Source organism: Bradyrhizobium sp. (genome assembly GCF_028868675.1).
Classification (GTDB): domain Bacteria; phylum Pseudomonadota; class Alphaproteobacteria; order Rhizobiales; family Xanthobacteraceae; genus Bradyrhizobium.
The window spans coordinates 1-42,906 of the sequence record NZ_JAGWUA010000018.1 but is presented as its reverse complement, the minus strand read 5'-3'; the positions used below and the strand labels follow the sequence as shown (position 1 = coordinate 42,906).

Here is a 42,906-nt window from a genome sequence, read left to right as displayed (position 1 = left end):
TCGGTCTTCAATTCGCCATAGGCGAGACCGCCGGTCCCATACAGCAGAACGCTCGGCGTGACCAGGACACCGACGCGGCCCCGGAAGGTGCCGAACCATGTCAGCTTCTGGGTCAATGTCGAGGTGATATCGGTTCCGTTGTCATTGCACCCGACGCAGACAAGATTGCTGGAGCCCTTCTCGCCGCTTCCCTGGAAGTCGGCTTCAAGACCAAACAACCAGTTCTGCATTTGCCAATTGTAACCGATCTGGCCACCACCGATCACGCCGTTCACGTCGTTGCTCGATGTTCCCGTGAACAACGCCGCGCCCGTAGCGAAATTCGAAATGGTTTCGGTATTGCGCGCTCGGCCCCAGCTGTAGCCGACGTTGCCGCCGACATAGAATCCGGTCCAGCCATAGACTGCCGCCGCGACGGGCGGCGCCTTGACGTAGGGCCGCGCCGCCAGATCGGCAGCCATCGCACCCGACGCGAACAGCGACAAAGCCGCTGCCATCCCAACCATAATCCGCTTCATGAGAATCCCCTCAAGTCCAACCCGTGACGGCAAAATAGCCTTGTAGCGTCCCGAAAGCTGTCGCAGCCAAGCAACACCGGGAAAACAATCAACCGAAGGATGACTGCGGCAGGGAATACCGGCCGTACGGGTATACCCCTGAATCCTCAGGTGTTTTCGTCCGGGCTCAGAGCGGGGCGGGCCTCGCCCGTCGCGGCCGTCCGGCGCGGGCGAGCAGCTTTTCGATCAGCGGCCAGAACAGCAGGAGGAGCGCCAGCGTCGTGATCGAGCCGACCAGGCCGTTCGACCAGAACACCTTGAGGTCGCCGCCGGAGCCGATCATCGACAGGCGGAAGGCGTCCTCGGCGCGGTTGCCGAGCACGAGCGCGAGCGTGAACGGCGCAAGCGGAATTCCGATCTTCTTGAAGACGTAGCCGACCACGCCGAACCCCAGCATCAGCCAGATGTCGAACATGGCGTTCTGGATGGCATAGGCGCCGATCGCGCAGGACACCACGATCATCGGCGCCACCGCGGCGAACGGCACGCGCAGGATCGAGGCGAACACCGGCACGGTGGTCAGCACCAGCACGAGGCCGACGACGTTGCCGAGATACATCGAGGCGATCAGGCCCCAGACGAAATCCTTGTGCTCGACGAACAGCAGCGGACCCGGATTGAGGCCCCACACCATCAATCCACCGAGCAGGATCGCAGCCGTCCCCGAGCCGGGAATGCCGAGCGCCAGCATCGGCAGCAATGCCGAGGTGCCGGAGGCGTGCGCCGCGGTCTCCGGCGCGAACACGCCCTCGATGCGGCCCTTGCCAAAACTCTCCGGCTCCTTGGCGAAACGTTTTGCCAGATTGTAGCCCATGAACGAGGCCGCGATCGCCCCGCCCGGCGTGATGCCGAGCCAGCAGCCGATGAAGGAGGAGCGCAGAAGCGTCACCCAGTAGCGCGGCAGGTCCCGCCACACGGAGAGCACGACGCGGAGCGAAATGTGGGCGGCGTGTCCGCGCAGCGCCAGGCGCTCCTCCATCGTCAGCAGGATCTCGCTGATGCCGAACAGGCCGATCACGGCGACCAGGAAGTTGATGCCGCGCAGGAGCTCGGCGGTGCCGAAGGTCATGCGCAGCTGGCCGGAGACGGTATCCATGCCGATGCCGGCGAGCAGAAGGCCGAGCGACATCGAGATGACCGTCTTGTGCCTGGCCTCGCGGCCGAGGCCGACGAAGGAGCAGAAGGTCAGGAGATAGACCGCGAAGAACTCGGGCGGGCCGAACCTGAGCGCGAAGGAGGAGATCATCGGCGCGAGGAAGGTGATGAGCAGGACTGCGACCAGCGAGCCGATGAAGGAGGAGGTGAAGGCCGCGGTCAGCGCCTCGGCCGCCCGGCCCTGCTGCGCCATCGGATAGCCGTCGAACGTGGTCGCCACCGACCAGGCTTCGCCCGGAATGTTGAACAGGATCGAGGTGATCGCGCCGCCGAACAGCGCGCCCCAATAGATGCAGGACAGCATCACGATCGCCGAGGTCGGGTCCATCGTGAAGGTCAGCGGCAACAGGATCGCCACGCCGTTCGGGCCGCCGAGGCCCGGCAGCACGCCGACGAAGATGCCGAGCACGAGCCCGATCATCATCAGCACCAGCGTCTTGCCGGTGAGCAGCACCGCAAAACCGTGAAGCAGCAGACCGAACGCTTCCATTCGAGAACCGCCTAGCGGCCGAGGACCGCTTCGAGCGGTCCCTTCGGCATGATGACGTCGAAGGCGACGTCGAAGGTCACGAACATGATCGCGGTGAACGCGAAGGCGGTGAGCAGCGACTTCCACAGCGCGATTTTGCCGATCGCCCGCATGAAGCCGGCGATCAGCAGGAAGCTCGCGACGTAGAGGCCGAGGAACTGCGTCGCCAGGCAGAACAAGAGCGTCGGCACGAACACCGCGAGCACGCGCCGAGCCTGCGCACGCGTGACGAAGGTGTCCGAGGTGCGGTCCTGCGAGGTGAGCGCGGCGATCAGGCCGTAAAGGCTGCCGCCGGCGAGGATCACGGAGAGATAGAACGGAAAGTAGCCCGGCTCGGGTCCGGTGGAGTCCCAGGAGATGCCGGTGCGCCAATTGTCGTAGCCGAGCGTGACGGCAAGCAGCAGGAGCGCGATCGAGACGACGATCTCGACCGTTCGCGTGCCGACGAGGGACGGCGAATCCTCCTCCGGAGCAGTCGGATCCTCGACGACGATTTCAAGGTCAGTATCGGTCATGGGCTGATTTCAGAGCTGCGCGCAATCCTCTCCCTCGTCCCGCTTGCGGGGGCGAGGGGAGGCGACTACTTCGCGACAAATCCGGCTTCCGTCATCAGCGACTTGTTGAGCTGGCCGTCCTCTTCGAGGAATTTCAGCATGTCCTTGCCGGAGAGGAAGACCGGCTTCAGCGCCTGCTTCTCCATGTAGTCCTTGTATTCCGGCGTCTGCGTCACCTTCTGGAACAGCTCGACATAGAACGCCTGCTGCTCGCTCGTCACCTTGCCGGGCAGGAACATCGCCCGCAGCATCAGGTACTGGATGTCGAGCCCCTCCTCCTTGCAGGTCGGGATGTCGTGCCAGGACTGCGTCTCGGTCACCTTGCTGGTGTAGGAGATGCGCTCCTTGTCGAACACGCAGAGCGGACGGACCTGGCCCGCGCGCCACACTTCCAGGTTCTCGGACGGGTTGTTGACGTTGGATTCGGTGTGGTTGCCGACGAGCTGGGTCGCGGCCTCGCCGCCGGACTTGTAGGGCAGATAGGAGAACTTGGCGCCGGTCTTCTGCTCGAGGAACACGGTCAGCACGTGGTCCTCGCGCTTGGAGCCGGTGCCGCCCATCTTGAACGGCGCGCTCGCGGCCTTGGCTGCCTGGACGAACTCCTTCACCGTCTTGGGGCCTGCGGCATTGTCCCACAGCACGAACTGGTCGAGCGCGATCACCGAGACCGGCGTCAGTTCGCGCCAGTCGAACGGGATCTTGGCCGACAGCGGCAGCATGTAGATCAGCGAATAGGCGATCAGCACCTTGTTCGGGTCGCCCTCGCTGCTCTTCATGTACATCAGGGCTTCCGCCCCGGAGGCGCCGCCCTTGAGCGAGACCACCATCGGCTGCTTCATCAGATTGTTCTTCTGGATCGCGGCCTGCATCATCCGCGCCATCTGGTCGGAGGCACCGCCGGCACCGGCGGCAACCACGATCTCGACGGGCTTGGTCGGCTCCCAGCCGGCAGCGGCCGGGCTCACCACTAACAACGCCGCTGCAGTGCACGCGGCCTTCATCGAATTTCGCACGTGTTTCTTCCCTGTCGGTTCTCACTGGCATTGCAAATGCCAGGAGGCTTTGGGCCACATTTACGGATATCGCCGGTAAGATCAAGCCGTTATCGGCCCAGCTTGACGATGATGACTTGCCTATTCTTTCCAGCTTCCGCTGGAGCGGTCCACTGGTCCCGGTTGCCCAGGGAAAAATAACCTGGACTGCTCCAACTGCGGAAGTGACCTTTAGACGCCGCGCGGGCATATGGACCAGTGCGGCCATCTCCGGCCCTCGGCGGGCGCTTGCGAACAGCAGATCGTGAGTTGGGACGAGAACCAACGTGAGCGGCGAGGCAAAGTGCGGTGAAAGATCATTGGCGGCCCATGTTTCAAGCTTGGTCCGGCCTTGCGCGACCGGTCTCCGTCGCGTCAGAGGTGATCGCCGCGATAAAGGCCGAGGTCTCATCAATCACCGGCCGCATCCTGCTTCTCGGAACAACCGCGGGCCTCCTGCAGACCGGTCGCAATCTCACTGCCATCGATCGCAGCGCCGAGCTCGCGCAGAATGCCCGACAGTCCGCCCACGTAGCTGCCGTCGCCGGGGACTGGGCCGCGATGCCATTCTCAAAGGCATCCTTCAGCGCGTGTATCGGCGATGGCAGCTTTATCTCGCTCGACTATCCGCACCGGCTGACCAGGGTTTTGGACGAAATCGCCCGCTGCCTGACGCCTGGCGGCACTCTGGCATGCCGGGTTTTCCTGAGACCGGATGTGCCGGAGACGGTCGGCGAACTCCTGACCGCTGCGAAAGCCCACCGGCTGTCCTTCCAACACTTCAAGTTCAAGTTCGCAATGGCCGTGGCACCCGATCTTGGCAGCCATACGACGATACCTATAGCCGCACTTCCTGGGAGGTTCGACGCAGAGTTTCCCGACCGCGGGAGCCTCGCCGCGCGCACCGGCTGGGACCGCGCTGAGATCGACACCATCGACATCTATCGAGCGTCACGATCCAAATATAGCTTTCCAACCCGGACGCAGTTTCTGGATGCGCTGCCCGCCAAGCTGATCCTCCGCAAAATCAGGCCTGTGGAGGGGCATCCGTTCGGCCAGGAGTGGCCTATCGTGGTTCTCGACCGAAAGATCGACGATTAGTCGTTGCTTTTTTGTCACAGAGAGCGAACCGCAGACCCTATCGTTGCAGGAATCGCTTGATTGCCCGGATGCGTAGGGAGTTAGCTGGCCACGGAGTGCATAAGGATGAATGGGCGCACACGAGTGCACTGGCTGACCTCCACTATGCTTCATAGCGTAGTGGGCGCGTCGATGTTTTCCGGGGCGGCTTATGCCGATCCTCTGGTCTTCTCGCCCACACCAATCTCCAGCTACGCGCCGGCCGTTGACGGCCTGAATGCCAAGACCGAGGTGCTGGGCGGATCGCTTGCCAACCGGTCGCTCGCCGGTACGCAGGGCGCAGTCTCGTTTCCGCTGCGAGGTTCGCTCGGTGTCCAGCTCGACGCGGCATTTGGAAGCTTCGACCACAGCGGTTTCGGCAATGTTGCCGGCCACTTCTTCTGGCGCAATCCCGGGCAGGGGCTGTTCGGCATCTACACCAGCCACACGATCTGGGACCGGTATGGCGGTGCTTATGTCGGCCAGGTTGCGGGTGAAGGCGAGTATTATGTCGGCCGCTGGACCTTACAGGGCATAGCCGGTGTCGAATTTGGCAACCAGGTATCTACGACGAGTTCGTTCACGGCCGTCACGGCCACTCCGGGACCGACTCCCTTCGGCACTCCCGGCGTGCTCACGACCTCCACCTTCTCGTCGATGTTTGATGTACGGACCCGGTTCTTCGACCAGATCAATCTCAAATATTATCTGACGGACGACTGGGTCGGCTATGTCGGCCATCGCTATCTCGGCGGCAAGCATGCGCTGGCGCTCGGCAGCGAGTATGCATTTCCGCTCGCCAACAAGTTCAAGGCTACGGCCTTCTTCGAAGCCCGCGTCGGCGAGGGTGAGTTTCACGGTATCTGGGGCGGCCTGAAGTTCTATTTCGGTCAGAAGGACAAGCCGCTGATCGCGCGGCACCGTCAGGACGATCCGAATATCTGGAGCGCCGACACGCTGTTCAGCATCATCAACTCCCAGAGCCAATCCAGTTCGAGCAGTTCTACTCAGTTCTGCAATCCGCCCGCCTCGTTGACCAACGGATCGTGCGAGTCGGCGTTCTAGCTCAGGTCAATTGAGAGATGAACGGGTCGAGCTTGCCGCCCGGTCCCCTTGCTATCCGCTCGACTTTCACGACCGATATCTCCACGGAAGGATGCAGGTGCTCCCGGGCGTAGGCGGCAAGGCCGTCGATGTCGATGGGCTGCTCGCCGTCCGGAACATAGCGGAATTCGACGTTTTCGTAGTCGAGTTGCACGACCTGGAATTCGCGGCACGGAACGAAACCGCGCATCGCGATCTCGTTCCAGGCACGCGGCCAGACCCGCTTTCCGTCGCGAAACAGGAATGCGTGACGGGTGCGGCCGAGCACCTGCGAAAGCACCGGCAGCGAACGCCCGCAGCGGCATGGCGCGGCGTCCGCAATGGCGACATCACCGAGTTCGTATCGGATGAACGGAGTGGCATAGTTGTACAATCCGGTCACGAGGACGCGTCCGGGCTCGCCCGGCGGCACCGGACGCCCTTCGTCGTCAACGAGTTCGACCAGCGTCATTTCCGAGCATTGGTGATAGTGTTGTGCCTCCGGGCATTCGGTTGCGATGCACCCGACTTCCTCACATGAGTACATTCCGACGAGCTTGGCGCCGAGTTTTTCGGCTATCAACTCGCGGGTACCCGGAAGGATCGTCTCCGAGATCGAAAAGATCCTCTCGAATTGTAATTCTGTCCCGGAGGAGGCATAGGCGAGAGCCAGCGCGTTGGAGGGCAGCGTCATCAGGTACGGCGTCCGGTGCCGCGACAGCCATTCGATCTGGTCATCGATCGGCGTACGCATGTCGAGCCCGAAACAATCGGTGTCCGGCGCCAATTGCGACCAGCCCTTCGTGTTGTTGCCGGATGGATAGAGCGGCGGCGCCGTCTGACGATAGATCCGCAGCTGCGCAAGCGGTCGCGAGGGATTTGCGCCATGCCATAGGGCAAGCCGCGTGAAAGCCGCGTTGTAGGCAAGCATTGCCAGCGCGTTGACGGCAAACCGGAGCGGCGTGCCACCGGAGCCCGACGTAACGCGTGAGGCGACGTCCCCGAATTGCGGCGGCAGGTCGACCGCACGCATTTCCTCCGCAAACTGCGTCGCTTCCGCCCGCGTCAAGATTGGAATTTCACGCCAGCGATCGAAATCGAGGGTGCCGTCGGTCCGGACGAGGCATTTCAGACGCTCCGCGTAAAACGGAACATTGCGCCGGGCGTGCTCGACGACCTGCCTCAGCAACTCGCGCTGATAGTTCTGCAGGTGTTGCGCAGGCATGAATTGGGTCTTGCCGAGCGCATCGAGGTAGCGCTTGAACGTGTCATTCACAGGCAAGCTCCGTCGCGATCAAGTTTGCTTCACCCCAGCTTGCAAACCCGGACGTTCGCTCACTTGTCAGGGTCGAAGACCTACTTGCCCTTCCAGTTCGGCGCGCGCTTGTTCAGGAAGGCATCCATGCCCTCGCGAAAATCCTCGCTCATATAGGCCTTGAGGATCAGGTCCTCGCCCTCCTCTCGCGACAGCGTGCGGCGGATGCGGCGGACCGCCTCCTTTGTCGCTTCCAGCGTCAGCGGAGCGTGGCTTGCGACGAGTTTCGCGGTCTCGTCGGCGCGGCGCTGCAGGGTGGCGACATCGGGCACCACCTCGTTGAGCAGTCCGAGCGCGAGCGCCTCGGGTGCCTCGACGAGACGGGCCTTGAAGATCAGGTCCTTGGTCCGCGCGGGGCCGACCAGGGAGACGACGCGGCTGATGTTGGACATCGACAGGCAGTTGCCGAGCGTACGCGCGATCGGAAAGCCCATCCGCGTCGTCTCGGTCCCGATGCGGATGTCGCAGCAGGCCGCGATGCCCGCACCGCCGCCAGTACAGGCGCCGGCGATCGCCGCGATGACGGGCACGCGGCACTGCTCCAGCGTGCCGAGCACGCGGTCGATCCGCGCCTCGTAATCGAGCGCGTCCTGCGCGGTCTTGAAGGCGCGGAACTGCGAGATGTCGGTACCGGACGCAAAGGCTTTGTCGCCGGCACCGGTCAGGATCAGCGCCTTGATCGAGCGGTCGGCATTGATCTCGGTGCAGATCTCCGCCATGCGCTCGTACATGGCGAAGGTCAGCGCATTGCGCGCCTGCGGGCGGTTGAAGGTGATCCGCGCGATGCCGTCCTGGACGGAGTAGAGCAGGTCTTCGTTGTTGGTCACGGGGGCGTTCATCGCGCTTCTTTCTTCAATTCGACGACGACTCAGGCGACCGCAGCCTTGGACATCGGCACCACGTCGCGCCCCTTCAGCACCTCCATGGCCGCCAGCACGCCGCCGCTGCGGTGCGGGACCTTGGCGAGGTCGAGCCCCATCTCGACGCCCGACAGCGTGCCCATCAGCATCAGATCGTTGAAATGGCCGATATGGCCGATGCGGAACAGCTTGCCCTTGACCTTGTTCAGGCCGGTGCCGAGCGACATGTCGAAATTCTCCAGCACCACTTTCCGGAAATTGTCGGCGTCGTGGCCTTCGGGCACACGCACGCCGGTCAGCGCCGGCGAATGTGCGTTGGGATCGAGACACTGGGTCTCCAGGCCCCAGACCTTGATCGCCGCGCGGGTCGCCGCGCTGTGCCGCCTGTGGCGGGCGAACACGTTGTCGAGCCCCTCCTCCTCCAGCATCCTGACGGCCTCCCTCAGGCCCATCAGCAGATTGGTGGCGGGCGTGTAGGGGAAGGTGCCGGCCTTGTTGAAGTTGATGACCTCCTGCCAGTCCCAGTAGGAGCGCATGGCGGGATTGGCCCTGGCGACGGCCAGCGCCTTCTCCGAGACGGCGTTGAAGCCGAGCCCCGGCGGCAGCATCAGGCCCTTCTGGGAGCCCGCGACCGAGACGTCGATGCCCCAGGCGTCGTGCTCGTATTCGAGCGAGCCGAGCCCGGAGATGGTGTCGACCATCAACAGCGCGGGATGCTTGACCCGGTCGAGCAGCTTGCGCACCTCGAGCGGCGGGGTGACGCAGCCGGTCGATGTCTCGTTGTGGACGACGCAGACGGCCTTGATCTTGTGCTGCTTGTCGGCCGTGAGGCGCTGCTCCATCGCGGCGAGATCGGCGCCATGGCGCCAGTCGGTCGGGATGAAATCGACGTCGAGCTTGAATTTTTCGGCGATACCGCGCCACAGCACGGCGAACTGCCCGGTCTCGCACATCAAAACCTTGTCGCCCGGAGCCAGCACGTTGACCATTGCCGCCTCCCAGGCCCCGGTCCCGGACGAGGGATAGATGATCACAGGCTGCTTGGTGCGGAACACCCGCTGTATGGACGCCAGCACCGCGAAACCGAGTTCGGCGAATTCCGGACCGCGATGGTCGAGCGTCGGCATGTCCATGGCCCGCAACACCCGGTCGGGCACGTTGGTCGGTCCCGGAATCTGGAGAAAATGCCTTCCAGTGTGCACGGTCATGGGCGTCCTTCCCGGTCTCTGATCAGGTGTCTTGTCAGGCGTCTTTGTCTTGAGCTTTCCGAGCCTGGTCCCCGGGCCCGGTCCATGGGCCCTGAGGAGCCGCTCGAATATCACCATTCGTCCGCCTTGTCCCCCGCCCGGCGGAGCCCGTCAATGCGCCGGAAGCAGGGCTTCGCCTTCCCAAGGCAGGGCTTCGCTTGCCAAGAACGACCAGGCTAGGCAAGACGTTCACGGCGAACAGGTGAGGATGATCCATGGCGGCTGGCGCGGCCGGAAAGTCGAGAGAATCGGCCCGAAACGGCGGCCTTGCGGCGCGGTTGGTCCGTGAGATTACGGGCGAGGTGCTGTTCGATTCCTTCAGCCGGGGCCGCTACGCCACCGACGCCTCGTTCTACCAGATCATGCCGGAGGCGGTGGTGGTGCCCCGCAGCATGGACGAGGCGCTGCGGACCCTTTCGATCGCCCGCGACGAGGGGCGGATCGTCACCCCGCGCGGCGGTGGCACCTCGCAGTGCGGCCAGACCATCAACGGCGGCATCGTCCTCGACGTCTCCAAGCACCTCAACCGCGTCCTGTCGCTCGACCTCGACAAGCGGACCTGCGTCGTCGAGCCCGGCATCGTGCTCGACGATCTCAATCGCCAGCTCAAAAGGCACGGCCTCTGGTTCCCGGTCGACGTCTCCACCGCCTCGCGCGCCACCATCGGCGGCATGGCCGGCAACAATTCCTGCGGCGGCCGGTCGCTGCGCTACGGCACCATGCGCGACAACACGCTGTCGATGGAGGCGGCGCTCGCGGATGGCACGCTCTTGCAGTTCGGCGAAGTGCCGCGCGACCTCGCCCAGGTCAACGCGTCGGACGGCGCGCTCGCACTGTTCCGCGACATGCTCGATCTCGGCGCGCGCGAGGCAGCCGAGATCGCGGCAAGGTTCCCGAAGGTGCAGCGCCGGGTCGGCGGCTACAATCTCGATGCACTGGTTCCGCGCAATGCGCCCAACAACATGGCGCATCTCTTGGTCGGGTCCGAGGGAACGCTCGCCTTCACCACCAAGGTCGAGTTGAAGCTGTGGCCGGTGATCCGCAACAAGGTGCTCGGGGTCTGCCATTTCGGCAGCTTCTACGAGGCGATGGATGCCGCCCAGCACCTCGTCAAGCTCAGGCCGATCGCGGTCGAACTGGTCGACCGCACCATGATCGCGCTCGGCCGCGACATCACGATGTTCAGATCGGTCATCTCTACGGCCATCCAGGGCGATCCGGACGCCGTACTGGTGGTGGAGTTCGCCGAAGAGGACCAGGCGGAGAACTTGCGGCGCCTGCAGCAGCTCTCCGAATTGATGGGCGATCTCGGCTTCGCGTGGGGCAACGAGCGGCGCAAATGGGGCGGCGTGGTGGAGATCACCGAGCCGGCATTGCAGAGCGGCATCGCCGATTTCCGCGCCGCCGGCCTCAACGTCATGATGTCGATGAAGCAGGAGGGCAAGCCGGTCTCCTTCGTCGAGGACTGCGCAGTGCCGCTGCCGCATCTCGCCGACTACACCGCACGGCTGAACGAGGTCTTCGCCAGGCACGGCACCAGCGGCACGATGTATGCGCACGCCTCGGAAGGCTGCCTGCACGTGCGCCCCGTCCTGAACCTCAAGCTCGACAAGGACGTGCGCGCGATGCGTGCCATCGCCGAGGAGGCCTTTGCGCTGGTGCGGGAATACAAGGGCTCGCATTCCGGCGAGCACGGCGACGGCCTGGTGCGCTCGGAATTCCATGAGGCGATGTTCGGCGAGCGGCTCGTCGCCGACTTCAGGGAGGTGAAGAAGCGCTTCGATACCGAGAACATCCTCAATCCCGGCAAGATCGTCGACGCGCCCAAGATGGACGACCGCTCGCTGTTCCGCTACCGGCCGGACTATCGCGTGCCTGAACTGAAGACCGCGTTCGACTGGTCCGCCTGGCCCGGCGCCGGCGGCGGTTTCCAGGGCGCGGTCGAGATGTGCAACAACAACGGCGCCTGCCGCAAGCTCGAAGGCGGCGTGATGTGCCCGTCCTATCGCGCGACGCGGAACGAGAAGGACGTCACGCGCGGCCGCGCCAACACGCTGCGGCTCGCGATCTCCGGCCAGCTCGGGCCCGACGCGCTGTCGTCCGACGAGATGATGGAGACGATGAAGCTTTGCGTCTCCTGCAAGGCCTGCCGCCATGAATGCCCCGTCGGCGTCGACATGGCGAAGATGAAGATCGAGGTGCTGGCGGCGCGCGTCGCCGCGCGCGGGTTGTCGCTGCGCGACCGCCTGGTCGGCTATCTCCCGCGCTACGCCGGCCTTGCCGCGCGCCTTGCGCCGCTTGCGAACCTGCGTAACCGGAGTCCGCTGTTGCGAAGACTGTTCGAGCGGTTTGCCGGCGTCAGCGCGCGCCGCACGCTGCCCGCGTTCCGGCGCGACGTATTCGCGCCGCCCGCTGAAGCGGTCGGGCCCGCGGAGGGCCGCGAGGTCGTGCTGTTCGCCGACACCTTCAACCGCATCTACGAGCGCGAAAACCTCGACGCCGCGCTGCGCGTGCTGCTGGCGGCCGGCTATCGCGTGCACCTGCCGAAGCCGGCGAGCGGAAGGCGGCCGCTGTGCTGCGGCCGCACGTTCCTGTCCGCCGGACTGGTCGACGAGGCCCGCGCCGAGCTCGACCGCCTGGTCGCGGCTTTCGCGCCGTTCGCCGCCCGCGGCGTGCCGATCGTCGGCCTCGAGCCGAGCTGCCTGCTGACGCTGCGCGACGAACTGCTATCGTTGCGCAGGGACGGCGACGCCTCCAGCGTCAGCGCCCACGCCCTCACCTTCGAAGAGTTCCTGGCGCGCGAGGCCGAAGCCGGACGGCTGCAACTGCCGCTCGGCGCGATCGCGGAAAAAGCCCTCGTGCATGGTCATTGCCACCAAAAGTCCTTCGGCGCCTTAAGGCCGGTCGAGCAGGTGCTGCGCCTGATCCCGGACCTCAAGGTCGAGGCCATCGAATCGAGCTGTTGCGGCATGGCCGGCGCCTTCGGCTACGGCGCCGACACCTATGACGCCTCGATCGAGATGGCCGAGCTGTCGCTGCTGCCGGCGGTGCGGCGCGCCGATCCGGCGACGCTGCTGGTCGCCGACGGCACCTCCTGCCGGCACCAGATCGCAGACGGCGCGCAGCGCGAGGCGCTGCATGTCGCACGCCTGCTGGCGAGGAGCCTCGATGCCGCCAAACCCCGTTCAATGACTTCATCCAGACCATAAGGAATTCAGAGATGGCCGAACTCACCCTCGACACTGCCCGCAAGATCCTCGACGCCGCCCTGGTCAAGGCCGGGCAGCTCAAATTGAAGCCGCTCGTCGTCGCCATCCTCGACGCCCGCGGCGCGGTCAAGCTGACGGCCGCGCAGGACGGCACCAGCCTGATGCGGGCCGAGATCGCACACGGCAAGGCCTATGGCGCGCTCGCCATGGGGATGGGCTCGCGTGCGCTGTTCCAGCGGGCGCAGGAGCAGGCCTATTTCATCGACGCCGTGAACACGCTCGCCAAGGGCGCGCTGATCCCCGTGCCCGGCGGCGTCCTGGTCATGGACGGCACCGCCCTGCTCGGCGCCGTCGGCGTGTCCGGCGACACCTCCGACAATGACGAGGCCTGCGCGGTGGCCGGCATCGAGGCCGCGGGGCTGAAAGCGAACGCGGGGTGATGCGCGCGGATATTTGGAACTAATTCGGGCCGTCGTCTTTGCGCGGCCCGCGCACAATCAGAAGCCGACGTGCTCGTTCTTGTAGAACGTGTTCAGGATGGTGATGCGCGGCTGACTGGTCTCGATCTTCGGACGGCCGTGCCAGCTCATCCTGGTCAGCGAGTGGTACGCCTTCAGGACCACGAACGCGTACCCGACATTGGGCAGGAACGGGATGGTCTTCACCGGCTCGAGGCAGTAGGAGCCGACGTGGAACAGGCCCTTCAGCGACGCCTGGTAAAGCGTGGTCCCCAGCGCCTCCTGGCTGTCGTCGGTCGGACAGTAGAGCTGCATCGTCACGACCTTCTTGCGGGTGTCCGGATGCGGCTTGATCTGGTAGCCGTCGGTGTCGCGGTAGACCACCGGTTTTGCGACCAGCGTCACGTCGGCGGCGCCGGGCAGCTTGTCGCCGTGGGCGCGAATCTCGAGCCCGTCACGCAGCTTGTTCCGGATCGCCTGCTCGACCTCCCTGGAGGTCAACATCGCCGATACCGCCGCCCATGCCGGCCGCAAGGCCGGCTCGATCTTGTCGACGTTCTCGCCGTAGAGCCGCAGCGCCATGCGGGTCCCGGTGCCGGTGATCGGATCGTAGCCCTGGGTCGGGACATGGCGCACCAGATCGCGATAGAAATCCGCCGGGAAGAAATCGCGAAACACGATATGGGGGAAAGGCGCGGAGAAATGGTCCGCAGCCTCGATGCTGGCAACCGCATGAGCGATGAGTTCATCGGCCAGATCGGACTTGGCTACCTCGGCAACCTCTGCAAGCGCGGCCATCGGCACACCTCAAGACGCCACGAAATCGAACTTGATAATCACCCGCACTAGTAACCGCTTTTTCGCGGAAACAAAAGCACGCATTCGCCGCGCGCGCGGCTAGAACGGCCGCACGATGCCGACGCGCGGGTACAGCGTCACGATCCAGCCGAAGACGTTGGTCGTACGGTCCTCCGACGGGATGGGCGGCGTTTGCCGCGCGGCCGGCAGCATCCTGACCACGTGCAGGATCAGGAACATGCACACCGCCCAGTTCGACATCCAGCGCGAATAGTCGAACACGATGGCGAACATCACGAGATAGGCGAGGCTGACCCCGACCAGCGCCGCGACGACGAGACGGCGGTGCGTTTCGCTCGCGAGCGCGCGGATAGACTCCGCAAAGTAACGCCACAGCGGCGTATGCAGCCAGATCAGCAGCGCGAAGACGGGAACGCCGAGAATGTTCGAGGGCATGCGCGCCCAGGTGTCCGCAATCTCCTTCGACAGCGGCTGATACCAGATGTAGCTGAAGCTCAGCAGGTTGGTGCGGGAGGGATCGGCCATCCTGCCCTTCAGGTACTGCACGAAATCGGCCTCCGGGATCGGCATCGTGCCCCAGAACTGCGCCGCGAAGAACAGCGCGCCGACGCTGGCCACGGACAAAATTCCGATCGTCAGGTTCAGGCGATTGAGGCCGTGAACGAGATAGTGCCTGGCCGCCACGATGACGATGATCGTCGGTACATACATCAAGAGATGGATGTGGTGGATCAGGATCAGGATCACCGAGAACAGCGCCGCCAGCACGACGAACAGGACCGAGCGCGCGGGCACGAGCAGCAGCACGATCGCGAGCAGGCAGCCATAGATGTCGAAATGGCCGAGCGAGTGCATGAAGTTCTTGAAGAAGAACGGCGATCCCGCAATGAACGTGAACAACGGCATATTGCGATCGGCGAAGCCGAACGTCCTGCGGAAGAGCTCGACGAACAACCCGAGCGTCAGGAGCCACACCGCGCCGCCGAGCGCGAACACCAGCCACACCGGCACCTTCGCCGTGAACAGCCCGACGAGAGCCCCGATCAGCGCCCGCTTGATGAAGCCGAACTGGTAGTTCACCAGCAGATGGATGTAGGGAACGTAGGGCTGCAGGAATATCTTGTGGATGAAGACTCCGGCCACCACGACGGCGTTGACGGCCAGCATCAGCCGCCACGGGTTCTGCGCGATGGATGCCCTCACGCCACACCCGGATGAGATGGAATGTGTGTCACTGCCGCCCCGGTCAAGCCAAGCGCGGCGAACATAGGTGCAAACGGCGCCTCGGGCAAATCAGCGGCCACCGCGCAGAAGCGCAGGGCCTCCCCCTACCGCCCCGGCCAGGACGGCTTGCGCTTCTCGCTGAAGGCGCGCATGCCTTCCTTGGCGTCCTCGGTCATCGCCAAGAGCGCGATCTGGCTTTCGGTGTAGGCGATGCTCTCGTCGAACGACATCGAGGCGATGGCGCGCATGGCATATTTGCCGCGCCTGATCGCGGTCGGCGACTTGTCGACGAGGCGGCCGACCAGCCAGTCGACCTTGGCGTCGAGCTCGGCGGCCGGCACGACGTGGTTGAGCAGGCCCGCCGCCTGCGCGGCCCTGGCGTCGAACGGCTCGCCGGTGAGCGCCCATTCGTTGACGAGGCGCGGCGGCGCAATCCGCTGCAACAGGCTCAGCACCTGCATCGGGAACACGCCGACCTTCACCTCGGGCAGGCCGAAGATGACGTTATCGGCGGCGACCGCCATGTCGGTCATGCACAACAGGCCCATGCCTCCGGCCATGCAGACGCCGCCAACGCGGGCAATCGCGGGTTTCGTCGCATTCTGCGACAGCCGCAGGAGGTCGGCATAGTCGACATTGGGCCGGGAGAAATCGAACGCGAAGGCCGCGCCGGAATTTTGCAGGTCGGCGCCGGCGCAAAACGCCTTGTCGCCGGCGCCGGTCAGCACGATGACGCGGACGTCCCTGTCGTCATGCGCGTCGCGATAGCCCCTGGCGATGCCCGCGATCACCTCGCCGTTCAGCGCGTTGCGCTTCTCGGGACGATTGATGGTGATCCAGAACGCCTGTCCGCGCTTTTCGGTGATGACGCCCGTGGTATCGGTCATGGCTCGCTTGCTCCGTTTGGAGCAGCATTTGCGGCAGGTCGCGCCGCGAGCGCAAGCGCAATCTGCGGCGTAGCGCCTCGGCGCAAGTTCGCCTGCGGGCCTGTCAGGCGCCCGCGGCCTTCCGCACCCAGACCCTGTTGTCGTGGAACGCCGCGCCGCCGATCGGCGCGATGGTATCCGCGCCCGTCAGCATGTTGATGCCGCGGCCGCCGATGTGATCCTTGTTCGGATGGACGGACTCCGCGATCAGCACGCCGCGCCGCACGCCCTCGAACAGCATCGCGATCAGCGTCGTCTCGCCGCGCTCGTTGCCGAGCGTCACCGCATCGCCATCGCCGATCCCGAGAGAAGCCGCGTCGAGCGGATGGATCATCACGCTCGCTTTGCCCTCACGCGCCTGCGAGGACGGCGTCTCGTTGAAGGTGGTGTTGAGGAAGCTGCGCGACGGGCTGGTCGCCAGCCGGAACGGATGCGCGTGGTCGGCCGCTTCGATCACCGCCCAGTGGTCCGGCAGCGACGGCATCTTGTCGAAATCGCCCATCATCAGGCCGAACGGCGGATGCGCCCAGTCAGCCTTGAAATGATATTTCCCGTCGGCGTGCGCAAAGCCGTCGAGATAATGCGAGGTGCGGAAATCCGGCTGAAGGTCGCGCCAGAGATCGGCTTCCAGCGCCGCGATATCGCCGTGGCCGCTGAGCTTCAGCGTCGCGTCGATCAGTTCGCGCGGCGACATCTCGAAGCCCTGATGCCTGGCCCCGACGCGCCTGGCGAGCCCCTGCAGCACTTCGTGGTTGGAACGGCACTCGCCGGGCGGCTCGATCAGCTTGGCGCCGACGGAGATGTGCTGGTGGCCGCCGCCGTAATAGAGGTCGTCGTGCTCCATGAACATGGTCGCCGGCAGCACGATGTCGGCCATCTGCGCCGTCTCGGTCATGAACTGCTCATGCACCGCGACGAACAGGTCCTCGCGCGCAAAGCCCCGGCGCACCAGCGCCTGCTCCGGCGCCACCGTCATCGGGTTGGTGTTCTGGATCAGCATCGCCTTGACCGGCCCCTTGCCGCGCAGGGCGTCGGCATCGCCGGTCAGGATGCGGCCGATCTTGGACTGGTCGAGCACGCGGACGTTGCGGTCGATCGCGTCGTGGCCCTCGATGATGGATTCGTTGAAGTGCCACAGCGCATAATTGTTGAAGAAGGCGCCGCCGCCTTCATACTGCCAGGCGCCGGTCACCGCGGGAATGCAGGACGCCGCATGCATCTGCGCTGCGCCGTTGCGGCTGCGGGTGAAGCCGTAGCCGTAGCGGAAGAACGTCCGCCTGGTCTCGCCCACCGCCTTGGCGAAGGCCTCGATCTCCGCCACCGGCACGCCGCAGATGGCGGACGCCCATTCCGGCGTGCGCGATTTCAGATGCGCCTCGAGTTCGGCCGGGCAGTCCGTGTATTTGTCCATGTAGGCGCGATCGGCATAGCCGTCGCGAAACAGCACGTGCATGACGCCGCAGGCAAAGGCGCCGTCGGTACCGGGCCGCAGGATGATCCTGATGTCCGCCTGCTTCATGGTCTCGTTGTCGTAGACGTCGACCGCCGCGATCCTGGCGCCGCGCTCCTTGCGGGCGCGCGCGGCGTGCGTCATCACGTTGACCTGGGTGTTGACGGGATTGGTGCCCCAGATCACGACGAGGTCGGAGACCCCCATTTCGCGCGGATCGACGCCCGCGATCCTGCCGGTGCCGATGGCGAAGCCGACGCGCGCGACGTTGGCGCAGATCGTCGAATAGAAGCGCGAATATTTCTTCACATGGGTGAGCCGGTTGAGGCCGTCGCGCATCACGACCCCCATGGTGCCGGCGTAGTAATAGGGCCAGACCGACTCCGCGCCGAACGCGCGTTCGGCCGCATTGAAGCGGTGCCCGATCTCGTCCAGCGCCTCGTCCCAGGAGATGCGCGCATACTGGCCTGACCCCTTCGGCCCGGTGCGGCGCAGGGGATGGATCACCCTCTCCGGATGATGGATGCGCTCGGCGTAGCGCGCGACCTTGGCGCAGACCACGCCGGCGGTGTAGGTCTGCAGCTTGGAACCGCGGACCCGGCCGATCGTCCGTCCGTCGAGCACCTCGACATCGAGGGCGCAGGCCGACGGGCAATCGTGCGGGCAGGTGGAGTGGCGGACCGCGACCTTGGCCTGCTGGATCTCGGTTTGCTGGATCTTGGCGTGCTGGTTCATGAGCAATTGGTAGCAGCAAAATGCCGGCCAGCCGAGCGCATTTTCCCGGCGATGCCCATGCAATCCGCTCAAGCCACCCGCTGCCCCGTTGCCGTCGCGGCCGGACAAATGCTGCACGGCCGCACCAAAGGGCGGACAATATTCCGGCGCGGCCCGACTTTGTAAGGCGTCGACAGTCGGCTCGACCTGCCGCTACAGTGCCGGCCAACAAGAACGAGACTTGGGGGAACGAGACTTGGGGGAACGAGACTTGGGGAGAGAGGCGGGCATGATGAGCCCCAGATTCGTGCTGGCGCTGGCCGCCGGCCTGTTCATGACGTTTTCCGCCCTGCCGCGCTGCATCGCACAGGACTATCCGAGCCATACGGTGCGGATCGTCGTGCCGTTCGGCCCTGGCGGCCCGGCCGATGTTGCGGCGCGGCTGATCGGCAACATCCTCCAGGAGAGCTTTGGCCAGCCCTTCGTGGTCGAGAACCGCACCGGCGCTGGCGGCGTGATCGGCACGCAGGAGGTCGCGAAGTCGCCGGCCGACGGCTACACGCTGCTGATGATGTCCAACACGCAGACGGCCAACGAGTCGCTCTTGAAACCGGACCAGCGCAAATACGATTTGATGCGCGACCTCGCGCCGATCGCGCCGGTGAACTCGTCCGATCTGGTGATCGTGGTGCACCCGTCGGTGCCGGCCAAGACCCTGCAGGAGTTCATCGCCCTCGCCAAATCGCAGCCCGGCAAGCTGAACTATGCATCCTCCGGCCAGGGCACGCCCTACCACATGGCGGGCGAACTGTTCAAAGCGATGGCCGGCATCGACGTGGTGCACGTGCCCTATCGCAACAGCGGCGAGGCGCGTAGCGGCGTGATCGGCGCCCAGGTGCAGATGATGATCGACGCCGTGCCGGCGATGGCGCCCAATGTCGGCGAGAAACAGGTGCGCGCACTCGCAACCACCGGCAAGCAGCGTTCCGGGGTGCTGCCCGACGTGCCGACGGCAGGCGAAGCCGGGGTGCCCGGCTATGAGGCGACGATCTGGCTCGGCCTGATGGCGCCGGCCGGCACGCCGAAGCCGATCATCGACAAGCTCAACGCCGCCGTGAACGGCGTCGTGAAGCGGCCCGACATCGTCAAGCTCTGGAACGAACAGGGCGCGCTGCCGATGGCGATGACGGCGGAGGAGTTCGACAGGTTCCTGCGCGGCGACATCGTGAAATGGGCCGACGTCGTCAAGAAGTTCGACAAGTCCTGAGGCTGCCCGCGCCGATGACGACCATTCGATTTCGCCTCAACGGCGCCGAGACCGCGCTCGACGCCGATCCCGACCGGACGCTGCTCGACTTCCTGCGCGGCGGGCTTGCCCTGCACGGCAGCCATTTCGGCTGCGGCGCCGGTGAATGCGGTGCCTGCCACGTGATGGTGGGCGATCGCGCGGTGACCTCCTGCGACATGCCGCTGTGGTCGGTGGCTGGCAAGGACGTCACGACCGTCGAAGGCCTCGGCGGCCCCGAGCATCCGCATCCGCTGCAGCGCGCCTTCATCGCCGAGCAGGCGATGCAATGCGGCTATTGCGTGCCCGGTATCCTGATCAGCGCGGCGGCGCTGTTGAAGCGCAATCCGGCGCCGACGGAGAACGAGGTGAGAGAGGCGCTCGACCGCAACCTGTGCCGCTGCGGATCGCACAACCGCATGGTGCGGGCGGTGCTGCGCGCCGCAGCCGAGATGGCCGCCTCATGAACACCGCCTCCCCTGCTCCAAAATTGCCGGTCAGCCTCGCGGCCAATCCGCGATTGTCATCCTGGGTGCGGATCGACAGCGACGGCCACGTCGCGATCTCGCCCGGCAAGGTCGAAATCGGCCAGGGCATCGTCACCGCGCTGGCGCAGATCGCCGCCGACGAGCTCGACGTCGACATCGGCCGGATCGCGATGATCCGCGCGTCGACCGCGGCGAGCCCGAACGAAGGCGTCACCTCGGGCAGCCTCTCGATCCAGCAATCCGGCCGCGCGCTGCGCCAGGCCTGTGCGGAGGTGCGCCAGCTCTTCCTCACCGCAGCCGCGGAGCGGCTTGGCGTCGAGGCGTCCGCGCTCGATATCGCCGACGGCACGATTTTCGGGCCCGGCAACGTCAGGACCAGCTATTGGGAGCTCGCCGGCGAGGTCTCGCTGGATCGCGACGCGACCGCGGGCATAACGGCGAAGGCAATCGGCGCGCGCGGCGTCGCCGGGCATTCCATCGAACGCATCGACATTCCCGACAAGGTGTTCGCGCGGCCGCGCTTCATTCATGACGTGCCGCTGGCCGGCATGCTGCATGGCCGTGTGCTGCGGCCCGAGATTTCGCGCGCAAAGCTTATCTCGCTGGAAGAGGCGGGAGCGCGCCGCGTCGATGGGCTCATCGCGATCGTCCGCGACGGCAGCTTTTCCGGCGTGGTCTGCGACACCGAGCACAGCGCCGAGGCCGCGCTCAACGCGCTGCGCAAGGGGGCGGCATGGTCGGATGGCGAGCCGTTGCCGGATGAAGACGATCTCGCGACATTCCTGAAGGGGCAGCCGACCGAAGCCACGGTCATCGACACCAGGACTTCAGCCGCGGCGAGACCGGCCGCGCGCACGCTGCGCCGGCAATACACCCGCCCCTATATCGCGCATGCCTCGATCGCGCCATCCTGCGCCATGGCCCGATGGGATGGCGACCGCCTTCATGTCTGGACCCACAGCCAGGGCGTCTACCTGCTGCGCGCCGATCTCGCGATCGTGCTGAAGCTGCCGGCCGAGAGCATCACGGTTGAGCACATGGAAGGCGCCGGCTGCTATGGCCATAACGCCGCCGACGACGTCGCGCTGGACGCCGTGCTGCTGGCGAAGGCCGCCGGCGGGCGGCCGGTGCGGGTGCAATGGTCGCGGCATGACGAGATGACACACGCGCCATTCGGCGCCGCCATGGCGATCGAGGTCGAGGCCGACCTCGACGCCGGCAACGAGATCGTCGGCTGGCGCCATTCGATCTGGAGCAACGGGCACGCTGCACGCCCGGGACGCGCGGCGCAGCCGGCTTTGCTGGCGGCGACCGAACTCGCGACGCCCTTCCCGCGCATGATCTCCTCCAACCCGCCGGCGGCCAACGGCGGCGGCGGCGACCGAAACTCGGTTCCGCTTTACGACCTGCCGGCCTGGACCATCACGAGCCATCGGCTCCTGACCATGCCGGTGCGCACCTCGGCGCTACGGACGCTGGGCGGACAGGGCAACGTCTTCGCGATCGAATCCATGCTCGACGAAATCGCCGCCGAACGCGGCGAGGACCCGATCCAGTTCCGTATGCGCCACCTCTCCGACGAGCGCGCCAAGAACGCGATCTCCGCGGCCGCCACACGCGCGGGATGGAAGCCGCGGAGGACGGCCGGCATCGGCCACGGCATCGGCTTCGCGCGCTACAAGAACACCGGCGCCTATTGCGCCGCCATCGCGGAGGTCGAGGGCGCGGACGACATCCGCGTGAGGCGGCTGACGCTTGCGATCGATGTCGGCGAAGCCGTCAATCCGGACGGCGTCGTCAACCAGATCGAGGGCGGCGCGATCCAGGCGACGAGCTGGGTGCTGAAGGAGCGCGTCCGCTTCGATCGCACGCGCATCACCAGCGCGTCGTGGACGGACTATCCGATCCTCACCTTCAGGGAAGCGCCGACGGTGGAGGTCGAGGTCATCCAACGGCCGGAGATCGACCCGGTCGGCGCCGGAGAGGCCGCCCACGGCCCGGTGACGGCGGCAATCGCCAACGCCGTGTTCGATTGCCTGGGCGTGCGCGTCCGCGACCTGCCGATCACGCGCGAGCGGCTGATTGCGGCGATGGAGCTTGCATCGTGACACTGAACATTTTGAGCGGCGGCGCGGCGCAAGGCCTCGTCGCCGGAGTTGCGGAGGCTTTCCGGGTGCAGACCGGCCTCGGCATCGACGGCGAGTTCGGCGCCGTCGGCCTGATGGCGGACAGGCTGCGCGCAGGGACGCCGGCCGATCTCGTGATCCTGACGCGCGCGCTGGTGACGCGGCTCGCCGAGGAAGGGCTCGTGGTCCCCTCATCGATCGCGGATATCGGCCTGGTCGAGACCGCGCTCGCGGTCCGCAGCCGTGATCCCAGAGTGACGGTGACGAGCGAAGCGGAGCTTCGTGAGGCGCTGCGCGCCGCCGACGCCATCTTCGTGCCCGACACCAAGGCGTCGACCGCCGGAATTCACGTTGCGAAGGTGCTGGAGCAACTCGGCATCGCGGACGAAGTCGCCGCACGCCTGAAAATCCTCCCGAACGGGGCGACCGCGATGCGGCAGCTTGCGGCATCCGACGCCAGGCGGCCGATCGGCTGCACGCAGACGACCGAGATCATCGCAACCGACGGCATCGCGCTGTCGGGATCGCTGCCGCCGGGCTGCGATCTCGCCACGATGTATACCGCCGGCGTCGCGACGCACGCAGCAAACCCCGCGCAAGCGCGTACGCTCGTCAACCTGCTGACCGGAGCGGAGCAGAGGGAGCTCCGCCTGCGCGCGGGCTTTGCGGCGTGAGCCCGGCCCCGCGTCATACCGGTCGGGCTGATGCTGGTCACGGCTGCCGCGGCTCGTCCTGCGATGAGGCTTGCGCCGGCATGACGCCCCCCTCAAGATGTCGGGAAGGAACATCCGGAGAGTACCCATGCCGCGGAGGCTGATCGACATTTCCGTGCCGTTGCAGAACGACGTGCCGGCCGATCCGCCGGGCAACCTCCCGACGATCCAGTACATCGATCACCGCCAGGGCCTGCCGCGGATGCTGCAGTTCTTCGACGGACTCCGGGCCGAAGACCTGCCGGACGGGCAAGGCTGGGCGGTCGAGCAGGTCTCGCTGTCGACCCACAACGGCACGCATCTCGATGCGCCCTGGCATTTCCATCCCACCATGAATCGCGGCGAGCGGTCATGGACGATCGACGAGGTGCCGCTGGAATGGTGCCTGCAGCCGGGCGTGAAGCTCGACTTCCGCCACCTGCCGGATGGCTACGTGGCGACCGCGGAGGACGTCGAGCGGGAGCTCGTGCGCATCGGACATACCCTGTCGCCGCTCGAGATCGTGGTGGTGAACACCGGCGCCGGCGCAAAATTCGGCCGGCCCGACTACGTCAATTCCGGCTGCGGCATGGGCTACGAGGCGACGATGTATCTGCTCGAGCGCGGCGTGCGGTTGACCGGCACCGACGGCTGGAGCTGGGACGCGCCGTTCGTCCACACCGCGAAGAAATACGCCGAGACGCACGACGCCAAGCTGATCTGGGAAGGCCACAAGGCCGGCCGCCATATCGGCTATTGCCATCTCGAGAAACTGCACAATCTCGAACAGCTGCCGTCGACGGGATTTGTCGTCTCGTGCTTTCCGGTGAAGATCGAGTGCGCCTCGGCGGGCTGGACCCGCGCGGTCGCCATCATCGACGGCTAACGCCTTGGCGCAGCCTATCCGAGGTCGCCGACGCCGCTTTCGGTGAGCTCGCGCAGCGCGTCGTTGTCGAGGACCACGATCGCACCGTGCTCGAGGCGCACCCAGCTCCGCGCGGCCCAGGCACGGAGCTGCTTGTTGATACTCTCGCGGGTCATTCCGACCATCTCGCTGATTTCCTGCTGGGTGATGGCGAGGGTTCCGCTTCCCGAGCCGAGCTTGCGCTCCTCGGTCAGCCCGAGCAACGCGCTGGCGAGCCGGCCCGGAAGGTTCTGCAGGATCACCTGCTCGACCTGCTGACTGGTCCAGCGCAGGCGCGCGCACAGCAGCTCGATGAACTTCATCGCCAGCGCCGGCTGGCTGCGCACGAACGGCAGGAAGTCCCGGCGATCGATGATGTAGAGCTCGCAATTGGTGTTGGCGGTCGCGTCCGCCGAGCGCGGTGCGCCGTCGAGGACGGCGATCTCGCCAAAGATCTCGCCGGGACCGATCAAATTGAGGATCGCGTTGCGGCCATCGGGTGACGAAGAGGAAATCTTCACCGTGCCCGATATCACGGCAAACAGGCTCGTGCCGGGTTCGCCCTTGGCCGCGATCGTCGCGCCGCGCTTCACGGTGGTGTGCTTGGCGTAGCGGCAGAGCTGATCGAGCGCCTCCGGCGCCAGATCAGCGAAGATCGGGTGCTTGCGCAGGACCGAGAGCTTGCTGCCCAATGGCTGCCGGGTATCGCCGGTCTTGTCCTGAGGCATGCCGCGGGGCTCCTGAGGCTACGAGGCACTTTAGTTCCTCCGTAGTCAACGTTGCCCGGCTTTTCAACCGGAAACCGCCTGCGTGGTGCGTGCAGTCGCTGCAAAAAACCGCGGCCCGCAACCGAAGTCTGCAGCCGCAGGATGCGCCAAAGCATTCCGCGTGATGCAGGGTTGCGATGACCTTTCCTAAAATGATCGCGGACGCGTCAGCGTTTGGGCAGCGAACTGGTCTGACGGTCGGCCCACGCCAATACCGCCGCGAACGCGACGAACACGGCCACAACTGCGATGGTCACCAGCAACGCATCGGTCGGCATCATGCCCTCCCTCGACGTTTTGGGCACTATTTTGCAGACACCGGCCAACGTCTTTGATCGGGATCAAAAATGACGAGAAGGTTGCGCGCGAGACGGCCTCAGGCGGCGGCCAGGGCCTCGGCGCGCGCCGCATCCAGTAGGCTGATACCGCCATGGATGATCTCGATGACGCCGTCGCGCTCCAGCTTGGTGAAGGTACGGCTCACGGTCTCGATGGTGAGGCCGAGATAATCGGCGATGTCCTGGCGACTCATCGGCAACGGCACGATGTTGGAGGGCCCGTTGAGGGGCGTCAGGCGATCGCGCCAGCCCAGGAGGAAGGTTGCGACCTTTTCCTCCGCCGACCGGCGCCCGAGCAGGACCATATGGTCGCGCGCCTGGCTCAATTCGCGCACCGCCAGCTCATTGATGCGGCGCAAAAGATGCGGCCTCTCCTCGATGAAGCGGCCGAACGGCGCCTTGGAGAACTGGCACACGGTTACTGGCCCGATCGCATCGGCCGAGAAATTGTGGCGGCCGGAGACGTTCATGCCCAGGAAGTCGCCCGGCAGGGCAAAACCGACGATCTGCCGCCGTCCGTCCGGCAGCAGCTTGTAGAGCCGCATCACCCCGTCGAGGACGTTGAAGAAGGAGGTCGTGAAGTCCTCCTCGGAGAACACGCTCTCGCAGGCGGCAAAATGGACGCGGCGCCCCAGATGCTCGAACTCGCGCAATTCGGCGTCATCGAGCGATGCGCAGACGCTGAATTCGCGTATCGAGCAATCCTTGCAAAGTCCGTTCGGCTCAATCGTGACCACGGAAGCCTTCATCCACCGCTCCACGCGTCGGCTTCCCCTGCTCCAGGCCGGATTCGCCACGCTCCTGCATTTTACTGCATTATGACAAAGGCAGTTGACGCAGATCAAATTCGGAGCACATCGGCCCCCTATTCTTCCCAACAAGCTCGACGAGGTCGCCCTTCATGCTGCAATTCGCCCTTCGCCAGACCCTGATCGCCCTGCTCCTGGTCGCCCCGGCGCTGGCCGCCTCCAAGCCCGAGCAGCGCGGCAAGGCCTTTGCCCGGGCCAATTGCGCGCGCTGCCACGCCATCGACCGGACCTCCGCAAGCCCGAACCCACTCTCCCCGCCATTCCGAACCCTGCACAAGCGCTACCCGATCGAAACGCTGGGCGAGGCCCTCGCCGAAGGTATCTACACCGGCCACGCCGAAATGCCCAGCTTCGAGCTCAGTCCGAACCAGATCCACGACCTCCTGTCTTACCTGAAGACCCTGGAATAGCCGGCGGCTTGACCGACTGCACGGTCCAGCCGATCAGTTCCCTGGCGATGCGGCCAAAGGCAGCGTTGAAGGCCTCGACCGCAGCCGCCGGCTCGATCTTGTCGAGCTTCTCACTGGCTTCCACAAGGCGCGACGCGGCCACCTTGCCGTTCTTGTCGACGATCCTCGCCGACAGCCCGATTTCGGCAACCGGACTTCCTTCCGCCGCGATACGGAAACGCCTGACGTCGATCAGGAGCTGATAGTCCGCCTGGCCGATATCGGTGCTGCGCAGCGGGGCATGGGCAATGTCGTAGTTCTCGAAACTGTCGATCAGCCGCGCCTGCAGCAGCTTCGGAATGCTGTCGGCCCAGAGGAATTCGGCAAAGCCGGGATAATCCTTGACCGGCGAGAACAGCATGCGCTGCGTCTGCAGCATCGCGACCGCGGTCGGTTCGGGAATCGCCAACGGTTCGGCCAGGGTCTTGCCGGCGGGGCCGAGGTCCTGCGGCGCGCGAAGGTCGTAGGTGATCTTCGGGGCGGAAGGCCCGCCGCCGGTCATCTTCTCCAGCCCGGCGACGATGCTGTCGAGCTTGCCGGTATTGCGCGCGAGCCCTTCGGAGAACGTCCTGAAATTGGCGATGGTGTCCTTCAGGGGACCCGAGTTCTCCTCGAGCACCGAATCGACCCGCCGCAACGCGTCCCGCGCCGCCTGGGTCATGCTCTGGCCGGCGCCGGGATCGGCGATCAGGGTCGGCATCTGGCCGGACTTGGCCGTCGCGGTCCCGCCCTCGAGCGCCACCACGGGCACGCCGGTCAGGCCCTGGAATTCGAGGCCGACCTTGGTGTCGGCCCGCACCGGCGTCGTGGAGGCAACCGAGATCGTCGCGTTGACGAAGCGCGGGTTGTCCTGCGCCAGTGCAAGCTCGGCCACCTCGCCGACCCGTATGCCGTTGAACAGTACGCCGGCGCCGACCAGGAGTCCGGGCACGGGGCCCTGGAACTGAACGCGATAGCTCGTCCGCGGGCCGATGCCGCCGGTGTTGTTGAGCCAGTAGATGAAACCGAAGACGGCAAGAATGGCCGCGAGAACGAAGGCGCCGATCAGGACATAGGGAGCGCGGGTTTCCATCTCTCATCTCATCTGGGGTTGCAGCATCTGGGACCGCTTGCCGTGGAAATAGGCCCGCACCCAGGGATGCTCGGATTGAAGCAGCTGGCGCATCGGCCCGATCGCGACGATCTGGCCGTCCGCGAGCGCGGCGACGCGGTCGCAGACGGTCGTGAGGCTCGCAAGGTCGTGAGTGACCATGAACACGGTGAGCCCCAGCGTCCTCTGCAACGTCTTGATCAGCGCGTCGAAATCGCCGGCGGCGATCGGATCGAGACCGGAGGTCGGCTCGTCCAGGAACAGGATCGGCGGATCGAGCGCGAGCGCGCGAGCCAGCGCCACGCGCTTGGTCATGCCGCCGGACAATTCGGCCGGATATTTGTCGCCGTCCTGCGGCCGCAAACCGACCATCTCGAGCTTGGCGGTCGCGATCTCGTCCATCAGTTCCTGCGACAGCACGAGATTTTCGCGCAGCGGAAACTGGATGTTCTGGCGCACCGTCAGCGATGAGAACAGCGCGCCCTGCTGGAACAGGATGCCCCATTTCGTCGCGGCGCTCTGGGTGCTGCGATCAAGCGTGTCGCCGATCGGCTTGCCCATCACCTCGATGTCGCCGCTTCGCCGCGGGATCAGGCCGATGATCGTGCGCATCAGCACCGATTTGCCGCCGCCGGATGCGCCGACCAGCCCCAGAATCTCCCCCTTTCGGACATCGAGCGACAGGTGATCGATCACGATCTGGCGGCCGAAACCGACCACGAGATCGCGGACGCGGATCGCGTACTCCTGAGGGGCCTCCGCCATCGCTACATTCCGATCGAGGCAAAGAAGACCGCAAACAGGCCGTCGAGCACGATGACGAGGAAGATCGACTTCACCACCGACGTGGTCGTCTGCTTGCCGAGCGACTCGGCGCTGCCCTTGACCCGCAGGCCTTCGCTGCACGCCACGATCCCGATCACCAGCGCCATGAACGGCGCCTTGAGAATGCCGACCTTGAAATGGGTCACCGTAACGGCCTCGTGCAGCCGCGCGATGTAGATCGCCGGCCCCATGTCGCCGTAGAACTGCGCGACCAGGCCGCCGCCATAGAGCGCGGCGATCGACCCGATGAAGGTCAGGATCGGCAGCGCGATGACGAGCGCCGCCACACGCGGCAGGATCAGCACGTCGACCGGATCGAGCCCCATCGTCGACAGCGCATCGATCTCCTCGCGCATCTTCATCGAGCCGAGCTCCGCAGTGTAGGCGCTTCCCGACCGCCCCGCCACCATGATGGCGACGATCAGCACGCCGAGCTCCCTCAGCACCAGAATGCCGACCATGTCGACCGTGTAGGACTCGGCGCCGAACCTGCGGAAATGGAAGAATCCCTGCTGGGCGATGATCGCGCCGATCAGGAAGGTGATCAACATGATGATCGGGATCGCCTGCCAGCCGATACGATAGAGCTGATAGACCAGCGACGTCAGCCGCAGCGATCTCGGATGCCGCAGCACACCCACCAGCGCCATGAACAGGGCGCCCAGCATCTGCAGGAAGACCGCGACGTCCTCGCGCGCGCCGACGGTCCCCTTGCCAAGCTCGCCCAGGCGCAGCGCGACCGGATTGAGCGGGGCCGCCGGCGGCGGGTTGTCGCGATTGACCTGGCGGACTTCCTCCATCAGGCCCGCATAGTTCTCGGCAACGCCGACGATTTGGGCCGGGGCCGCGTCGGCCGAAGCGACACGCCGGGAGAGCTTCTCCAGCAGCCAGGCACCGAGCGTGTCGAGTTCGCTCACGCCGGCCATGTCAAGTCGCACGGTCTTCGACCGGTCGAGGTCGGCCTTGACGGATCGGGAGAGCGCTTCCAGCTTCGACACATTGGCCGCGATCCACGAGCCGGCCGGCCGCAATTCGAGCACGTCGCCGGACGGCATGGCCGCCAACAGGGGTTCGGAATTCAAGGGCTTATCCTCTTGGGCACGATCCGGGCTCAAACTATCATGAGTTTCCAGGCGGGGGCACCGCCCTCGGATTGACCTGTCTCAAGCCCGGAGGGCCGCCGCCCTTCCAACGCAAATCAATCGCAAGGTTTCCGCCGCGTAAAGGAGCGTCTTTCGCGAAGTCGACACGACACGACCGCGACGGGGATTTCCGCTCGACGCCCGCCTCAGAGCTTGAGCCGCACGTTGCAGATGTCCGGCTCGACCGGATCTGGGTTCACCTGGAAGCCGAGCTGCCGGCACATGTCCAGCATCACGGTGTTCTCCTGCAGCACGTCGCCTGATATGGCCTTGAGGCCTTCGGAGCGGGCATATTCGATGATCAACTGCATCAAGGCCCAACCCAGGCCCCTGCCCTTGAGATCGGACCGCAGCAGGATCGCGTACTCGCCGGTCTCGTAGATCGAGTCCGAATGGATGCGAACCACGCCGACCATTTCGCCGGTCTGTTCGTCGAATGCGATGAACGCCATCGCGCGCGCATAGTCGAGCTGGGTCAGGCGCGCGATGAATTCGTGGGTAAACTCCTTCATCGGCGCAAAGAAGCGCAGGCGAAGGTCGTGCACGGTGACGTGTTTCAGGAACTCGTGGATGGACGGCTCGTCCTCGGGTCGCATCGGCCGTGCGAACACGCGCCAGCCTTCCTTGACCTGAAGGTGACGTTCCCACTGGCTCGGATAGGCGCGAACAGCGAAATTCGCAGGCCCGGTGCCGGCAAATTTTCGCTGCGGCGGCCCGACGGCGACGCGGGCATCGACGGCCGTCACCCCGGCCTCGTCCGCAAGCAGCGGATTGATGTCGAATTCGCGAATCTCGGGGATGTCGGCCGCCATCTGCGCCAGCTTGACCAGCACCAGAGCGACGGCATCCTGCTTGACCGCGGGGACGTCACGATAGGCGCGCAGCAGCCGCGAGACACGGGTCCGGTCGATCAGGTCGTGGGCGAGCTGCAGGTCCAACGGCGGCAGCGCCAACGCCTTGTCGTTGATGATCTCCACCGCGGTGCCCCCGCGTCCGAACACCACGACGGTGCCGAAGGTCGGGTCGTCGGCGAGGCCCAGAATAAGCTCGCGCGCCTTCGCCTTCACGACCATGGCCTGCACGATGATCCCGGAAATCCGCGCCTCCGGCCGCAGCTTCCTCGCCCGGGCGAGGATGTCGGCTGCGGCGGCCCGCACGGCCTCGGGCGTGGTCAGGTTGAGAACCACGCCGCCGACGTCCGACTTGTGCACGATGTCGCGCGACATGATCTTGAGCACGACCGTGGCACCCTGCGCGAATATCTCCCTGGCGCAGCTCACGGCCTGCTCGATATCGGTGGCCGCATAGGTCGGCACCATCGCAATGTCGTAGGCCTCGAGCAGTCGCTTGATCTCGATCGGTTCAAGCCATTTGCGGCCGTCGGCAATTGCCGCGGCGACGATCCGCCTGGCGAGTTCGACGTCCGGCACGAAGCTGTCGGGCATCGCCGGAGGGACCTGCGCGAGCTCGACCACGACCTCGCGGTGGCGCACCAGGTGCATGAAGCCGCGCACGGCATCGTCCTCGGTCGGGTAGTTCGGGATGCCGGCGCTGCTGAGCGTCTCGATGATCTCCTGATCCGCCCCGACCCAGGCCGCGAGCACCGGCTTGGCCCAGCTGCGATGCTGCTCGCGATATTTCTTGAGCAGTCCGGTCACCGTGGTTGCGATTTCGGCCGCGGATGCGATCGCGGTCTGGACGTTGAGGACGAGCACCGCATCGTTGCCGGGATCGGCCAGCAGCACTTCCAGCGCCGCCGCATAGCGTGCGGCGTCCGCATCCCCGATGATGTCGACGGGATTTGCCCCCGACCAGGTCGGCGGCAGGACCGCATCGAGCTTCTGCCGCGTCTCCGCGGTCATGGGCGCGGGAATTCCGCCGAGCTCCACCAGGCGATCGACCGCCAGGACACCGATTCCTCCACCGTTGGTGAGAATGGCGAGCCGCTTTCCGGTCGGCGATTCGACGCGGCCGAGCGTCTCGGCGCAGTCGAACAGCTCGCGCAAATCGGACACGCGCAGAACGCCGGCTCGGCGAAACGCCGCGTCGTAGACGGCGTCGGAACCGGCGAGCGCGCCGGTGTGGGTCGCGGCAGCCTTGGCGCCCTGCGCCATGCGGCCCGACTTCACGACGACCACGGGCTTCACCCTGGCCGCCGCGCGCGCCGCCGACATGAACTTGCGCGCGTCCTTGATCGCCTCGACATAAAGCAGGATCGCGCGCGTCTTGCTGTCGAGCGCGAAGTAGTCGAGCAGATCGGCGATATCGACGTCGAGCTGGTCGCCGATCGATACGATGCCGGAAAAGCCGACGCCGCGTTGCGCCGCCCAGTCCACCATGCCGGCGGCGATCGCGCCCGATTGCGAAATCAGCGCCAGGCTCCCAGCCCCCGGCATGTGCGCAGCGAAGCTGGCGTTCAGGCTCACGCCCGGCATCATGATCCCGAGGCAGTTGGGACCGATCAGCCGCATGCCGTATTTGCGGGCTGCCGAGAGTGCAGCCTCCTGCAGCGATCCCGGGCCATGGCCCAACCCCGCCGTGACGATCAGGGCGCCGGCCGATCCGCGGCGTCCCGCCTGGTCGATGATGTCAGGAACTTCCTGCGCCGGCGCGGTGATCACGACGAGTTCAGGCACGAATGGCAGTTGGTCGAGCCCGCTCACCGCGGGAACGCCGCCGATCTCGGGATAACGCGGATTCACCAGGCCAAACTGGCCCTTGAATCCGGCGTTGTTGACGTTGTCCAGCACGGCGCGTCCGACGGATACACGGCGCGGGCTTGCTCCGACGAGCGCGACGGAACGAGGCGACAGCAAGTTCTTCAGGCGATAGGTCGACATGAGATTCAATTGTCCGCGCGGGCGCTCGACCCGATGGTTGAAACACCGGTCCGGATATATGGCAAGAGCGGCCGGTGCGCCATCATGGCCCGGCACAGTGGCCGGTCGATGACCGTCTCGGCAGCGTTCCCCGGACGGTCCCGTTCGAGCGAAGCTCGCACTTGCATGAGGATGGCAATGCTCTCCGTTCTCTGCGGATTCTCCTGATTCTGCACAATAGGGTTCCGGCCGTGCTCGCCATTGATTCTCGTCAAGATCGCAGCACGCGCGCCGGCGGGATCGATCTCGACAGGTGTTGATGGAGGTCAATGGCTAGCCGTGCTGCCATACTATGGGATATCCTGGCGCTCCGGAGAGATTGATGCGTGCAATGGTGTTGTCGGCCCCGCGAGCGCGGCTTCGCCTGGAGGAGCGGCCGGATCCGCTTCCTGCCGAAGGCCAGATACGGGTGAAGGTGAGTGCCTGTGGCGTATGCCGGACCGATCTTCATGTGCTCGATGCCGAGCTGCCCGATATCCGCTATCCGATCATCCCGGGCCATGAGATCGTGGGCCGTGTCGACCTCGTCGGCCCCAATGTCACGACACACAAGCCCGGCGATCGCGTCGGCGTTCCCTGGCTGGGCTACACCTGCGGAACCTGCCGCTTCTGCCGCGACGGCATGGAAAATCTTTGCGACCGTCCGCTGTTCACCGGCTATACGCGCGACGGCGGCTATGCGACCCACACCATTGCTGACGCGCGCTATGCGTTCCCGCTGGGTGAGGCCGGCGACGACGTCGCCATCGCGCCGTTGCTCTGCGCCGGCCTGATCGGCTGGCGCTCGCTGGTGCTGGCGAGAAATGCCGAGCGGCTCGGCATCTACGGCTTCGGCGCCGCCGGCCACATCATCGCGCAGGTCGCGGTGTGGCAGGGGCGATCGGTCTATGCCTTCACCCGGCGCAGCGATGCCGCCGCCCAACAACTCGCGCTCAAGCTCGGCGCCGTCTGGGCCGGCGCTTCGGATGAGATACCCGACACGCCGCTCGATGCCGCGATCATCTACGCGCCCGCCGGCGAGCTCGTGCCGGCCACCTTGCGCGCGGTCCGCAAGGGTGGTCGCGTGATCTGCGCCGGCATTCACATGAGCGACATCCCGAGTTTCCCCTACGAACTCCTTTGGCAGGAGAGGCAGCTCGTCTCGGTCGCCAACCTCACGCGCCAGGACGGACTGGCGTTCCTGAAGATTGCGCCGCAGGCCGGTGTCCGCACCGAGACGACGGCATTCCCGCTTGACGAGGCGAACGACGTTCTGGCCATGCTGAGAGCCGGGAAAATCCTGGGAGCGGCCGTGCTCAGGCCCTAGGCAAATCCGCACATGCCGACTTCGACGGAAGACGATTCAGACAGAGCCGTTCAGGAGGAGGTGTTTGCGTTCCTGACCGATCCCGCCCGCCAGCCATCCACGGCGCGGATCGATACACATGCGGCGTCGGTCTTCCTTCAAGGCAACCGCGCGCTGAAGATCAAGCGCGCCGTGCGCTTTCCCTTCCTCGACTATTCGACGCTGGAAAAGCGCAAGGCGGCCTGCGAGGAAGAAATCAAGGTCAACCGGCCGATGGCGCCGCAGATCTATCGCCGCGTGGTGGCGATCGCGAGGAAGCCGGACGGCACGCTGGGTGTCGGCGAAGAGGGCACGCCGATCGAATTCGCGGTCGAAATGTCCCGTTTCGATGAGAACCAGACGCTGGATCATCTGGCAAAGGCCGGCCCTTTCGATGCGGAGCTGGCGGCCGGAATCGCCGATGCGATCTCCGCCAGCCACGCCTCCGCGACGCATGCCGACGGAATCCGCTGGGTCGACGCCGTTCCCGCTCTCATCGACGGGAATACCGCCGGCTTGCTGAACGGCGGCTATCTTCTCGCAACCGACGTCGAGGAGCTTGCGCGGGCATCGCACCAGATGCTAGCGCGGATCCGATCCGTGCTGAAGCCGCGTGACAGGCAAGGCTTCGTGCGGCGCTGCCATGGCGACCTGCACCTGGGAAACATCGTCCTGATCGACCGGAAGCCGGTCCTGTTTGACGCGATCGAGTTCGATCCGAAGATCGCATCGGTCGACGTCCTCTACGACCTCGCCTTCACGCTCATGGACTTGCTGCACTACGGGCAACACACGGCGGCAAACATCGTCTTCAACCGGTATCTCTCCACGACGGCGACCGAGAATCTCGACGCGCTCGGCGCGCTGCCGCTCTTCATGTCGATCCGGGCTGCGATCCGCGCCCAGGTGCTGCTTGCCAGGCTGAACCGGAAGCCTCCGGATCGAGCCGCAATTCTTGACGAGGCGCAGAGCTATTTTGGGCTTGCCAAGGCGCTGATCGACCCGCCCGCTCCGCGCCTGATCGCGATCGGGGGGCTGTCGGGTACGGGCAAGTCGCTGCTGGCCCGCATGCTTGCTCCAACCGTGGCGCCGCCGCCCGGAGCCGTCGTGCTGCGCAGCGACATCGTTCGCAAGCAGCTATTTGGCGTCGAGGAGACCGCGCGGCTTCCGGCATCCGCCTATCGGCCCGACGTAACCGATCGCGTCTATCTGACACTGGAGCAGCGCGCGCGGCAGGTTCTGGCGCAGGGGCACTCGGCCATCGTCGATGCCGTGTTTGCCCGGGAACAGGAGCGTAGCCGGCTCTCCGAGTTGGCCCGGGATTGCCGCGTGCCCATGACCGGCTTCTTCCTGGTCGCGGACCTTGCGACGCGCCAGAGGCGAATTGGCCGCAGGCGCGCAGACGCATCGGACGCAACCGAAGAGGTTGCCGCGCTTCAGGAGCGCTATAATATCGGCACCGTCGGCTGGGCAATCATCGACGCATCAGGAACGCCCGAGCAGACCCTGGATGCCGCCAGGCTGGCGGCTGGCGTCTAGGTTCGTCTGATCGAATGGACCAAGATGGCGCGATCGAGCACACCAGGAAGGGCCGTTGCCCGCGCCAAGCCGGCGTCCTCCCGCATCGCCTCCCCCGCCCGATTGAGTCCCGGAATGGCCTGCGACACGGCATTCCGGATCATCGCCCGTCGTCACCTCGATGCGGTCATCGGGCAACACGAGGCGACGTGCGGCGGAGATGCCGACGCGTTGCACCAGATCCGGATTGCGCTGACGCATCTTCGCGCCGTAATCCGGTTCTTCTCTCCGATGGTCGATGATGCCGAGCGGCCGGTCGTCTGGGCCGGGCTGAAATGGTTGAACGGCCAGCTCGGCACGGTGCGCGATCTCGACGTGGCGATTGAACGGATGGAAGCGGCCAGCGAGGGTGTCCCTTCCGCAGCGGCCGAACTCGAGACATGGCACCGAAAACGTGCGCAGAGCCATCGCCTGTTGTCGCGCGCGCTGCAATCGGCCCGATATCGGCGATCGATCGAGCTGACCTCGAACTGGATTGAAAGCGGCCCGTGGTCGACCCGGCGAAGCAAGCAGGCGATCAGGCTGCGCGCCTCGACGCTCGCAGAGCACGCGGTACAACGGCTCGGACGATGGGAAAAGACGCTGCTGAAGAAGTCGCGCAAACTCGAGGAGATGAGCGCCGAGAAGCGGCACGGGTTGCGACTCCTGAACAAGCGATTGACCTATACGATCGAATCCCTCGAAGACCTGTTCTCGGACAAATCCCTTGTCGGGCAGATGGCGGCGCTCAAGCTGCTGCGCAAGGCACAACGCTGCCTCGGGCAGCTCAATGACGATGCGAGAGGCCGGGCCCTGGCGGGCTCGCTGCACGGCGACGAGAAGGCGAGCTTTCACTTCCTCGGCCGCAAGCGCGAGAAGCAACTATTGCGCAGCGCTGCGGCGGCTTACAGGAAACTGGACGAAGCCAAGCTGTTTCGCGCCTGAATCATCCAGACGCTAGGTATGGACATATTCACCGGGCGCATCAGGCATGCGATCGACGTTCTCGAGTCCCATCCGCGGCGGATCGCAAGGCTCGCCCGAGCGGGCCACGAGCCATTTGGTCCATTCCGGCCACCACGATCCCTCGAAGTGCGGCGCCTGCGCCTTCCATTCGTCACGGCCGATATAGGGAGCGTCCGCGGCCTTGGTCATCACCTGGTAGGTGTGGCCGGGCTGACCGGGCGGTGCCACGACGCCGGCGTTGTGGCCGCCGCTGGTCAACAGGAACGTCACGTCCGCATCCACCTGGTAGTGGATCTTGTAGACGGATCGCCACGGCGCGACATGGTCGTTGAGCGTACCGACGACGAACATCGGCGCATGAATGTCCGATAGTGAAACGTTGCGCCCCTCGACGTGGTAGCGCCCCTCCGCCAGATCGTTGTTGAGGAAGAGCTGGCGCAGATATTCCGAATGCATCCGATATGGCAGGCGCGTGGCGTCCGCGTTCCAGGCCATGAGGTCGCTGGACGGAACGCGCTCGCCCATCAGGTAATCGTGCGACAGCCGCGACCAGATCAGATCGTTGGAGCGCAGCAATTGGAACGCGCCGGCCATCTGCGTGGTGTCGAGATAGCCGCGTTCGTGCATGATGTCTTCGAGGAAGGTGACCTGACTTTCGTTGATGAAGAGCGTCAATTCGCCCGCTTCGGTGAAATCCGTCTGCGCGGCGAGCAATGTGATCGACATCAGCCGGTTGTCGCCGTCCCGCGCCATGGCGGCGGCTGCGATCGACAGCAGCGTGCCGCCCAGGCAATAGCCCAACGCATGGACTTTCCGGCGCGGCACGATGCAGCCGATCGTGTCCAGCGCGGCCTTGACGCCCAGCCTGCGATAGTCGTCAAAGGCGACGTTGCGGTCGCCTTCGTCCGGATTGCGCCAGGATATCGCAAATACTGTGAAGCCTTCGCCGGTCAGGTATTTCACCAGCGAATTTCGCGGCGACAGATCGAGAATGTAGTACTTCATGATCCAGGCCGGGACGATCAGGATCGGCTCGGGGCGCACCTTGTCGGTGGTCGGGCGGTACTGGATCAGCTCCATCAGCTGGTTGCGGTACACCACCTTGCCGGACGAGGCCGCTACCGTCTTGCCGACGACGAAGCGTTCGTCGCCCGAAGACTTGCCGCCGGACAGCGCCTGCTTCAGGTCATCGCACCAGTTCTGCCAGCCGAATACGAAGTTCTCGCCGCCGCTCTGAAAGGCCTTTTGCAGCACTTCCGGATTGGTCGCAGCGAAATTCGACGGCGCCAGCATGTCCAGCACCTGGCGCACCGAGAATTCCACGATTGCTTCGTTCTCGGGAGCGACGCCGCGTACGCCCGTCGTGGCCTTGCGCCACCATTGTTCGCCGAGCAGAAACGACTGCGCAAGGAGATTGAACGGAAAGTTCTCCCACTCCGGCTTGGCAAAGCGGCGGTCGTGGGCCTGGGGCTTGATCACCGACCAAGGCTTCCGATCCGGCGACACGGCGTGCGCCGCGGCTTGAAAAAGCTTACCGGCATCCCGAACCGCATCCTGGGCTATCTCCATCCGGCGTTGCGGCGCGGCCGCGAGATGCGACGCCCAGTCGAGATAGGCGAGCGACAGCGCCACCGGCGCGATTCCACCGGTCATCCGTGCGATCATCGCATGCAGGGCGCGGTCGGCCGGATAGGGCTCCGACGGCGGCGGGGCCGGGGCGGCGGGCACTTCAGACCGTCCTGCGGCCGGTAGCACGGGCGCATCGACGGTCGCGGGCGACTTGACCGGAGAATCCGGGGTTATCGGACCCTCCGTCCGTGGGGCAACTGAGGTCTGCACGGCGCTCATGGTTGCCAGTATGGGATTTCCGGATTTCAGGCCCATGAAAATCGCAATTTCCGATCAGCCCGGCCGATTAACCAGGCTGAAAGCCGCTTCGAGCATCCGCGCGCCGTGCTTGAAGAGCCGGTCACAGTCGCGACGGACGAAATCGAGCTGATGCTGACTGCACTCCCGGTACATCGTTCCCCAATCCCGAACCGAGTGGGAGCCTGCCAGTTTTGAGAGAAATTCCGCGAACAGATGCGCCTCGGTCTGGGTTCGATCCGCCAGTTCATTGGCGGCGAACACCATTTCCTCGAGCACCAGCCTTTGCGCGCCCGAAACGAAATCCAGCCCGCGCCGGTTGGCATCCGCCAGCTGGGTGGCCGGATCGAGTGCCGAGGGTGCGGACTCGTACAGTTTGGCTAGTTCGCTCACCGTGACCTCCTCGCTGTCAGTTCCAAACTACAATATGGCCAGCGGTTCCGATAACATTGAGGTGTATCAAGCTCCCGCCGCTTGACCTGCGTCAATTCGAGCCGCGACACTTGGACTAGTTTTTTTGAACGAGGCTTTCGTCCCGCCGAAATTCGGCCCAAAAACTGCGGAGTTGCTGCATGCGCGCCCACCAGATCATGACCCGATCGGTCATCTCGGTCACCCCCGACACCACCATCGTCGAGGCAGCGAACATCATGCTGCAACGCCATGTCAGCGGTCTCACGGTGGTGGACGAGACCGGTAAGCTGGTCGGCGTCGTCTCCGAGGGGGATTTCATCCGGCGCAGCGAAATCGGCACCCAACGCAAGCGCGGGCGCTGGCTCAGGTTCATCCTGGGTCCCGGCAAATCGGCCAGCGATTTCGTCCACGAGCACGGCCGCAAGGTTTCCGAGGTGATGACCGCACAGCCGCTGACCATTAGTGAGGACACCGCGCTCGCGGAGATCGCCGATCTCATGGAGCGGAACAACGTCAAGCGCCTGCCGGTGGTGCGCGGCGACAAGGTCGTGGGCATCGTGTCGCGCGCCAACCTGCTGCAGGCGGTGGCAAGTCTCGCCCGACAGGTGCCGGACCCGACCGCAAACGACGATAACATCCGCAATCGCATCATCGATGCCCTGGAGAAGAACGATTGGTGCCCGTTCGGCCTGAACGTCATCGTTCGCGACGGCATCGTCCATCTGAGCGGCGTCATCACCGAAGAACGCGCGCGCCAGGCCGCCGTGGTCGCGACCGAGAACGTCGACGGCGTGAAGAAGGTGCACGACCATCTCTGCTGGGTCGACACCATGTCCGGCGTCTATCTCAACTCGCCGGAAGACGAGAATCTCGCCAAGGCGGGCTGATCGCGAGCCTTCCGTCCGGCCCGGCATCGCGACGATCGTCGGATCGTCGTGGTCGAGCGCAACACTTTTCAGCGCGGTATCACCGCCGTCGCCTCGATTTCGACGCGCGCGGCCTTCTCGACCAGGCGAACGACCTGAACCAGCGCCATTGCGGGATAGTGCGCGCCAAAGATATTCCGGTAGATCTGGCCGAGTTCCTTCAGGTTGGCCAAATATTCGTCGATATCCACGACATACCAGGTGAGCCGGACCAGGTGCTCGGGGCGCGCGCCGCCCTCGGCCAGAATCGCGGCAATGTTCCTCAAGGCCTGACGCGCCTGCGCGACGAAGCCGTCTGCCAGACGCTCCTCGGAGTCCCAGCCGATCACCCCGCCGGTGACGACGATGCGGCCATCCGCAGCCACGCCGTTCGCGTAGCCTCTTGGAATTGGCCATCCCGACGGTTGCAGTATCTGCACGGCAGGAGATCCGGCGTCGTTCGCTGTCGGCAGCACTGCAAGCTGCGGAGCTTTCGGCGTCGTCACGGACAATTCCCTCATTCCTTTCCTATTCCGCAGCCAGGCCTGACGATTTCGCCGCCGCCTGCGCCATCTGCCGCAGGGCAAAGCGCTTCAGCTTGCCGGTCTCGGTCTTCGGCAACTGGGTCACGAACTCGATTGCACGCGGATATTTGTAAGGCGCGATCTCGCGCTTGACGTGCTCCTGCAACTCGGCCGCGAGCTGCGCATCGGGCACCACCCCTGCCGATGGCAGAACATACGCCTTCACGATCATGCCGCGCGCCTCGTCCGGCGCACCGACCACACCGCATTCGGCGACGGCCGGATGGGTGAGCAGCGCGGCCTCGACGTCGGGGCCAGCGATGTTGTAGCCGGCGGAAACGATCATGTCGTCGGAACGAGACTGGTACCAGAAGTAACCGTCGCCATCCATCACATAGGTGTCGCCGGTGATGTTCCAGCCGCGGTGCACGTATTTGCGCTGTCGCTCGTCGGCGAGGTAGCGGCAACCGGTCGGCCCGCGGACCGCCAGGCGCCCCATCGTGCCCGGCGGCACGTCGTTGCCGGCATCATCGACGATCTTGGCCTCATAGCCTGGCACCGGTTTTCCGGTCGCGCCCGGACGGATTTCGTCTTCAGTCGCGCTGATGAAGATATGGAGCAACTCGGTCGAACCGATGCCGTCCATCAACCTGATGCCCGTCGCCTTCAACCAGGCATCAAAGGTAGGCTTGGGCAGGGTCTCGCCCGCGGAAACGCATTTGCGCAACGAAGAGATGTCGTAGTTGGCGATCTTGCCGAGCATGGCGCGATAGGCGGTCGGTGCTGTGAAGCAGACCGTGGCCTTGTACTGCTCGATTGCAGCGAGCAGTTCGTCCGGCGCAGTCTTTTCCAGGACCACGAATGATGCGCCGATATGCATCGGGAACAGCACGCCGCCGAAGCCGAACGTAAAGGCCAGCGGCGGCGAGCCTATGAAGCGATCACGCTGCTCGGCGCGCAGGACGTTGCGCGCATAGGCGTCGCACACGGCCAGCATGTCTCGATGGAAATGCATGGTGCCCTTCGGATCGCCCGTCGTTCCCGACGTGAAGGCAATCAGACAGGTGTCGTCGGACGCGGTATCCACGGCCGTGAATTCGGAGCTTGCATCCGCGATCAGCGCCTCCAGCGCATCGGCTGCGCCGGTGCCCCAATAGACGACGCGCATCGGTCGCGGTGCCGCGGCTTTCGCCTTCTCCATCTCGTCGGACAGCTTGCCGTCGCACAGCGCCAGCGCAATGTCCGCCTTCTGGATCGGATAAGCGAGCTCCTTGGCGCGCAGCAGCGGCATGGTCGCGACCACGATGCCGCCGGCCTTGATCACCGCGAGATAGGTCGCAACCATCATGGGATTGTTGGCCGAGCGCAGCAGCACGCGTCCGCCCGCGACCAGGCCAAGCTTGCCGACCAGCACGCTCGCAATTTGGTTCACGAGTTGCTGCAGTTCGCGATAGCTGTAACCGGCCGCAGGACTGATCACGCAAGGCGCGTCGCCGTGGTCCTGCTCGACCCAGCGATCGAGGAAATAGCTGACGCAGTTGAGGCGCGCCGGATATTGCAGCTCCGGTCGCGTGAAGATGAACTCCGGCCAGAGCTCCCGCGGCGGCAAATGTTGCTCGGCGAAGGTGTCGACATGAGCCGACCGGCCGCTGCTGTCAAACGAGCCCGGACTATGAGCCTTGGCGGCGTTGGCCATCGCACGCTCCTTTTTCGGCCTGGAGAGCACCCGGCAGCACTATGTGAAATCATTTTAGGCTTAAAATAATTGGACGCAATAGTGGATTTTGAGCGTCCCCGGCATTTTCTCGGAGCAGGCAGGCATGCCGGCCGACCACCGGCGGTCTCAGGCCCTGCGGCGACCGGCCGACTTCTGCGCGGAGGCCTTGGTTTTCGCCAGCAGCCGCATCAATTCGCGCACGTCCTTCGGCGTCAGATCGGCAAAGACGTCGGCGATCCAGTTCTCATGCTCCGCCGCCATCCTGCGGAACTCGGCGCGGCCAAGCTTGGTCAGCCGGATGACCTGGACGCGACGATCGGCGTCGGACGTGCGGCGATCGAGGTGGCCGGACTCTACGAGTCGCTCGACGAGACCCGTCACGTTGCCGTTCGACACCATCATGCGCTTGGAGACGTCCGACAGGGTCATCCCGTCGGGCGCCTTGTCGAGTTGCGCCATCAGGTCGAAGCGGGGCAGCGTGACGTCGAACCGCTCCCGCAGCCGGCTGCGAACCTCGCCTTCGATCAGGGTCGTGCAGGTCAGCAGACGCAGCCACAACCGAAGCTCCTCGGCGTGGTCTTCCGGAAGTTCAACAGCCTTGGTCTCGGAATCGAGCATCTTGGTACGGTCATTTCAGTCACGACACGGGGCGCCGGCACGCTTCGCCATCGTTTTGAGCTTCAAATAATTTCGTGCCGCCTGCAAGCCAAAACCCGATGGGGACGCCGGACCTCCCCCGAATTTCTTTAGGCTTCAAGCAATTGGCGCGCGGCTTGCATGATCATGGATATTGACGCATCGCGCGACGCAACATCTTTCGGCTCTGCTTGCCGCGGATGCCGCGATCAGAATAAGCTCGTCTCGCAGAGATTGCGACGCAGCCGCAAGCGGGGAGTGATCATGAAGAGGCAGCTTACACTGGGCGGCCTGGCCCTCCTCCTCTGCGCAGGGGTGCAACCCGCACTTGCGCAGGACAAGATCAGGCTCGGCGTGATCGTAACCCTGTCCGGACCCGCCGCCGCGCTCGGCCAGCAGGTGCGCGATGGTTTTGCGCTCGCGGTGAAGGATCTCGGCAGCAAGATGGGAGGCCGCGACGCCGAGGTGATCGTCGTCGACGACGAATTGAAGCCGGACGCGGCGGTGATCAAGATCAAGGGTCTGCTCGAGCGCGACAAGGTCGATTTCGTCGTCGGGCCGATCTTCTCCAACATCCTGCAGGCGATTCACAGGCCGGTCGTTGACTCCAAGGTGTTTCTGGTCAGTCCGAACGCCGGCCCGTCGAGCTTTGTCGGCAAGGAATGCAGCCCATTCTTCTACGTGACGTCCTATCAGAACGACCAGGTCCACGAGATCCTCGGCAAGGTCGCGCAGGATCGCGGTTACAAGCGGGTCTATCTGATGGTGCCGAATTATCAGGCCGGCAGGGACTCGGTGGCCGGTTTCAAGCTGGACTACAAGGGTGAGGTCGTCGAGGAATCCTACATTCCGCTCGGCACGCTGGATTTCCAGCCGGAACTCTCCAAGATCGCGGCGCTGAAGCCCGACGCATTGTTCACGTTCATGCCGGGCGGCATGGGCGTCAATCTCGT

The 42,906-nt window shown here is 65.2% G+C and carries 35 protein-coding genes and 2 pseudogenes; 15 read left to right on the top strand and 22 right to left on the bottom strand.

The annotated features are described in order from the left end of the window. The 4 genes and pseudogenes from KGM94_RS04615 to KGM94_RS04600 all read right to left on the bottom strand — a co-directional run. Positions 1 to 518: pseudogene (locus tag KGM94_RS04615) on the bottom strand (outer membrane beta-barrel protein); the annotation flags it as partial. Positions 519 to 684: 166 nt separating this feature from the next. Beyond that, complete coding sequence (locus KGM94_RS04610; protein WP_300255416.1) at positions 685 to 2,202, bottom strand: tripartite tricarboxylate transporter permease; 1,518 nt, start codon at positions 2,200 to 2,202, stop codon at positions 685 to 687. A gap of 11 nt (positions 2,203 to 2,213) precedes the next feature. Then, positions 2,214 to 2,756, bottom strand: a complete 543-nt coding sequence (locus KGM94_RS04605; RefSeq protein ID WP_300255414.1) for a tripartite tricarboxylate transporter TctB family protein — start codon at positions 2,754 to 2,756, stop codon at positions 2,214 to 2,216. Between the two features lie 65 nt (positions 2,757 to 2,821). Next, positions 2,822 to 3,808 carry a tripartite tricarboxylate transporter substrate-binding protein gene (locus KGM94_RS04600; protein WP_300255412.1) on the bottom strand — a complete coding sequence of 329 codons (987 nt, stop codon included), beginning with the start codon at positions 3,806 to 3,808 and terminating at the stop codon, positions 2,822 to 2,824. A gap of 327 nt (positions 3,809 to 4,135) precedes the next feature. Between KGM94_RS04600 and KGM94_RS04595 the strand changes: the two genes are divergently transcribed. Both KGM94_RS04595 and KGM94_RS04590 read left to right on the top strand, forming a co-directional pair. Beyond that, complete coding sequence (locus tag KGM94_RS04595; protein ID WP_300255410.1) at positions 4,136 to 4,927, top strand: methyltransferase domain-containing protein; 792 nt, start codon at positions 4,136 to 4,138, stop codon at positions 4,925 to 4,927. Between the two features lie 123 nt (positions 4,928 to 5,050). Next, the gene (locus tag KGM94_RS04590) at positions 5,051 to 6,010 is read left to right on the top strand and encodes a hypothetical protein (RefSeq protein WP_300255408.1); all 960 of its coding nucleotides are present in this window, start codon (positions 5,051 to 5,053) and stop codon (positions 6,008 to 6,010) included. A gap of 1 nt (position 6,011) precedes the next feature. On the opposite strand, the gene KGM94_RS04585 is transcribed toward KGM94_RS04590, so the two are convergent. The 3 genes from KGM94_RS04585 to KGM94_RS04575 all read right to left on the bottom strand — a co-directional run bounded on the left by KGM94_RS04585 (position 6,012) and on the right by KGM94_RS04575 (position 9,411). Further along, entirely contained in the window at positions 6,012 to 7,304 is a 1,293-nt protein-coding gene (locus tag KGM94_RS04585) for a hypothetical protein (protein ID WP_300255406.1), read from the bottom strand. Between the two features lie 80 nt (positions 7,305 to 7,384). Beyond that, positions 7,385 to 8,182, bottom strand: coding sequence for an enoyl-CoA hydratase/isomerase family protein (locus KGM94_RS04580; protein WP_300255404.1), 798 nt, complete (start codon positions 8,180 to 8,182; stop codon positions 7,385 to 7,387). A gap of 29 nt (positions 8,183 to 8,211) precedes the next feature. After that, a complete protein-coding gene (locus tag KGM94_RS04575) occupies positions 8,212 to 9,411 on the bottom strand; it encodes an aminotransferase class V-fold PLP-dependent enzyme (protein ID WP_300255402.1) in 1,200 nt (399 codons plus the stop codon). A 254-nt stretch (positions 9,412 to 9,665) separates the two neighbouring features. Between KGM94_RS04575 and KGM94_RS04570 the strand changes: the two genes are divergently transcribed. Both KGM94_RS04570 and KGM94_RS04565 read left to right on the top strand, forming a co-directional pair. Continuing rightward, complete coding sequence (locus KGM94_RS04570; RefSeq protein ID WP_300255400.1) at positions 9,666 to 12,659, top strand: FAD-binding and (Fe-S)-binding domain-containing protein; 2,994 nt, start codon at positions 9,666 to 9,668, stop codon at positions 12,657 to 12,659. An 11-nt stretch (positions 12,660 to 12,670) separates the two neighbouring features. After that, positions 12,671 to 13,099, top strand: coding sequence for a heme-binding protein (locus tag KGM94_RS04565; RefSeq protein ID WP_300255398.1), 429 nt, complete (start codon positions 12,671 to 12,673; stop codon positions 13,097 to 13,099). 57 nt (positions 13,100 to 13,156) lie between these two features. Here KGM94_RS04565 and KGM94_RS04560 read toward each other — a convergent pair whose 3' ends face one another. The 4 genes from KGM94_RS04560 to KGM94_RS04545 form a co-directional block, all read right to left on the bottom strand. Continuing rightward, entirely contained in the window at positions 13,157 to 13,915 is a 759-nt protein-coding gene (locus KGM94_RS04560) for a hypothetical protein (RefSeq protein WP_300255396.1), read from the bottom strand. A 99-nt stretch (positions 13,916 to 14,014) separates the two neighbouring features. Beyond that, on the bottom strand, positions 14,015 to 15,139 hold the full coding sequence (locus KGM94_RS04555) for a hypothetical protein (protein ID WP_300255394.1): 1,125 nt from the start codon (positions 15,137 to 15,139) through the stop codon (positions 14,015 to 14,017). A gap of 125 nt (positions 15,140 to 15,264) precedes the next feature. Beyond that, a complete protein-coding gene (locus tag KGM94_RS04550; protein WP_300255392.1) occupies positions 15,265 to 16,047 on the bottom strand; it encodes an enoyl-CoA hydratase/isomerase family protein in 783 nt (260 codons plus the stop codon). Between the two features lie 103 nt (positions 16,048 to 16,150). Further along, on the bottom strand, positions 16,151 to 18,271 hold the full coding sequence (locus KGM94_RS04545) for a molybdopterin oxidoreductase family protein (RefSeq protein WP_300255390.1): 2,121 nt from the start codon (positions 18,269 to 18,271) through the stop codon (positions 16,151 to 16,153). A gap of 268 nt (positions 18,272 to 18,539) precedes the next feature. Between KGM94_RS04545 and KGM94_RS04540 the strand changes: the two genes are divergently transcribed. The 5 genes from KGM94_RS04540 to KGM94_RS04520 all read left to right on the top strand — a co-directional run bounded on the left by KGM94_RS04540 (position 18,540) and on the right by KGM94_RS04520 (position 23,727). Continuing rightward, positions 18,540 to 19,517: a tripartite tricarboxylate transporter substrate binding protein gene (locus KGM94_RS04540; protein WP_300255388.1), complete on the top strand. Its 978-nt coding sequence runs from the start codon at positions 18,540 to 18,542 to the stop codon at positions 19,515 to 19,517. A gap of 14 nt (positions 19,518 to 19,531) precedes the next feature. Next, positions 19,532 to 20,002, top strand: coding sequence for a (2Fe-2S)-binding protein (locus tag KGM94_RS04535; protein ID WP_300255386.1), 471 nt, complete (start codon positions 19,532 to 19,534; stop codon positions 20,000 to 20,002). Further along, positions 19,999 to 22,131, top strand: coding sequence for a molybdopterin cofactor-binding domain-containing protein (locus tag KGM94_RS04530; RefSeq protein ID WP_300255384.1), 2,133 nt, complete (start codon positions 19,999 to 20,001; stop codon positions 22,129 to 22,131). The genes KGM94_RS04535 and KGM94_RS04530 overlap by 4 nt, the downstream gene beginning before the upstream one ends. Further along, positions 22,125 to 22,823: a substrate-binding domain-containing protein gene (locus KGM94_RS04525; protein ID WP_366526210.1), complete on the top strand. Its 699-nt coding sequence runs from the start codon at positions 22,125 to 22,127 to the stop codon at positions 22,821 to 22,823. Before KGM94_RS04530 ends, KGM94_RS04525 begins: the two co-directional genes overlap by 7 nt. Positions 22,824 to 22,950: 127 nt before the next feature. After that, positions 22,951 to 23,727: a cyclase family protein gene (locus KGM94_RS04520; protein WP_300255380.1), complete on the top strand. Its 777-nt coding sequence runs from the start codon at positions 22,951 to 22,953 to the stop codon at positions 23,725 to 23,727. 14 nt (positions 23,728 to 23,741) lie between these two features. Here KGM94_RS04520 and KGM94_RS04515 read toward each other — a convergent pair whose 3' ends face one another. Both KGM94_RS04515 and KGM94_RS04510 read right to left on the bottom strand, forming a co-directional pair. Beyond that, the gene (locus KGM94_RS04515) at positions 23,742 to 24,473 is read right to left on the bottom strand and encodes a Crp/Fnr family transcriptional regulator (RefSeq protein WP_300255378.1); all 732 of its coding nucleotides are present in this window, start codon (positions 24,471 to 24,473) and stop codon (positions 23,742 to 23,744) included. Between the two features lie 415 nt (positions 24,474 to 24,888). Then, the gene (locus tag KGM94_RS04510; protein WP_300255376.1) at positions 24,889 to 25,599 is read right to left on the bottom strand and encodes a helix-turn-helix domain-containing protein; all 711 of its coding nucleotides are present in this window, start codon (positions 25,597 to 25,599) and stop codon (positions 24,889 to 24,891) included. 152 nt (positions 25,600 to 25,751) lie between these two features. Between KGM94_RS04510 and KGM94_RS04505 the strand changes: the two genes are divergently transcribed. Then, positions 25,752 to 26,069, top strand: coding sequence for a cytochrome c (locus KGM94_RS04505; protein WP_300255374.1), 318 nt, complete (start codon positions 25,752 to 25,754; stop codon positions 26,067 to 26,069). Positions 26,070 to 26,079: 10 nt separating this feature from the next. On the opposite strand, the pseudogene KGM94_RS04500 reads toward KGM94_RS04505, so the two are convergent. From KGM94_RS04500 to KGM94_RS04485, 4 genes and pseudogenes are all read right to left on the bottom strand, one after another. Continuing rightward, a pseudogene (locus tag KGM94_RS04500) lies at positions 26,080 to 27,180 on the bottom strand (MlaD family protein); the annotation flags it as partial. 3 nt (positions 27,181 to 27,183) lie between these two features. Beyond that, entirely contained in the window at positions 27,184 to 27,963 is a 780-nt protein-coding gene (locus tag KGM94_RS04495) for an ABC transporter ATP-binding protein (protein ID WP_300255370.1), read from the bottom strand. 2 nt (positions 27,964 to 27,965) lie between these two features. Beyond that, a complete protein-coding gene (locus tag KGM94_RS04490; RefSeq protein ID WP_300255368.1) occupies positions 27,966 to 29,105 on the bottom strand; it encodes an ABC transporter permease in 1,140 nt (379 codons plus the stop codon). 206 nt (positions 29,106 to 29,311) lie between these two features. Beyond that, on the bottom strand, positions 29,312 to 32,005 hold the full coding sequence (locus tag KGM94_RS04485) for a bifunctional acetate--CoA ligase family protein/GNAT family N-acetyltransferase (protein WP_300255366.1): 2,694 nt from the start codon (positions 32,003 to 32,005) through the stop codon (positions 29,312 to 29,314). 361 nt (positions 32,006 to 32,366) lie between these two features. Here KGM94_RS04485 and KGM94_RS04480 point away from each other — a divergent pair, with 361 nt between their 5' ends. The 3 genes from KGM94_RS04480 to KGM94_RS04470 are packed head-to-tail and all read left to right on the top strand — an operon-like array spanning position 32,367 to position 35,870. Further along, positions 32,367 to 33,350 carry a zinc-dependent alcohol dehydrogenase family protein gene (locus KGM94_RS04480; RefSeq protein WP_300255364.1) on the top strand — a complete coding sequence of 328 codons (984 nt, stop codon included), beginning with the start codon at positions 32,367 to 32,369 and terminating at the stop codon, positions 33,348 to 33,350. Positions 33,351 to 33,362: 12 nt separating this feature from the next. Further along, on the top strand, positions 33,363 to 34,907 hold the full coding sequence (locus tag KGM94_RS04475; protein WP_300255362.1) for a bifunctional aminoglycoside phosphotransferase/ATP-binding protein: 1,545 nt from the start codon (positions 33,363 to 33,365) through the stop codon (positions 34,905 to 34,907). Between the two features lie 24 nt (positions 34,908 to 34,931). Beyond that, positions 34,932 to 35,870, top strand: a complete 939-nt coding sequence (locus KGM94_RS04470; RefSeq protein WP_300255360.1) for a CHAD domain-containing protein — start codon at positions 34,932 to 34,934, stop codon at positions 35,868 to 35,870. Positions 35,871 to 35,882: 12 nt separating this feature from the next. On the opposite strand, the gene KGM94_RS04465 is transcribed toward KGM94_RS04470, so the two are convergent. Together KGM94_RS04465 and KGM94_RS04460 are read right to left on the bottom strand one after the other, a co-directional pair. Continuing rightward, positions 35,883 to 37,739 carry an alpha/beta fold hydrolase gene (locus KGM94_RS04465; protein ID WP_300255420.1) on the bottom strand — a complete coding sequence of 619 codons (1,857 nt, stop codon included), beginning with the start codon at positions 37,737 to 37,739 and terminating at the stop codon, positions 35,883 to 35,885. Positions 37,740 to 37,793: 54 nt separating this feature from the next. Continuing rightward, the gene (locus tag KGM94_RS04460) at positions 37,794 to 38,150 is read right to left on the bottom strand and encodes a hypothetical protein (RefSeq protein ID WP_300255359.1); all 357 of its coding nucleotides are present in this window, start codon (positions 38,148 to 38,150) and stop codon (positions 37,794 to 37,796) included. A 179-nt stretch (positions 38,151 to 38,329) separates the two neighbouring features. Between KGM94_RS04460 and KGM94_RS04455 the strand changes: the two genes are divergently transcribed. Continuing rightward, entirely contained in the window at positions 38,330 to 39,058 is a 729-nt protein-coding gene (locus KGM94_RS04455) for a CBS domain-containing protein (RefSeq protein ID WP_300255357.1), read from the top strand. A 68-nt stretch (positions 39,059 to 39,126) separates the two neighbouring features. On the opposite strand, the gene KGM94_RS04450 is transcribed toward KGM94_RS04455, so the two are convergent. The 3 genes from KGM94_RS04450 to KGM94_RS04440 form a co-directional block, all read right to left on the bottom strand. Beyond that, positions 39,127 to 39,582, bottom strand: coding sequence for a RidA family protein (locus KGM94_RS04450; RefSeq protein ID WP_300255355.1), 456 nt, complete (start codon positions 39,580 to 39,582; stop codon positions 39,127 to 39,129). A 22-nt stretch (positions 39,583 to 39,604) separates the two neighbouring features. Continuing rightward, the gene (locus tag KGM94_RS04445) at positions 39,605 to 41,296 is read right to left on the bottom strand and encodes an AMP-binding protein (protein WP_300255353.1); all 1,692 of its coding nucleotides are present in this window, start codon (positions 41,294 to 41,296) and stop codon (positions 39,605 to 39,607) included. 147 nt (positions 41,297 to 41,443) lie between these two features. Next, positions 41,444 to 41,935: a MarR family transcriptional regulator gene (locus KGM94_RS04440; protein WP_300255351.1), complete on the bottom strand. Its 492-nt coding sequence runs from the start codon at positions 41,933 to 41,935 to the stop codon at positions 41,444 to 41,446. Between the two features lie 282 nt (positions 41,936 to 42,217). On the opposite strand from KGM94_RS04440, the gene KGM94_RS04435 reads away from it, so the two are divergent. Further along, positions 42,218 to 42,906 (top strand): penicillin-binding protein activator (locus KGM94_RS04435; protein WP_300255349.1); only part of this gene is annotated, 689 nt, incomplete at its 3' end.

Bases quoted from the DNA above. Each gene is read 5' to 3' on its own strand.
- KGM94_RS04610 (WP_300255416.1), bottom strand. From the start codon at position 2,202: ATGGAAGCGTTCGGTCTGCTGCTTCACGGTTTTGCGGTGCTGCTCACC.
- KGM94_RS04605 (WP_300255414.1), bottom strand. From the start codon at position 2,756: ATGACCGATACTGACCTTGAAATCGTCGTCGAGGATCCGACTGCTCCG.
- KGM94_RS04580 (WP_300255404.1), bottom strand. From the start codon at position 8,182: ATGAACGCCCCCGTGACCAACAACGAAGACCTGCTCTACTCCGTCCAG.
- KGM94_RS04575 (WP_300255402.1), bottom strand. From the start codon at position 9,411: ATGACCGTGCACACTGGAAGGCATTTTCTCCAGATTCCGGGACCGACC.
- KGM94_RS04570 (WP_300255400.1), top strand. From the start codon at position 9,666: ATGGCGGCTGGCGCGGCCGGAAAGTCGAGAGAATCGGCCCGAAACGGC.
- KGM94_RS04565 (WP_300255398.1), top strand. From the start codon at position 12,671: ATGGCCGAACTCACCCTCGACACTGCCCGCAAGATCCTCGACGCCGCC.
- KGM94_RS04560 (WP_300255396.1), bottom strand. From the start codon at position 13,915: ATGGCCGCGCTTGCAGAGGTTGCCGAGGTAGCCAAGTCCGATCTGGCC.
- KGM94_RS04550 (WP_300255392.1), bottom strand. From the start codon at position 16,047: ATGACCGATACCACGGGCGTCATCACCGAAAAGCGCGGACAGGCGTTC.
- KGM94_RS04545 (WP_300255390.1), bottom strand. From the start codon at position 18,271: ATGAACCAGCACGCCAAGATCCAGCAAACCGAGATCCAGCAGGCCAAG.
- KGM94_RS04540 (WP_300255388.1), top strand. From the start codon at position 18,540: ATGATGAGCCCCAGATTCGTGCTGGCGCTGGCCGCCGGCCTGTTCATG.
- KGM94_RS04535 (WP_300255386.1), top strand. From the start codon at position 19,532: ATGACGACCATTCGATTTCGCCTCAACGGCGCCGAGACCGCGCTCGAC.
- KGM94_RS04530 (WP_300255384.1), top strand. From the start codon at position 19,999: ATGAACACCGCCTCCCCTGCTCCAAAATTGCCGGTCAGCCTCGCGGCC.
- KGM94_RS04520 (WP_300255380.1), top strand. From the start codon at position 22,951: ATGCCGCGGAGGCTGATCGACATTTCCGTGCCGTTGCAGAACGACGTG.
- KGM94_RS04515 (WP_300255378.1), bottom strand. From the start codon at position 24,473: ATGCCTCAGGACAAGACCGGCGATACCCGGCAGCCATTGGGCAGCAAG.
- KGM94_RS04510 (WP_300255376.1), bottom strand. From the start codon at position 25,599: ATGAAGGCTTCCGTGGTCACGATTGAGCCGAACGGACTTTGCAAGGAT.
- KGM94_RS04505 (WP_300255374.1), top strand. From the start codon at position 25,752: ATGCTGCAATTCGCCCTTCGCCAGACCCTGATCGCCCTGCTCCTGGTC.
- KGM94_RS04495 (WP_300255370.1), bottom strand. From the start codon at position 27,963: ATGGCGGAGGCCCCTCAGGAGTACGCGATCCGCGTCCGCGATCTCGTG.
- KGM94_RS04485 (WP_300255366.1), bottom strand. From the start codon at position 32,005: ATGTCGACCTATCGCCTGAAGAACTTGCTGTCGCCTCGTTCCGTCGCG.
- KGM94_RS04480 (WP_300255364.1), top strand. From the start codon at position 32,367: ATGCGTGCAATGGTGTTGTCGGCCCCGCGAGCGCGGCTTCGCCTGGAG.
- KGM94_RS04475 (WP_300255362.1), top strand. From the start codon at position 33,363: ATGCCGACTTCGACGGAAGACGATTCAGACAGAGCCGTTCAGGAGGAG.
- KGM94_RS04470 (WP_300255360.1), top strand. From the start codon at position 34,932: ATGGCGCGATCGAGCACACCAGGAAGGGCCGTTGCCCGCGCCAAGCCG.
- KGM94_RS04465 (WP_300255420.1), bottom strand. From the start codon at position 37,739: ATGAGCGCCGTGCAGACCTCAGTTGCCCCACGGACGGAGGGTCCGATA.
- KGM94_RS04455 (WP_300255357.1), top strand. From the start codon at position 38,330: ATGCGCGCCCACCAGATCATGACCCGATCGGTCATCTCGGTCACCCCC.
- KGM94_RS04445 (WP_300255353.1), bottom strand. From the start codon at position 41,296: ATGGCCAACGCCGCCAAGGCTCATAGTCCGGGCTCGTTTGACAGCAGC.
- KGM94_RS04440 (WP_300255351.1), bottom strand. From the start codon at position 41,935: ATGCTCGATTCCGAGACCAAGGCTGTTGAACTTCCGGAAGACCACGCC.